This is a genomic window from Janthinobacterium paucivorans, assembly GCF_051380805.1.
In the GTDB taxonomy this organism is placed as follows: Bacteria; Pseudomonadota; Gammaproteobacteria; order Burkholderiales; family Burkholderiaceae_D; genus Janthinobacterium; species Janthinobacterium lividum_D.
Map to the genome: position 1 here is coordinate 1 of NZ_JBNYXR010000005.1, position 56,372 is coordinate 56,372.

The following is a 56,372-nucleotide window of genomic DNA, read 5'->3' on the forward strand; positions in this document are numbered from 1 at the left end:
GTGCTGAAACTGGTGGGACGATCTCGGTGGCAAACCGCCGATCAACTCGTCAAGCACAGCTTTGGCCCGAAACAGGGCCATGCTGCGACGAGGAATATGATCGCACGAAACTAAACACCTACATATCCTCGATACTCTGTTTTTCCTTGGCCGCTTATTTTTGCCGCATTTTTATCATCAGGGGAAAAATCGTTGCTATTGAAGTAGTCATTTTCTTTTGTTGTTTGTGTTCCATCTCTTCTTGAATAATTTCCGTGTGTGTGCCAATATCCTGTTTCTTCACAGTTCTTGGCAATTTTTTTGCCACTCCAAGGGTCTACTCCATCAAGGTCACCTCGCGTTGCTTTTGTGAAATCGTACTTCCCATTCTTTCCTTTGTAAATTAATCCGCCATATTCAAGATTATCTCGAATTGATTTTGAGTTGTAGCGTATTAATGCTGCGCGAGCTGCACTGTCAGCACTTGAAAAACGCCCGCCGAGGCAACATGTTCCACATTTTTTTTGTAGCCCAAGTGGATCAATCCACATTGTCGGATTTGGCGCATAGGAATATGAATTCATACCACCAGACAGCCTGGCAGGATCTCGATTTAGATATCTCGATGCGTCAGGATCATAGTAGCGATACCGGTTGTAAAACAGCCCCGTTTCTCCATCCTCATACTGCCCCTGAAACCGTAGCGGCTGGTCGATTTCTCCGTCTACCTGCAGCAAACGCCCCCACGCTTTGTAACGCCCGCTCCAGACTACGTTCCCTGGCCCATCCGTCAGCTCGCGCGGCGTGCCCAGGTGGTCGCAGTGGTAGTGGGTGATGCGGTCGTGTGCTGCCGCGCCGTCGGCTGTCGCCTGGATGCGCTGCCATGCCGATACCTGCAGCGCTTCGGTGTCCGCTTGTTCTTGCGCAATCGCTGCCTGCAGTTCGGCGTCGTGCCGCGTGGCGGGTAAATCCCATTGCGCGACGCGCGGCAGGTGGATCGTGCTTGCCTGGCGAGAGGCTTGCGAAGCGATCCTGGCCAGCGGCACAAAGCTGTCCGGCTCGTACAGATATGTGACCGTTTCTTCGTGCCCAAGTTCCTGTGCCAGCGTGTCGCCATCCCAGACGAAGAAGGTGATGCTGCTACCGCAGTTGCCGGGCTGGTCCTTGGTGATGTTTTGTTGCTTGTTCCAGCGTGCATCCTCGACGCGTTTGGCGATGCGGCGACTGAACGCGTCATAGAAATAGTGGGCGCGGTGGCGTGACTGGCGTTCCGTCCTGGTAGCGTGGCTGAGGCGGTTTTCGGCGTCGTATTCAAGTTCCAGATCGCTCCAGGTCGATTCCCTGCCCGGTGGATGGAAGCGCTTGCCGGTGGTATTGCCTTGCTCGTCGTAATCGTATTCGATATCGCCGTAGTTGTTCAGAACGTTGCCTGGCGCGGGAGTCTTGTCGAGCAGATTGCCTGACGGGTCGAAGGCGAAGTGTTCGGCCAGACCGGGTTGCACGGCGGCCAGCAGCTGGCCGACAGGGTCGTAGGTATAGCTGAGTTTGCCGAGCGGGCCGGCAGCGGTGGCGCCTGTTTGAAAAATGGTGCTCAGCTTGCCTTGCGCATCGTATTCGAAGCGGCGCTCGCGCACGGGGGCGGGCGCGTCGGCGCCACGCGCCAGGGTCAGCTGCGTGAGGCGCGATTGCGGGTCGTACTGGCGCGTGGCGAGCAAGCCGCTGCTACCGAGCTGCCGCTGCTTTTCGCGGTGCAGCTTGTCGCGCTCGACATCGACGACGGTCTGGCCTTGCCACAGCACGCTATGCCAGTGGCCGGAGCCGTAGCGCAAGGTGTCGATGCGGCGTCCGTTCGGCAAGACCGTCTGGATGCGGTTGCCCAGCTCATCATAGGCGTGCGTCATGACGAAGCTGGCATCCGGCACGCGCGGGGCGTTGGGCAGCCTGCCGGCGTCGGGCAGGGATTGCAGAAAATATGCGCTGCGTTCTTCGGTCAACTGGCCCAGCGCATCGTGGACAAAGCGCTGTTCCGCTTGCGGCGCGGATACGGCCGTCAGACGGCCCAGCGCATCGTAGGCGTAGCGCACCACGCCGTCCGCCGTGGTCTTGACTTGCAACAAACCGAGTGCGTCGCGCAGCAGCTGCGTGCGCTGGCTGCCGCACTCGCTGGCGGTGAGGTTGCCGGACTGGTCATAGCTGTATTGCGTGCGCTTGCCGTCGAAGCCCGTTTCCGACGTCAGCCAGCCTTCCGCGTGATACGCGAGTTGATAACTTTCGCCCTTGGCGTTGATCAATTCCGTCAGTTGCAGCGCTGCATCGTAGCGGTACTGCACCGTATGGCCGACGGCGTCCGTGCGCTCCACGGGCAAGCCCTGGCCGTTGTAGCGGTAGCGCGTCTGCTGGCCGGCGCCATCCACGTGCAAGACCAGATTGCCGTCTGCATCGTAGGCGTAATGTTCGCGTGTTTTGTCTGGTGCGATGAGCCCGGTCAGGCGGCCGAGGCCATCGTACTCATAGCTGCTGACGTGGCTCATGGCATCGCGTACCGCCGTCAATCTTCCCTGCTTGTCGTAGTTGTACTCGCTGCTGTTGCCGGAGCAATCCGTGTAGCTGGTCAGCAAGCCCCGGCGCTTGTATTGGAAATGCTTGCTGCCGCCCCTGGCGTCGATCAGTTCCACCAGCTGGCCGCGCTGGTCGTAGCGGTAGCGCGTGACGTGGCCCAAGGCGTCCGTGATGCTCACGGGGCGGCCTGCCGCATCGTATTCGCGCAAGTTGGTGTTGCCCAGCGCATCGGTGAAGGCGACGGGCTGGTTCCAGTCATCGTATGCGACGCTGCTGGCGTATCCCTTGGCATCGGTGCTGCGGATCAGGTTGCCTGCTGCATCGTAGACGTAGCGCGTGGCGGCGCCGTTGGCGTCGATGTCGGCCAGCAGCATGCCATCGCGGTCCCACTCGCGCCGGCCCAGCGAGGCGGCCTTGCCATCGATGATGCGGCTTACCTCGGTGACCAGCCAGTTGGCGTCGAAGGTGTATTCGAGGATGCCGCCGTTTTCCGTGACGCGGCTGGTGTCGTTGTCCACGTAATCGATGCGCGTGTGTTCGCTGCCATCGCAGGCCCGGGTGGCGATGGCGCGTGCCTGGTAGCTGTTGGCGATGGTGACGGGATGGCGCTGCGCCAGCTCCTGTTCGCTCAATGGGGAACCACTCCAGCGCTCGCGCAGCGCGTCCAGGCTGACCCATTCCAGCTCGTAGCTAAAACCCGTATAGCTGCTGCACGACGTGAGCAGGTGGTGGCGATAGCTGTATCGGCGCGTGTCACCGAGCGCATTCGACTGGCTGAGCAGGTTGTAGCGCGGCGTGAAGGGCGGCTGGGTATCGGTCGTCTCAAGGGCATAGGCGTAGCGGACGTGGCAGAGGCGGCTGCCGTCGGTAAATACCTCGTCGATGCTGGCGATGTGGATGGCCTTTTCCTCAGCACCACGCATGGCTTCGAGCACGCTGCCATCATCGCTGCGCAGGCGCAGCAGCACTGCGCCCGGTTTGGCATCCATGCATCGCTCGATGCTGATGCCGCGCCCATCGCGCCCTTCGCTACGCACGAGGGCAAAGCGCTGCGTGGCGACGGGCGCGGACGGGGCCAGCATGGCGTTGACGCCGTCGTAGCCGTGCGGCAGCGAGCCGCTTTCAGCGCGCGCGTAGCGGTCGACGCTGCCGTCGCGCCACAGCACGGTAAAGGTGTCGGCGCCGTCGCGCGTCAGCGTAAAACCTTCCTTGCGGCTGTCGTGTTGCTGGCCCGGTTTCAGGCCAGGCAGGCGCAGGGCGCGGCCGCTGTCGTCGTGCACCACGATGCCTGCATCGCACAGCGACAGGCTGGTGGTGTAGGGCGTTGACCAGCGCGCGCCCAGCAAACCCTCGTCTTCGCATTCGGCGCCGGAGCGGTAGCAACGCGTCCAGGCGATGGGTATGGCGCCTTCCAGGGCGAAATCGGTCTGGTACAGGATTTCCTGCCCCGTGCCGAAATGCACGGGCTTGCGGCCTTTGACGGGTTTTTTTGCGGGGCCGCTATCCTTGGGGCAGCAGTCGGAGGGGGCTTCCGATTTCGGTTCCTTCTTGCCCCGGCTCTTGCCGTCGTCACCGCCGTTTTTTGGGGGAGGTTGGTCGAGTTTTGGGGGCGGCTTGTCCGGTTTTTTGCCGACCAGCTTGTCCTTGACCTGCTTGACGCTCGGCGCCGCTTTTTTGCCGAGGAACTTGCTCAGCATTTTTCCGCCGGGAATCTTGCTGAAGACCGCCGCGTGCAATAATGATTCTGTCGCATTCATGACGATGTCTGAGGCGGTATTGATCAAATCTGGTGTTTTGCCTGTCAATAGGTAGTCGGCCGCCTGATCAAACACCGTGGCCGAGGCTTTCACTGCGGTTCCACTGGCAACGGTCGCCGTGCCGGTAACAGCGCCCGTTGCTGCCGCTGTTTCCATCGCGGCAGCTGCCGGCAGGCCAATGCCCGTTGCCGCCACGCCCAATCCGGCGACTCCCAGCACCGCGCTGCCTGTCAAGATGGTGCCGCCCGCGTCCACCAGGTCTTCGGCGGCGCCATGCATTTTTTTGGAGCCATGATCCTTGTAGTCTTGCGCCGCTTCCCGTATCGCCGCCTTCAGTTCCTTGAGCACGGGCTTGGCCGCCTCTGCGCCTCGCTCATAAATCTTGCCCACGGTATTGCGCGAATTCATCCATACTTCACGCCCCATCTGCACTAAATTAGCGCCGTTGGCGCGGTGGATGGCGCTGGCGACCTTGGTGTCGACCTGCTTGCCGACGGTACCGCTCTTGACGCCGCCCGCCTTGCCGGCCGCGTCGCCCTTGACGGCGGGAATGATGCTGCGCTGGTGCAGGATGACGGGTTCGCTGTGCGACTTGACGTTGGGCGAGGCGTTCTGTGCTTCAGCAAATTCACCGATGATGCTGTAGGGAATAGGCGGCGTGCTGGAGCCGACGGGCGTCTTGCAAATGTCTGGGCTGAGGCTGACGCAATAGAAGCGCGAAGCTTTGGTGACGGTTTCATTTGTCATTGTTTTTACCTTGCTCGGCCGCCTTGCCCAGCGCTTCCTGGGCCTGTTCCAGCAGTTCGATGCGGGAGATTTGTGCCGCCTCCGTCAGGTGCAGCAGGCGCGACGCGACTTGGCCCGCGTCGGCCGGTACGATGGCGCGCCACACCAGTTCCACGCTGGCCGCCTCGGGATCGAGCAGCACCGTATCGATGGCCAGTCGCCAGACGAGTAACTGATCGTTCTTATCCGCCAGCAGCAGGCACAGCACCTGTTGCGGCAGGGCGAAGCGCAGCACGGTGTTGCCGCGCGGGTCGATGCGGGCCGAGCGATGGTCGTGGCGGCACAGATTGGTCAAGGTGAATTGCTCCAGTCCCGCCAGGTGCGGACATTGCTGGTCCGGAGGCGTGCTGTTCCAGTAGGCGAAATCGAAGTCTTCCGGCAGGGCGGGGACTTCATCGGCATCCCATTTGTCCTTGACGACGATGCTGCCTGCCAGCGCGCGGCGCGGCAGCCAGCCTCGGCCGATAGCGGCCAAGCCCGCCGGCGCGGGCAGCGCCTTGCCGCCCGCGCCTTGCCAGAACTGGGCGGCCGTGCATGGCAGAGATGCATCCGTGATCGATGGTTGTGTGATACGGGGCGCTGGCACCTCATTGATCTGTTTCGCATCCAGGTACCAGTGCCGCACAAAACCCCTCCCCAGCGGATTGGCCTGGCAAGAATCGTGTTGCGCCGCGTTGCAGTCATCGGCCTCGATGCGGCATTGGCCGCCATACGCGTAAGCGTAGTGCAGCGGCAATTGCAGGAACGCTTCCGGCGCCGATAAGTGCCACGGATTGGGCCGCAGCAAACCCACGGTGGCGATGCGGGCGCAGCCTTGCGCCAGGCGCGTGAGCACGGCTTTCTTGCGGAAGGCGCGCTCGCCACACACTTGCAAAGTCTTGTCGATCAGGATTTTCTTTTCTGACTGCACCTTCAAGTTGACGAGAAATTGTGGCATCGCCTGCCCGCGCGGTGCGTGCGCCACGCCATTGACGATCACGTCGCAGCGTGGCTTGTACGGTGCGAAGTCGCTTTCCTGCATGGTGCCTGCCTGCGTGTCGCCGCCCAGGTGCTGGTCTTGCGTGGCCAACGGCGACTGACGCGCCATGGGCTGCAGGCTGGCTAGGCCGTCCGCGCCGCAGGGGCCCAAGGTGTAGCCCATGCGCGCTACCACCACATGAAAGGCCTCGCCAAACTGGTCGACCATGTCGAATTGGCAGGCCGCGTGCGGCGTGCGGTTATCGAAGAGCAGGTTGGGGATGTTGAAATGGGCTGTGCCGGCGTCATTCATCGTCAGCCCGGATTGTTGTCGATGTCGTCGCCATGGATTTGCACCTTGGACCTCCCGCGGATGATGATTTCATCGGCAACCAGTTCGATGCGTCCCGGCGTGATGGTGATACTGGACGTGCCCACCGTCATCGTGTGCGAATCGGTGGCCGTGAGCGTGCTGTCGGCGCCGACGATGACGCTTTTCGCCAGGCCGATCTGCTCAGCCTGCGCCAGCACCACGGTGGTGTTCATGGCGCCGATGACGGTGGTCTGGTAGGCCGCGCCTATGGTCAGCACCTTGGCCAAGCCTATCGTTTCGTCCTTGGCCAGGGTTACCCGTTCTGAACGGTGGCCGTCAATCTGCACCTGCTCGTTGCCGCCCACGTGTTCGTGGCGGTTGTCGCCGATGTCGATGTGTTCGTCATGGTCGACGCGCTCACGGCGGTTGTTGTGCACGGTGATGTCTTCATCGTGGCCCACCGTTTCCGTGCGGTCGCGCTTGATGTGCACGGTTTCATCGCGATCGACAGTCTTTTTCCGGTCATTGCCGACCCAGTGCGATTCGTCATGCTCGACTTCGATGCGCTGGTCTTTTTCCGCATGCAGCCATAGTTCTTCCGCATCCTTGCGGTCTTCAAAGCGCAAGGCGTTGGCGTGTGCGCTGGAGCCCTTCTTCGAGGAACGGCTCAGCATGCCGCTTTGCGTCTTGTTCGCTGGCAAGTCCCATGGCGGCATATTGCGCGCGTTGTAGACGCAGCCGATGATGATGGGCATGGCGACGTTGCCGTCGAGAAATTGCACGGCCACTTCCATGCCCACCCGGGGCAGGCTGATATGGCCGAAGTTCGAGCCGGCCCAGTTCGATATCACGCGTATCCACGGCGAACTTTTGTCGTCGAAGCTGCCCAGGCGGTCCCAGTGGAATTGCACCTTCACCCGACCATAACCGTCCGTATGGATTTCCTCGCCGGGCGGCCCGACGACGGTGGCCGTCTGCACGCCGTAGATCTTCGGCTCGCGGCTATGAAAATGGCGGCCGGGGCGCCAGGGCGTAGCGCGGGGGATGCAGCTAAATGTGTTGCTGTAGTGTGAGGTGGCGCCATGCCCTTGCTGATAGTTATTGCTGGCGTAGTGCTGTACGGACAGGATCAGGTATTCGCCAGCGGCCTTGCCCGAAGCTGCACTGTCGAAATGCCCGTCCAGGGTGAACCAGCGCCCCGGCTGCGCGGTGCGGTCGTTGCCCTGCGCCTCGAACAGCTGGCCCTGCGCATCAAGCTCTTCCATGCGTCGCTGCGCCAGGGCTTCGCCGTCGTCGATGTTTTTAAAACCATAGCTGCCCGTGTTTTCATACACTTCCAGGGATGGCACGGCGACTTGGCGGTTCAGCGAGTCGCCGCTGGCGCGGGCGCTGCGCGGATTCTTGAAGTTGAAGCTGGCTAGCGTCATCCGGGCCGAGGCCATGCGCCGCACAGTGCCCCATTGATGCACTCCATCATCTTCCATGGAACCGGCCTGGTGCTGGAAGGGCATGGCGCTCGATGCGCCATCGATGGGCTTGCCGGTGGTGCTGTCGTCGTCCAGCCACAAGGTGTGGCCGTCGTGGCGGTGTTCGTAGCGATAGTGCCAGCCCAGCTGTTCCCAATGGCGGTGCAGCAGGTTGTGGTCGCTCTCGTTGTGCTGGCAAATGTAGGTGATGGCGGGATCCGCGCCGCTGGCGGCCAGCTTATAGTCGCGCATCAGGTAGTCATCGAACACCTTGTCGGTCAGCGCCGCTACCGTCAAGCCGTGGAAGGCGACATTGTTTTGCCGCAAGCGCAAATGCGATAGCCACGGTTCCAGCACCATTTCATAAAAGGCGAAGCCGCCGTCCGTGCGCAGGAAGCGAAATTCAAACACATAGCCGTTGAAGTAGCGCAAGCTGCCGTCTTCGCGCACCAGTTCGACGGTCACCATTTTCCCCATCACCTTGTCGAGCGCGATGGCCGCATCGTCGGACAGCACTTCCACCACATAGGAAAAATCGCGCGACAGGCTTTCGCTGGCGGCCAGGCTGTTGGCCAGGAACTGGCTGTGGGCTGGCGCATCGCCATGCGGAAAATGCAGGCGCAGCAGGCGCTGGCCCTGCATCTCGCCCACTAATGCCGTCCATGCCGCCGTCATCTCGGGGAACTTGCTCATCGCGCATCGCTTCACGGTAGGAATCGTTGAGCGACTGTAGCAATAGCGAACACCAGCGTTTTGCGCAGCCGCAAGCTTCAATCGTTGATTGAAGGCATCAGTTGCATTTCGTAATGCATGTCGTCGCGGTGGCGCGGTGTCGTGCCAATGCCGAGGAAACTGTTGCAGCCGAGTCCAGCGTGTGGCGCGGTCGTCAATGCCAGTCCCCGCACCTCGCTGGCGTGCAGTACCAGCACGATGTCGTAGCGCATGAGCGGCTGGCCGAACAGCATCAGCATGCGCCGCAGCGCTACGCTACCGGGCGCGCGCGGCAGGAAGCTCGCGTGCTGCTGCGCCGTGAGCGGACCGAGGCGCAGGCGCACGGCCAGGTCGGGGCGGCGGCAGCGCTCGCCGATGGTGGCGCGCTGGCCCAGCACGGCATTGGCCATGCCCAGCGCCGTTTGTTCGCGCGGCGCCAGCACGTCCATGCCCCCCGTCGCTTCGTCGATGTGGCAGGGCACGCCGAAGTGCTCGCCGAGGATGCGCGCCATCACGATGGATGAGATGGTGCGCTGCTGGAGCAAGCCCGAGTACAGGCCGATCGCCACCTCGTCCTGGCCCTGGCCCGGCTGGCACGCGGCCAGGGCCAGCAGGCGCGCCAGGAAGGCGCCGCCGTGGCCGGCGTGCTCGATGCGGTATTTTTGCCAGGCCTGGTAAAACAGGGTGACGGTACGGCTGGAAAACAGGTCGAGAAAAGCGCGTGCGCTGGTGTCGCGTTCGCTATGCTGGTGCGCGGCGATGCGTTCCGAATAGTGGCTGGGCAAGCTACCCTGGCAGCCCAGCAAGCCCATGAAGGCGGGCGTGAGGTGGATGTGCTGGTTCTGGCCGGACAGCAGCGCTTGCAGCAAGGCATCGGCATCGGCTATGCCACCTGTCGCCAGCGCCTCAATCTGGCTGGCGGGAAAGCGCAGCGAGACGCTATTGTCGAAGCGTAGGATTTTTGCCAGCGCCGTGTGTTCATCTATGCCGTGTTCGGCCAGCCACGCCAGCAGCAGGCGCAGCGCCTGGAAGCACTCGAAGCGCTGCGGCGCGTCGAGCAATTGCTCGATCACGCTGGGGTGGCGTCGGCGCTGCGTTCCGGGCATCGGATGAGTTCCTCGCCGCTGCGCTGCGACAGCAGCGTCAGTTGGCTAAAGCAGTTGAGCTGGCTGTTCAGGGCGAAGTAGCGCTGCAGCACTTGGGCAAAAACATAGATGCTGCTGCCGACGAAGGCTTGCTCGTCGATGCCCACGCGGATGGCGATGCCGGGCATCAGGGTGGGAAACGGCACGGTCGGCATCCACGCGCGCGTGCTGCCGTGTTCCAGCGTGACGATGCCCTGGATCAGGCGCTGCGTGGTGGGCGAACGGGGCAGGTCGTACAGGCTGAGTATTTTCTGGAATTCGCCCAGGCCCACTTGCGTCAGCCCCGAGTAATTGAGCGACAGGTGCGCAATCAGGCGCCAGTGCGTGTCGGCCAGGAAGCGCATACTGGGCGTGGGCTTGCGCAGGAAGCGCGCGGGGATGCCGTCGGGCACGTCTTCGGCCAGCAGGTCGCCGCCGGGCAAGCCGTAATGCAATTGCGTGGGCAAGTCGCGGTTGCTGCACAGCAGCTGTGTCGAGACGGTGGCGCAGGCGGCGCTAGTCGGTGAAAATTGCGGGTCAATCAGGCAGAGGCGCATTTCATGACCGGGACTGATGGCTGCCACGGTTTCGTCGCGGCGCGCCAGCCAATATTGGCCATGATCTTGGCCACGGTCTTTGCCACGGTCTTTGCCATATTCCTGGTCCTGCTCGGCCTGGGCGCCTCGCAGCGAAGCATATAGCGGCAAGAAGGTGCTCAGGCGCTCGCTAGCCTCATCCTTGCGCAGCACGGTGACGGCCTCGATGCTGTGGATGTCGTAGGCAAACGCATGCGTGGCATCGGCCAGCAGGGCGTAGTCGGGCTCGGTATGCGTGAGACGGATCGGCACGCCGGACTTGGCAAACAGGTTGACGACGGGCGTGCAGCCAAACAAGAGGTTGTTGCCGCTGACGCCGGCCAACAGCCGCGCCTCGTGGCTGTCGCTGCGCACGCCCTGCAGTGGCAGGTGCAAGGTGAACTGGCGGCACTGTTTTGGCAGCAAGGGCGCCAGCAGTGACCAGGCGATATCGATGAAATGAAACTTTTCCGGAAAGGCGAAATACTCGGTCAGCAGGCGCAGTGCCGGATGCGAACGGGCGGAAATGGGGATCAGCGCATCGTCTTGCGCATAGCCGGCCGGCGTCAGCGGCGTGCCATCGACGGCCAGCCACGGGCTGTGATCGTCCTGCGCGACGTAGGCGCCCGCGCCGCGCAGGAACAGGGCGTCGAGCAGGGCCGCGCGCACGGACGGTTCGCCATCGGCAAACAGGCGCAGGCTGGAAAAGCCGGCCTGGTCCAAGTGGTAGTTGTCGCTGCTACTGCTGAATTGAATGCTGAGCAGGGCGCTGGTGCCAGCGGACAGGCGCAGGCCGGGCGACGCGTCGATAAGCGGCGAAAAATGCAGGCGAGAAATGACCAGCGGCGCCAGAGTCACGTCATATGCACTGGTGAACTTGCAAGCCACGCCTTGCACTGGCTGCGAGCGCAGCAGCGTGCCGCGCGGCACTTGCGCAAGCTGGGCCAACTGGCCGCCGCCCGCTGCTTCATCGGCAGCGATGCGCACGATGGAGCATGAGGGAAATGGTCGCAGGTAGTGCGGGTACAGGGTGTCGAGCAGGGCGTTGGTAAATTGCGGATAGGCGTCGTCGAGGCGCTTGGCGACTCTGGCCGTGAGCAGGGCGACGGATTGGATCAGGCGCTCGACATGCGGATCTTCGCAGCTGTCGCCGGCGATCAGCAGGCGCCCGGCCGCTTTCGGGTAGCGGCTGGAAAACTCGCGCGTGTACTGGCGAAACAGGCCCAGTTCACGCTCGTAATACGGCAATAGTTGTTCCACGGTCGCGCTCTCGGCCAGCAGGAAAGCTTCATGCTGGCATCAGGCGCGCGCGTGGATGTTGACGCGTGACAATGATTCTTAGAAATGGTACTCCGCGCGTATCATCGGCGTCTTCGCCGTCTGGCCCACATTGCCCGTGGTGGTGGCCGCGTTGCCGAACTTGTTCTTCCAGTACTGGTATTCCAGGCCCACGCGGAAGGTGTTCTTGGCGCTACCGAGGGCCGCACCCACGTCGTACATTACTTGCATGTCAATATTCGTTTCCACCGCCGTGTCGCGTCCCACTTCATCCTTGCCTTTTGCATCGATGAGGTTAAAGAAACCTTCGAACGAGAACAGCGGCGACAGGGGGATGGCCCAGGCACCTGCCAGCATGGCGTGCGTTTTAAACGTGTAGCGGCCGCTTACTTGCGAGATAGGCGGGAAGGCGCCACTAGGGGCGTTGCTTTCACGCAGCAACAGCAGGCTGGTGTTGAAGAAGCCGGGTACGTCCCACATCAGGGTAGGGCCGGCCACCAGCATGCGCTTGCGCGAGTTGTAGCCAACGTCATTTTTCGTGTTGACATCAAAACCCAGGGTGACGCCGACACCGCGCACGGGGCCGAACTTGATGTCGCTGCCGCGCACCTTGCCGATGTCGATGGTGTTGCGGTACACCAGGTAGGCCTCTTGCGCGCCTGAAGTCTTGCCCAGCGCACCCGGATCCTTGCTGTCGGACATGAGGAAATCGAGATTGACGAAGTTGCTGCCGTATTTGTAGCCGCTGGCATGCGTGATGGCAAAGATGTTTTTCTTGATGTCGTTCGGATTGAACGGCTCGCGGTAGTCATTGCCGGCGCGCCAGCTCAGCGCGGTATCGCTCCAATCGGCAGCCTGGGCGGTCGCGCCCATGCCGAGGGTGGTAGTGAGGCAGAGCAACAGACACGGTATGGTTTTTGGCACTTTCGGCTCCTGATGGCGGTGTTGAAAAATGGTAACTAATGATGGCAGGGCGCGTAGTGCGCAGGAAGCGATGCGATGGGCATATTGGCGCCTGTGAATCCATGATGCGAGCATCGCCGCACCGGACAATATGCATTTTCTGCATACTTACTATCATTTCTTGCATATAATCATCGCATTTCTCGCTCTTACCGGGCAAGGCGGTAGTGCTAAAGCTGATAATTTTTTTCAAAATTGTATACAGGTGTTGTTTTTTTGCGGAAATAGAAAGTACGCGCCGCCCGGCCCGTCCCCAAGCGTTGCGGATGCCGATACGATAGAGACAGCAATTGAGAGACCGCAGTTTGATTTCCCCCACCGGCATCGATGCCGGCGACCATGCAGTGAGGCACGAAAAAACAATGACGACACGCCTGGAATTACACGACATCAGCAAACGCTATCCGTCCGTGGTGGCCAATGACGGCATCCACCTGAGCGTGGCACCCGGACAGATTCACGCCGTGCTCGGCGAAAACGGCGCCGGTAAATCGACCTTGATGAAAATCATCTATGGCGCCGTGCAGCCCGATGGTGGCCGCATCCTGTGGAATGGCCGCGAGGTCGAGATCGCCAACCCGTCGGCCGCGCGCGCGCTGGGTATCGCCATGGTGTTCCAGCACTTTTCCCTGTTCGACACCTTGACGGTGACGGAAAACATCGCCCTCGGTTTGCCTGCCGGCACCAATATGGCGGAACTGGCGCAGCGCATCGAGGCGACGGCGCGGCAGTACGGCCTGGACCTGGAGCCGCAGCGCCACGTCCACACCTTGTCGGTGGGTGAATGCCAGCGCGTGGAAATCGTGCGCGCCTTGCTGGCCAAGCCGCAACTGTTGATTCTCGATGAACCGACCTCGGTGCTGACGCCGGGCGCCGTGGAAAAACTGTTTGGCACCTTGCGCCAACTGGCGGCCGAAGGCTGCAGCATCCTTTACATCAGCCACAAGCTCGACGAGATCCGCGCCCTGTGCCATACGTGCACGGTGGTGCGCGCGGGCAAGAATGCGGGCGTATGCGACCCATCGCAAGAGTCTGCGGCCAGCCTGTCGCGCCTGATGATAGGGGCCGAGCCGCCCGCCGTCACGCGCGTGGCGCGCACGCCGGGCGCGGCCATGCTGAGCGTGCGGCAGTTGGACTTGCCGAAGAGTCATCCATTCGCCACTGAGTTGCGCGATATTAACTTCGACGTGCGCGCGGGCGAGATCGTCGGCATCGCTGGCGTGTCCGGCAATGGCCAGCAGGAATTGCTGGCCGCCCTGTCGGGCGAGGACATGCGCGCGGCCCCCGCCAGCATCGTGCTGAACGGCACCCAGGCGGGCCGCTTGCCGCCGGGCCGGCGTCGCGCCCTGGGCTTCGGTTTCGTGCCGGAGGAAAGGCTGGGGCGTGGCGCCGTGCCCGACATGGGGCTGGCCGACAACGTTTTGCTGAGCTTGCAGACACCGGCCACCATCCGCCACGGCTTCGTGCGTCACCACGTGATCGCGCAGCGGGCGGCCGCCATCATCGCGCGCTTCCAGGTGAAGGCGGGCGGGCCGCAAGCGCTGGCGCGCAGCCTGTCGGGTGGCAACTTGCAGAAATATATAGTCGGGCGCGAAGTCATGCGCGAACCCACCGTGCTGGTGGTGGCGCAGCCGACCTGGGGCGTGGACGTGGGCGCGGCCGCGCAAATCCGCGCTGAATTGCTGGCGCTGCGCGACGCTGGCTGCGCCTTGCTGGTGGTATCGGAGGAACTCGATGAATTGTTTGACATTAGCGACCGCTTGCTGGTGATGGCGAAAGGAAAAATTTCACCGTCGCTGGACGTGGGCGAGGCCAGCGTGACTCTCGTCGGACAGTGGATGAGCGGGCTGTGGCCGCAGGAGGCGACCCATGCTTAAGTTTGCCTTGCAGCTGGAAAAGCGTCCCGCATACCCGAAGGGGGCGGCCCATGACTAAGTTCGCCTTGCGCCTGGAAGCCCGGCCTAGCCCGTCGCGCCTGATGTCGTGGCTGTCGCCCGTACTGGCCGTGCTGCTCACCGTGCTGTGCGGCGCGCTGTTATTTAGTGCGCTGGGACACGATCCGCTGGCGGGACTGGCCGTCTTCTTCGTGGAACCCTTGCGCGACGCGCACGGCTGGTCCGAGCTGGGCCTCAAGGTGGCGCCGCTGCTCTTGATCGCCGTGGGCCTGGCCATCTGCTTTCGCGCCAACATTTATAACATCGGCGCGGAAGGCCAGCTGACCCTGGGTGCCATTTGCGGCGGCGCGGCCGCGCTCTACCTCGACGATGGCGTGGGTGGTGCTGCCATCATCGGTATATCGCTGCTGGCCGGCATGGCGGGCGGCATGCTGTGGGCGGGCTTGGTGGCCTGGCTGCGCGACCGCTACAACGCCAGTGAAATCCTGGTCTCGCTGATGCTGGTCTACATCGCCCAATTGCTGCTCAGCTATCTCGTCTACGGTGTGCTGCGCGATCCGGAAGGGTTTAATTTTCCGCAATCGAAACTGCTGTCCGACGGCTTGCTGTTGCCGATGTTGATCAGCGATACGCGCTTGCACGTGGGCATCGTCTTCGCCTTGCTGGCCTCGCTGGGTGGCTGGCTGTATTTGTCACGCAGCATTGCCGGCTTCCGCCTGCGCGTGGGCGGCATGGCGCCGGCCGCCGCCCGTTATGCGGGCTTTTCCTCGCGCAAGACCTTGTGGTCTTCCTTGCTGATCTGCGGCGCCCTGTCCGGTCTGGCGGGTGCCTGCGAAGTGCTGGGGCCGATGGGGCAGCTTACGCCCACGGTCTCGCCCGGCTACGGCTTTGCCGCCATCATTGTCGCTTTCGTGGGGCGCTTGCATCCCGTGGGCGTGATTTTTTCCAGTTTCGTCATGGCCCTGTTTTATATCGGTGGCGAGCTGGCGCAATCGCGCCTGGGGCTGCCGAGTGCGATTACCGGCGTGTTTCAGGGCATCTTGCTGTTCGCCTTGCTCGCTTGCGACGTGCTGATTCAATACAAATTGCGCTGGAGAAAAAATGGATAACCTGGCCCTGACGATAGCGCCCTTGATTGCCGCCAGCATCAATGCGGGGACGCCGCTGATGCTCGCCGCGCTGGGGCTGCTGGTCAATGAAAAGGCGGGCGTGGTGAACCTGGGCGCGGAAGGCATGATGCTGGTGTCGGCCATCACCGGCTTTGCCGTGGCCGTCAACACGGGCAGCCCGGCCCTGGGCTTTCTGGCGGGGGCGGGCTCCAGCATGTTGCTGTCCGGTTTCTTCGCCTGGCTGACCGTGTGGCTGGGTACCAACCAGTATGCGACGGGCCTGGCCTTGTCCCTGTTTGGCGCGGGCGCGTCGACGTATATCGGCTTGAAGTATGTGGGCAACAGCTTGCACAACGGCCGCTTCGGCATCCCTTTCTTGGAAGATATTCCCGTGCTGGGGCCGGCCCTGTTCCGCCAGCATCCGATGGTGTATCTGTCCTTATTGCTGTGCCTAGCCATCGCCTGGTTTTTGTACCGCACGCGGGCAGGCCTGGTGTTGCGCGCCGTGGGCGAGTCGCCAGCGTCCGCGCATGCGCTCGGTTACCCTGTGCGGCACATCCGCCTGGCCGCCGTGCTGTTCGGCGGCGCCTGCTGCGGCCTGGCCGGTGCCTTTTTGTCGCTCGTCTACACGCCGTTGTGGGTCGAGGGCATGGTAGCGGGACGCGGCTGGATCGCACTGGCGCTGACCACGTTTGCCACCTGGCGCCCGGCGCGCGTGGTGGGCGGCGCCTATTTGTTTGGCGGCATCACGATATTGACGTTCCATGTGCAGGCGCTGGGCGTGCCCATCGCCTCGCAACTGCTGTCGATGCTGCCGTACCTGGCGGCCATCGTCGTGCTGGTCTTGATCTCCAGCAATGCCAATTACATCAAACTGAACATGCCAGCTTCGCTGGGCAAGCATTTCAATCCGGGCAGCTAGCCCGTACCGTGCCAAGGCGCGCCGTCATTCCCCCGCGGCGCGCTGTCTTCTTTATTTTCGATGGGGGGCCATCACAAGGAAAACCATGTCCAAGAAACTATTCTGCGCCGCCGTCTGCAGTGCTGCGCTGCTGCCCGCCATGTCCGTCATGGCCGCCGCACCCGCGTCCGCGACGGCGCCGCTGAACGTCGGCTTCGTGTATATCAGCCCCATCGGCGATGCTGGCTGGACCACCCAGCACGACCAGGCGCGCAAGGAAATGGAAAAGGCGTTGGGCAACAAGATCACGACCAAGTATGTGGAAAACGTGCCGGAAAGCGCCGATGCGGAGCGCGTAATCCGCGATTTGGCGCAAACTGGCAGCAAGCTGGTCATCACGACTTCGTTCGGTTACATGAATCCCACCTTGAAAGTGGCGAAGCAATTTCCTAATGTGAAGTTTATCCACCTGACTGGCTACAAGACGGCGCCGAACGTGGCCAACACCAACGCCCGTTTCTACGAAGGCCGCTACCTGGCCGGCGTGTTGGCCGGCAAGATGAGCAAGACCCATGTGGCCGGTTATGTGGCGGCCTTCCCGATCCCGGAGGTGTTGCAGGGCGTTAACGCCTTCACGCGTGGCATGCGCAGCGTCGATCCCAAGGCGGAAGTGAAAGTGGTGTGGGTCAATAGCTGGTTCGACCCGGGCAAGGAACGCGATGCGGCCATCACCCTGATCGGCCAGGGCGCCGACGTGGTCACCCACCACACGGACTCGACTGCCGTGGTGCAGGCTGCGGAAGAGAAGGGCAAGTATGCGATCGCCTACCACTCGGACATGAAAAAATACGGGCCAAAGGCGCAGCTGGCCGCCGTCACCCATCATTGGGGCGAGTACTACACGCAGCAGGCAAAAGCCGTGCTGGACGGTACGTGGAAGTCCAGCAGCACCTGGGGCGGCATCAAGGATGGCATGGTCAAGCTGGAAGGCATCAACGCCGCCGTGCCTGCCGATGTGAAACAGTTTGTTTTGGCACGCGAAAAAGAGATGGTTGCTGGCAAGCTCAATCCTTTCAGTGCGCCGATCAAGGATAACGACGGCAAAGTGCGCCTGGACAAAGGCGTGCTGGACGATGCAGCGCTGACGAAGATGGATTATTTTGTCGAAGGCGTCGCAGGTAAAGTTTCCGGAAAGTAATATCTTTGCATATAAACTTGCTGTAATATTGCCGGAAACGGGGGCTGGTCCGGGAGTGCATGCGCATTCCCGGATCACCCACATAGCAGTGCTTGAACAAGCCCGCACCGGAGGTTGACCCATGGACAGATTGGAAGTATTCAAGATTATCGCGCTGCAAGCGAGCAAGGGCGAGCTGACGTTCCCCGCCAACGTCAAGGCTACCTTGAAGCTGCAGGAAGCGCTGGACGACCCCGAGTGCCATATCGAAGCAGCCGCCCGCATGATCATGGCCGAGCCGCTACTGTCGGCGCGGGTCGTGGCGCTGGCCAACTCGGCCGCCTACAACCGTTCCGGCAATGAAATCGCGAATGTGCGCGCAGCCGTCTCGCGCCTGGGTTTTGCCACATTAAAGTCGATGGTGGCGTCCGTCATCGTGCGCCAGCTGGGCAGCCAGATCACGGACCCGCAATTGCGCGCCAAGTCGGCCAAGCTGTGGGAGCACACGGCGCACGTGGCCGCGCTGAGCCAGGTGATCGCCCGGAAAGTCACGCACGTGGATGTGGAAACGGCCATGTTCGCCGCCATCGTGCACGAAGTAGGCGGCTTTTATCTGCTGTCGCGCGCCGAGGAATATCCGGGCTTGCTCGACGATAATACGCAAGACTGGATCGAATACGGCGAAAAACTGATCGGCCGTGGCGTGCTGCGCCAGCTGCAAGTGCCCGACATGGTCTTGCAGGCAGTCGAAGGCATGTGGCATGGCGGCAGCCCGTTCCCGCCTCGCACCTTGGGCGCGACGCTGGTGCTGGCCAACGATTTGTCGCCCGTGGGCTCGCCCCTGCATGCGCCGGAAAGCGCCGCGCGGCGCCTGGAGGCGGCGAAGATCGACTTCGGCATCGGCGGCAGTACCTTGCACACCATTCTCGACGAATCGGCGGAAGAGATCGAATCACTGGCGGCGGCCTTGCTGGTCTGAGGCTCTTCCCACTGTTATCCCCGCCCTTGTTGCGGGGATTTTTTTGGTCTGCATTTTGATGTGCCTGCTGCATGGCATACAATCGCCGGCCCGGCTATCCGTCGGCCCGATTGTCTCCTCTTACCCAAAGGATCTTATGCAGCAGCTGTATTTTTCCCTGGCCGCCACTGTCCTCGCTTCCAGCCTGGCGCTGACATTTTCTGCGCATGCCGCTCCCGCTTTGCCCTTGGTACAGGAAGCGCCCCTGCGCGCCCACCTGGCCTTCCTGTCCAACGATTTGCTGGAAGGGCGCGGCACGGGCCAGCGTGGCGCCGACTTGACGGTGGCGTATTTGGAAACGCAGGCACAGATGGCCGGTTTGCGCCCGGTGCGCGGCAATAGCTATCGCCAAAGCGTGCAAATTGCCGGCGTGAAATCCTTGCCACAAGATAGTAGCCTGCAAGCCGTCGCCGCTGGAAAGGTCGTGCCGCTGGCGTTCGGTCCGGACTGGGTCTGGGCCACGGGCGACTCCGTTGCCGCCCACGCGTTTGACGCGCCGCTGGTGTTCGTCGGCTACGGCATCACGGCGCCGGAAGAAGGCTGGAACGATTTCAAGGGCGTCGATGTCAAAGGCAAGATCGTCGTCATGATGGTCAATGACCCGCAGCCCACGGTCACCGAACCGCAGCGCTTCGCGGGCAAGGCGCTGACCTATTACGGCCGCTGGACCTACAAATTCGAGGAAGCCCAGCGTCAGGGCGCGGCCGGCGTATTGCTGATCCACACCAAACCGTCCGCCTCGTATGACTGGAGCGTGGTGCAAAATAGCTGGAGCGGTAGCGAGCGCTTCCAATTGGCGCACCGCGCGGCCGGCACGCCGCTGCAAGGCTGGATTGCGCAAGACGCGGCGCGCCGCTTGTTTGCGGCCGGCGGGCAGGACCTCGATGCCTTGCGCGCGCAAGCCGAAAGCAAGGACTTCAAGGCCGTTGCGCTGGACGCCAAGCTGAGCGGTGAAATGAAGTCGGCCGTGCGCAAGGTCGAGCAGTTCAATATTGCCGGCATGGTGCCGGGCACCGATCCGCTATTGAAAGAGGAAGCCGTCATCTACAGCGGCCACTGGGATCACCTGGGCAAGCAAGGCCAGGATGACGAAAAAGCGGGCGACATCATCTACAACGGCGCCGTCGATAACGCTTCCGGCACGGCCGGCTTGCTGGCCATGGCGCAGGCAGCCGTCAAGAAACCTGCCAAGCGCACGCAGATCTTTCTGTGGGTGGCGGCCGAAGAGCAGGGTTTATTGGGCAGTGCCGCGTATGCGGCCGACCCGCTGTGGCCCTTGAACAAGACGGCGGCCGCGCTGAACCTCGATAGCTTGAATTTCGTGGGCGCCACGCATGACATCGGCGCGCAAGGCAGCGAGCGCACGCAATTGCAAGAGATGGCCGCCGCCGTGGCGAAAAGCATGGGCATGCACATTGCGCAAGCACGTCCCGACCTGGCCGGAGCTTATTTCCGCAGCGACCATTTCAGCTTTGCCAAGGCGGGCGTGCCGGCGTTTTCCATCAATGGCGGCCGCGAGTACGTCAAGGACGTGGCAGCGTCGCAAGCCAAGGCGGCCGCCTACGGTCCCCGCTACCATCAAGTGAGCGATGAATACGATGCCAGCTGGGATTTGTCCGGCATGACGCAGCAGGCGCAATTTACCTTGAACCTGGGGCAAGCTGTGGCGAATGCAGCGAGGATGCCGCTCTGGAAGGCAGGCGATGCGTTTGGCAAGGTGCGCCAGCCAGCCAAGTAAATTGTCTCGGCATAAAAACCGCGCAATGTGAGCGGTTTTTTGCGTCTCAGCTCGCCCGTTCCAGCCAGTGCAGACAGCGTTTTTATGCCTGCTGCGCCAGCGCCGCATGCACTTGCGCCGTGAGTTCATACGAGCGCAGTCGGTGCTGGTGTTCGAAGATCTGCGAGGTGATCATCAGCTCGTCGGCACCCGTTGCGGCAATAAAGGCGGCCATCTTCGCCTTCACCGTGTCTGGCGCGCCGATGGCCGTGCATGACAGGACGGCATCGAGCATGGCCCGCTCCTGCGGGCCCAGCTGTTCCAGATAGCCGGGCACGGGTGGCTGCAAGCGCGATGGGCGGCCCGTGCGCAGGTTGACGAAGGCTTGCTGCATCGAGGTGGCGCGCAGATGCGCTTGTGCATCCGTGTCGGCGGCAAACACATTAAATCCCAGCATGACATACGGTTTTGCCAATTGCGTCGATGGCTTGAAATGTTCGCGGTAATACGCCACGGCTTGCAACATCATTTGCGGCGCGAAGTGCGAGGCGAACGCATATGGCAAGCCCAGGTGGGCGGCCAGCTGGGCGCCGAACAGGCTTGAACCGAGTATCCACACCGGTACTTTCGCACCCTTGCCGGGCACGGCCAGTACGCGCTGGCGCGGCGCGTCGGACATGTAGTCAATCAATTCCAGCACATCTTGCGGAAACTCTTCCGCGTCGGACTGCAAGTCGCGGCGCAGTGCGCGCGCTGTTGTCTGGTCGGAGCCGGGCGCGCGGCCCAGGCCCAGGTCGATGCGGCCCGGATGCAGCGCTTCCAGGGTGCCGAACTGTTCCGCGATGAGCAGCGGCGAGTGGTTCGGCAGCATGATGCCGCCCGCACCCACGCGGATGGTTTTCGTGCCAGCCGCCACATGGGCGATGACGACGGCCGTGGCGGCGCTGGCGATGCCGGGCATGCCGTGGTGTTCGGCCAGCCAGTAGCGTTTGTAGCCCCAGCGTTCGCCATGCTGCGCCAGGTCCAGCGTGTTCTTGAATGACTCGCTGGCGTTGCTGCCTTCGGCGATGGGCGCGAGGTCGAGTATGGAAAATGGGATCATGGTGGCGATATCGGGACGTGGTGAAAAATCACAATGGACGATTTGTCTATCCCCTGACGCTGGCACAGTCGGCCATCAAGAAAGCATGGCGGGGAAGACAGGCTGCGCACATGATAATGCGAATCGGGAATTTGCGTACTGATCGGTAAAAAACTCATATTGATTTGAAATCACTGCCGGCGGTGCTGAAGTGGGCCGCCCCGACTTTATGCGTCGCGCCGTAACCGCGACGAGCAGGGGGCCTGCACGGGCCGCAGGCATGGGAACTGGAGCACAAACTGGAGTACAAACTGGCGCAGATGCGGGGCTGGCTGGAACGCGAGCGTGCCGATGCCTTGCACCAGCTGTTCGGTAGCCGTCATGCGCGATTGAGCCAGATCAAGCGTCTAATTGTTGTGCTTGGTATAAACGATGATGGTAATCACTAGGGCGTGCGCCCGCACGTTTCCTCATTGCTCAATTGGGAGAAAAAATGTCATCTGGTCCTACCGCAAAACTGATCGATGAGTTGGTGCTGGCCGTCGTCGGCACAGCGCGCGACACCCGTGCTCGCCATGTACTGGCGCAGGCCTTGCATGGCCTGGTGCGGCAGGCGCGTGCGGAACAGTTGCTCGACATGCAGCGCGATGCGGCACGCGCCGTGGGCGCCGGCAGCCGGCGCGAGACGCGCGCCCTGATGCGGCGCCTGGGCGCATGCAGTCAGCGGCAGTTGCGCCTGGCATTGCAGGACGGCGAAGCGGACCGCGCCTGAGCGCCAGTGCCTGCGCCAGTTCAGTCTTCGGGCAGCTGCGCGCGCTTGCCGAGGGCGGCGACGACCATTCTTGGCCAGAGGAAAAACAGCAACAGGCAGACCGCCGCTGCGGCCGTGATATCGACCACCCAGTCGCTCACGGCGCCACGACGGTAAGGCAGTAAACTCTGGATGAATTCGTCCAGCGCGCCCATGGCCGCCACCATCAGCACCGACAGCAGCGCCCGGCGCGCCATGCCGCCGCGCGTGCCGCTGAACAGGATCAGAGCCAGCACGCCATAGCCGAAGCAATGCAGTACCCCGCCCGAGGCATAGTGGCCCACATCCGCGCGCACGCCCGGTATGTCGCCGACCAGGATCACCAGCAGATACAACAGCAGTGCCGTACGGTAGCGCAGGCGTGCGTGGCGGTCGGCAAAACATAGTTCGAGCAATGGGGTAGGCATGATGCGTCAGGAAAAAAATGAAAGGCAGTCACAATATCATGCGCATGGAGGCAGCCGGTTTTTTGCGCAAAAGCTTGCCTGTCAGGCAAAAAAAAGGCCCGCGGTAGCGCGGGCCGAAAACCCAAATGAAATGGGTCAAGAGTTGAGAGTTGCTCGGTACTACCATGTCGCCTGCCTTGCGGGCCCGCGCCACAGTCTTGAAAGGGGATGGTGTGCCATTGCGGCACACCTGTCTGTGGTCAGGCATATCGGTTGCCTGTACAGCAGATGAAGCAAGTATAGGTGGCGAACATGACGAGCCGATGACACGGCGCAACATATTTTTCGGTGGACGGCATTACTGGAAAGATTGTGCATCATGGCAAGAATAGCCATGTTTCAAGAGTGGCAGCAAAAAAAAAGCCCGCTGATGAAAGCGGGCTTAAAACTATTTTCTTGGAGGAGAATAGTGGAGACAGGTGTATTATGCGGCGTCGCACGATATGTGTCTAATGATCTTTTTAGATATGCATTATTCTTTTTTAATATAACTGTCCTGTTTCAGTCTCACTCCTTTACCGCTACCGTGTAGTTGAGCGCCAGGCGTCCGCCATCGACATAGATGGTCTGGCCCGTCATGTAGGTGGCGTCGTCGCTGGCCAGGAAGGCGGCGATACCGGCCACTTCTTCCGGTTCGCCGCAGCGGCCCAATGGCGTGCGCGAAAGGATCGTGTGGCGTGCCTGCGGGCTCGACAAGACCGCCTGCTTGGCCAATTCCGTCAGGATGGTGCCCGGCCCGATGCCGTTCACGCGCACGCCGTGTGGCGCCAGATTCAGGGCCATGACCTTGGTCAGCTGGTTGATGGCGCCTTTCGACACCACGTAGGGTACTTGGTTCGGGATCGCCAGCTCCGCATTCACGCTGGACATATTGATGATGCAGCCGCTGTTGCGCTTGACCATCTCTCGCGCCACAGCCTGGCCGCACAGGAACATGGATTTCAGGTTGATGCGCATGACCCTGTCGAAATCGTCTTCGCACACGTCGAGAAAATCGGCCGCGTGCGTGACGCCGGCATTGTTGACGAGGATATCAATGTGGCCGAACTGGGCCAGCGTTTCTTTCAGCATGGCGTCCACGTCGGCCTTCTGGCTGACGTCGGCGCAAAAGAAGCGCGCTTGCGGGCCGAGGGCGGCCGCCGCCTGCGCGCCCTCTTCCTTGATATCGACCAGCATCACCTGCGCCCCTTCGGCGATCAGCCGCGTGGCGCAGGCCAGGCCGATGCCTTGCGTGGCACCGGTGACGATGGCGGTTTTATTGATCAGTTTCATCAGAGGACGATGGCTTCGTTCGGCAATTGGTTGCCGCGCGTGCCATGCGCGGGGAAGTGGCTTTGCAGCAAGGTATTTAGCTGCGCCAGTGCGGCCAGCGTGCTGTCGTGGTAATTGCCGTCCTTGAAGCCCCGGGTCATGCTGCGGCACACGTCTTGCCACTGTTCCGGCGTGATGCGCCGGCCCACGTTGCGGTCGGCAACGATATCGACCTGGTGTTCGGCCAGGTTGATATAGATCAGCACCCCAACGTTGTCTTCCGTATCCCACACGCCATACTCGGCGAACAGTGCGCGCGCCCGCTCGCGGTTGCTCACGCCCTGGTAAGCCATGCCCGGTGTCAGGGCCGCTTCGACGATCAGGCGCACTTCCGCCTGGTGCATCGCTTCACCGTCGGCAATGACCGTCTCGATGGCTTTCAGGGTGCGTTCGGGAAACGCCTGGCGCGCCGTCGCGGGCGTACCCCGTAAATGTTTCAGGGCACGTCCGCAGCGTTGTCCAAATGTCAGTTGTTGCGTCATTACCAATCTCCCGAGGCGCCGCCGCCGTCAAAACCGCCGCCGCCGCCGCCAAAACCGCCACCGCCGCCGCCGAAACCTCCGCCGCCGCCACCGCCGCCAAAGCCGCCGCCACCACCGCGGTTGTTCAGCGCCTGGCTCAACATGCTGCCCAGCACAACGCCCGTGGCGCCGCCAGACCAGTTGCCGCCGCGTTGCAGCCGCTTGGGGCCGCCGCGCGAGCGCAATACGCTCAGCACGATGAGAAAGCCGAAGAATAGCAGCGGCAGCCAAAAGGTCAGAGCGCCCGCTTCCACGCTGGCCGGGGCTTTCTGCTGTGCTGCTGCGGGAAATTGCTCTTGGTTGAGCAAGGTGGCAATCGCCCCCACGCCAGCGACCAGGCCGCCATAAAAATCGTTCTGCTTGAAGTGGGGCGCGATCACGTCTTGTAGTACGCGTTTCGATTGCGCATCCGTCAGCACGCCCTGCACGCCACGGCCCGCTTCGATGCGCAGGCGGCGCAGGGACGATGGATTATCTTTCGCCACCATCAGCAGCACGCCGTCATCGACGCCCTTGCGGCCCAGCTTCCAGGCGTCGGTCACGCGGATGCTGTATTGCTCGATCGCTTCCGGTTCGGTGCTCTTGACCAGCAGCACGGCGATCTGGCTGCCCGTCTTGGCTTCGTAGTCGGCCAGTACGCCTTCCAGTGCCGCTTTCTGCTTGGCATCGAGCATGCCGGCGTTGTCTGTCACGCGCGCGGCCAGCGGCGGCACGGGCTGCAAGCCCTGCGCGCTGGCCGGCAGGCTGGTGCACAGCAGCAGTGCCGTCGCCAGTGCCGCCAGATAAGACCAGGCTTTCATCTTATTTGCCGAAGTTGACGGTCGGTGCGGTCGAGATGGCTTTTTCATTTTCCACCGTGAACGATGGCTTGACCTTGTAGCCGAAGACCATGGCCGTCAAGTTGTTGGGGAAACTGCGCGCATGCACGTTGTAATCCTGCACCGCGACGATGTAACGCTGGCGCGCCACGGTGATGCGGTTTTCCGTGCCTTCCAATTGCGACTGCAAGTCGCGAAAACTGGTGTCGGCTTTCAAGTCCGGGTATTTCTCGGACACCACCATCAGGCGCGACAGGGCCGATGACAGCTGTCCCTGCACTTGCTGGAATTTCTCGAACGCGGCCGGATCGTTCAGCACTTCGGGAGTGATCTGGAAACTGGTGGCGGCGGCGCGCGCCTTGGTCACCGCTTCCAGTGTTTCGCGTTCGTGCGTGGCATAGCCCTTGACGGTGTTGACCAGGTTGGGGATCAGGTCGGCACGGCGTTGGTACTGGTTGACGACTTCGCCCCAGGCGGCCTTGGTGGCTTCGTCCTTGCTCTGGAAGTCGTTGTAGCCGCAGCCTGTCAGGATGCCGGCCAGGACGGTGACGCTCAGCGCCAGGCGCAGCCATTTGGTGAATTGATTGGTGATGTGCATGATGGGTTCCGTGCAGAGTAGAAGGGATGCGGCAAATATACCTGAAACGGCCCGCAATGTCGGTTTAAATAGGCGCAGGCCGCTGGCACCGCCTGACTTGACAGGACCGCGCCGCGTTACAATACGGGGTTTGCAACTGACTATAGAGAAGGTGTGCCGTGAATTTCATCAATAAATTATCCGCCGCATGGACGGCCAATAATTCCCTGCTGTGCGTGGGACTCGATCCCGATCTGGCAAAACTGCCGGCGGAACTGCGCGACTTGCCCGATGGAATCACCACCTTTTGTACGCGCATCATCGACGCCACGGCCGACCTGGCCTGCGCCTTCAAGCCGCAGATTGCCTATTTTGGCGCGCTGGGTGCGGAAAAGCAGTTGGAAGACATCTGCCGTTACGTGCACGAGAATTATCCGCATATCCCGCTGATCCTCGACGCGAAACGCGGCGACATCGGCGCCACGGCCACGCAATATGCGCGCGAAGCGTTCGAGCGCTACGGCGCCGACGCCGTCACCGTAAACCCCTACATGGGCGAGGATTCGCTTGACCCTTACCTGGCGTGGCAAGACCGCGGCGTGATCATCCTGTGCCGCACCTCTAACCCGGGCGGCTCGGACCTGCAATTTCTCGACACCGATGGCGTACCCCTGTACCAGCGCGTAGCGCGCCTGGTGGCCGAGAAATGGAACAAGAATGGCCAGTGCGCGCTCGTCGTCGGCGCCACTTTCCCTGAAGAACTGGCGCAAGTACGCGCCATCGTCGGCGACATGCCGCTGCTGGTGCCTGGCATCGGCGCCCAGGGCGGAGATATTGCCGCCACCGTCGGCGCTGGCCAGACGGCGAACGGCATGGGCATGATGATCAGTTCCTCGCGCGCCATCATTTACGCCACGGCGCAAGCGGGCGAGGATTTCGCCGACGCGGCGCGCCGCGTGGCGATTGAAACGCGTGATGCCATCAATCAACACCGCGCGTCTGATGGTGTCTGACATAAGCTACTGCGCGTCGCGATTTGCGGCCGGCGATGCTCACTGTGCTATAGCACAGTTGCGCTTCTCGGCCGCAACTCTCATCCGCTCGCTACGCTTCTGTCACGCACCGTGATGACTGTTGTTTGTCATCCATGCAAAATGCCGGGCTAGCCCGGCATTTTTCATTTAGTCCCTTTGCGGCGCGACGATCTCCGCGTAATCGTAGAGCTCGCCCAATATTTCTTCCCCCCGCTCATCGACGGACTCCGACAGCACGTCGATTTCCGTAAACAGCATGTCGATGGTGCGGGCGCCGCCGTCGCCGTCGAACAGCCGGGCGGCGCGGTGCTGTTCCCAGCGCAGGCTTTCCGCTACGCTCAGGGTTTGCGGAAAATTGCGCGCGCGATAGCGAAACAGCAATTCCTGCAGGCGTTCGTCGGCAAACGATGGGCGTGCGGCCGCCAGCTTGGCCGGCGTGTCGCGGCGTAGTGATTCGAGCAGGCGGCGGTCGTCGTTGCTGACGAAACCATTGTATAAGTCTTCATCCACGTCTAGCGCAACATTCACGCCCGGGCGCTGGAATACGTCGGCCCAGATCGCCTCCATGTTCGGCGCCGTGGCGGCCAGCTGGGCGTTGGCGCGCGCCGCTTCCAGGTCGATACCCCAGTGCGCAGCCATGGCTGGCGACAGGGTCTTTAAATTGCCGACCAGCATGGGCGACTTGTTCAGGTGCACGCTTTTCACGGGGAGGCGCGTCATGCCTTCCGGCATGGCTTCCTTGCGCGTGAACATGCGCGCGCGGATAGTGTCGGCGTCCAGGCTGAACAGCTCGCGTGGGTCGTAGGCACAATCCCAGACCAGAATTTCATTCTTGTTGCTCGGGTGCGTGGCGAGCGGCCAGACGACGCCCAGGCAACCCCGTTCGGCGGGGAACATGCCCGACACGTGCAGGAAGGGTTGGCGTTCGCTGGCGGCCAGGTGCATGCCCATTTCGCTGGCGACCCTGTCCTTCTTGTGCAGCGCCAGGCAGAACTCGAACAGCTTCGGCTGCTTTTCGCGGATCAGGCGGGCCAGGGCGATGGTGGCGCGTACGTCGGACAGCGCATCGTGCGCCGCTGCGTGGACCAGGCCATTGGCCTTGCTCAAGTGTTCGAGTTTAAAACTGGTCTGGCCATCGTCGCGTTTCGGCCACTCAATGCCTTCCGGGCGCAGCGCGTGCGTCATGCGCACCACGTCGAGAATGTCCCAGCGGCCGCAATGGTTTTTCCATTCGCGCGCATACGGGTCGATCAGGTTGCGCCAGAACAGGAAACGCGTGACTTCATCGTCGAAACGGATGGTGTTGTAGCCCACGCCGATAGTGCCCGGTTCCGAAAAAGCCGCTTCGATGGTGGCGGCGAACTGGTGCTCTGGCACGCCCAGCTGCAAGCATTGCTGCGGCGTGATGCCCGTGATCAGGCACGCTTGCGGGTCTGGCAGGAAATCATTGGCAGGCTGGCAATACAGCATGATAGGCTCGCCGATCTCCTTGAGTTCGGCGTCCGTGCGGATGGCCGCGAACTGGGCCGGACGGTCGCGGCGCGGCTGCGCGCCAAAGGTTTCGTAGTCGTGCCAAAGGAAAGTCTGGGTAGTCATTGATGGTCGTTGCTTAATTGGTTATCTGGGCCGCTCAAAGAGTCGCTGCTACAGTTTTCTGAAAACCTGCCGATACTACACGAGAGCATGATCAGCATTGCGTTTCCCGCATGGTGGCATACATTGCCCGTTCAAGGAGGTCTATCGTGTCAATTCCCATCGCCGCAAGCAGCAATTCCACTCCTTCCGTGACTTCCGTCAGTACGGGCGTTGCCGGCAAGGACGATAAAGTTCAGCAAAAGGATGGCGTCAAGACGGAAATGAGCGTCAATGAGCGCAGCAAGCTGCAGTTGAACGCCTCCATCATGCAGGCGTCGATGAATGTCTCCATCGCTTCGGAAAACGCGCCGCTGGCGCTGCTGTACAAGACCGCCATCACGAATATCAATGAAGCGCTGAAGGGCCAGTACGGCGAGGGTGCGATCGAGAACGCGGCGTCGCAAGATAATAGCGCCGAAGCGACGGCCAGCCGCATTGTATCGCTGTCGACGGGTTTTTTTGACGCCTACAAGAAGCAAAATCCTGGTCTGGACGACGCTACGGCCCTGAGCAAGTTCATGGATACCATCAGTGGCGGCATGGAAAAAGGCTTCAAGGAAGCGCGCGATATCCTCAGTGGCTTGAACGTGCTGAACGGCGATCTCGCCAGCAATATCGACAAGACGTATGAATTAGTGCAAAAAGGCTACGCCGATTTCATCGCCGCGCGCAGTAGCAACAAGGATGACGGCGCCAAGCCGGCCGACAGCAAGGCCGCCTGATCCCGATGACACCTGAGGCGCCTGGGAAAATGTCCAGGGCCAGGCGCATTGCCGAAAGCAGTACGAATGTACGACCAGGCAATGCAACGACGCCATGGGCGTTTTATCAGGTGCTTACGCGGTTGCGGCCCGATGCTTTGGCGCGGTACAGCGCCGCATCGGCTGTCGCGATCAGCGCTTCGTCATCCTGTCCGGCAGCCAGGCTGGCTACGCCGAAGGAACCGGTGATGTGCGGCAGGGCGCTGCGCATGTCGGTGAAGATAAGGGCTTGCTGCATGCGTTCGCACAGGCGCTCGGCGACCCGCAGGGCCACGTTTTCACTGGTGTCGGGCAAGATCACCATCATTTCCTCACCACCATAGCGCACGGCAAAATCCGTGGGTCGCAGGGCAGCGCCCAGCACTTGCGCGGCGATGCGCAGCGCCTGGTCGCCCGCCTGGTGGCCGTGGGTGTCGTTAAAGCGCTTGAAATGGTCGAGGTCTATCATTACCAGCGACAGCGGCGAGCTGCTGGCCTGGGCGGTAATGACCATGTTCGGCAGTAAATCGGTGAGCCAGGCACGGTTGTACAAGCCCGTCAGGCTGTCGACCATCGATAGCTGGCGGTAGAATTCGCCCAGTTTCTGGCGCCGGCGCAGCAGGGCATTGGCGGCGCGGATGCGGAAGGAGAGCAAGCGCAGCAGGTTACGCGCCAGGCCGTTCGATTGCTCGATCAATTCCCATACGACGGCCGCATCGATCACCAGCAAATCGGTTTCTTCCAGAGCGGAAATGGCAGCCAGGTTGCTCGCTTCATCAAGCACCGATTGTTCGCCCACGCTTTCGCCGGGCAAGACCTTGCTGACGGTGCCGTCATCCATGCCCGTGTGGGTGTCGGCCGCTACGGCCAGCGAGCCGCGCAGGACAATGTACAGCTTGGTGCCTTGGCTGTCGACAATGGCTTCGCCCGCTTCGAGGCGCATCACGGGGCAGGGTGCCAGCATGGCGGCCGTCCGGCTGTCCGCTGCATCGCAAAATAGCTGTAAATCACCGATGTTGCAGCCTGAAGCGCCGAATTTGCCGATCTGTTCCACAATCACACTTTCAAAAAGCCGGCGCGCGGGAGGAGGGAGCCGGTGGTTTCATGATAGCGTAAAGCGGCCTCGGCTGTAACGGCAAAGGCTTGCTTGAGGTCACTTACTGTGTGAAATACGACAATTATTTCACTGTCGCGTCAAGAAGCTGGAACGGTGATACTTTTGGCATTGTTGTTGCCGTGCGCAACAGGCGGGCCGGATGCGACAAGGCAGCCTTGAACGGCTGCCCTGGTCTCTGAGGAATGCTGCAGTGGGGCGAGTTACTCGGCGGTTTCTTCCGCTTCGGCCGTATCGATCACGGCATTCTTGCCGCTGGCGTGGCGCTTGCTGTCTTGCAGGCGGCCCAGGGCGCTATCGATCGCGCGTTTCAGTTTCTCGGTGGCGCCGGCAACGGCTTGATGCACGGTGGCGTTTTGTTCGGTCACGGCAATTGCTTGATAGCCAGCAATGCGTGCTTCCATGACGCAGCGGATGTCGTCGGCACCGCCTTTCGGGCCGTTGGTGTCGCTGATGTGGACTTCGATGCGGGTCAGGTTGTCGCGGAAGCGGTTCAGTGCGTTTTCCAGTACGGATTGCACATGTTCGTTCAGTCCAGCAGTGTTGGCGATGGTGCTGTCGGTATGAATATTGATTTGCATATGCTTACTCCTGTCAATTCAAAAAAAACCCATCTCGGGCGCCATGCCCTGCAGCCGTCAAATCGGCTGCGCGCGCATCAGCGCCCGGTTACTACCTCATGCACTTGATTGCTGTGCATGACCTCACTTACGTAGCTTATCTTACTCCAGTTTTGACAATTTCAAGGGCGCTGCATGATTAAGATGCGCTTAACCCTGCAGTCAGGTCAAGTTTCCTGATGGAATTTTTTCCCGCTTGCTTATCCATTGATCAAGCCGGCGGCAATATTGATGGACAGTCCCAGCACGACCAGATTGAAGAAAAAGCTCAGTACGGATTGCCCCAGTACGATCTGCCGCATCGGCCGCGTCTGCACGCAAACGTCCGACGTTTGTACGGCGACGGCGATGGTGAAGGCGAAATACAAAAAATCCCAGTAGTCGGGGTTTGCTTCGTCGCCGGGAAATTTCAGCGGGCGCAATGCGGGGTCGGCCAGGTAAAACAGGTGCGCATAGTGAACGCAGAACAGCGTGCCGACGAGAAACCAGGAACCGACCAGGGTGAGGATCGTCAGGCCGTAATGCAGCGCGCGCTCATCCGGCGCCATGTCTTTCATCGAGGACAGCTGCGAGACGATGGCCAGCAGGCTCATCACGGATGCGACGCTCAGGGCCGACAGGACCGTGGTAGCCCGCTCATCCTGGCGCGCCGCCATCACCTTCACCTTGTGATGGTTGGCGCGCATCATCATCCAGGCCATCGTCGCCAGGTAGAACCAGACGGCGACATTCCATGCTGTCAACACGCGCGTCATCTGCTGCCAGGACGAGGGCAGCAGCAGGAAGGCCGCTACACCGATGGCTGTGGCCAGGCTCAGGTGGGGGCGGCTGCGGATGAATCGGTACAAGGGAAACGTGATTTTCATGCGACGACTTGATCAGTGGGAATGGCCCATCTTAGCCCTTAGTTTGCGCTTGCGGTGCGCTTCCTGGCAGCGGCTTCTTTTTCGTCGTGGGGAAAGCGATCCATGCGCGATAGCACGGGAAACAGCACGGCCCATATGCCCGTCACGGCCAGGGTGGCGGCGCCACCGAAGAGCACGGCGCGCACCAGGCCGAACCAGCCTGCCGTCAGGCCCGATTCAAATTCGCCCAGTTCGTTCGAGGCGCCGATGAAGACGGCATTCACGGCGCTGACCCGGCCGCGGATCTCGTCGGGCGTCTCGAACTGCACCAGCAGGTGGCGGATGTAGACGCTGACCATGTCGCCGGCACCCATCAGGAACAGCGCCGCCAGCGCCAGCGGGAAATGGCTGGTGCTGCCCAGCACCAGGGTGCCCAGGCCGAAGACGGCGACGCCGCCGAACATCCAGATGCCCACCCGGCGCGTGATGGGGAAGATGGCCAGTGCGATCGAGCACAGGGCGGCGCCGGCGCCCGGTGCCGTGCGCAGCAGGCCCAGGCCGCCGGGGCCGACATGCAGCACGTCATGCGCGAGCGCCGGCAACAGGGCCGTGGCGCCGCCGAATAGCACGGCGAACAGGTCGAGCGAAATGGCCCCCAGCATGATGGGTTTCGACCAGACGAAGCGCAAGCCTTCAAGCAGGGTATGCCAACTGACGGGTTCGCGCTTGACCACCTGCGGCGCAGGCGTGGTGGCACGCATCAGCAGCACCGATAGCACCAGCAGCGCCGATGAGATCAGGTACACCACCTTGGGGCCGAAGTAATATAACAAGCCGCCCAGGGTCGGCCCCAGGATGATGGCCACGTGCGAACTCGACGAGCTCAGTGCGACGGCGCGGCCGAAGTGCTGCGTGGGCACCATGTTGACCAGCACGGCTTGCGTGGCCGGCATCATGAAGGCGCGCGCGCTGCCGAACAGCAGCAGCACGGCAAACACGGGCCAGACGATGGACATTGCGCTCAGGGTGAACGCCAGCAGGGCCAGCGCGCAGGCCAGTTGCGCCGCCAGGCACCAGGCGATGATGTTGCGGCGGTTGCAGCGGTCGGCGACGTGGCCGGCCGGCAAGATCAGCACGAGGAAGGGGGCAAACTGCGCCAGGCCGATCAAGCCCAGGTCGAACAGGCTGCCCGTGATCTGGTACACCTGCCAGCCGATGGCCACGCTTTGCATCTGCACGGCCAGCGTGCCCAGCACGCGGGCGGACAGGTAAAAGGCGAAATTGCGCTGGCGCAGGATGCTGAAGCCGTTGCCGGCAGGGGCGAGAGACATGAAATTTCCAGGGCGCAGCGGGGACGGTGGCAGCCGATGGCGCGCCAGCAGTACCCCGCTGTCTACAGGCTTACTTGGCCAGGTCGGCTTCGGTGGTGAAGGCGTCCGCGTAAAACTCGTCAGCTGGAAGTTGACACAATTGTACGAAATCACGGTTGGCCGATTCGACGACAATCGGTGCGCCGCAGGCATACACTTGATAAGCGGACATATCCGGCAAGTCGGCCATGACGGCCTGGTGCACGAAGCCCGTGCGACCGTCCCAGGCATCTTCCTCCAGCGCTGCCGACACCACGGGTACATAGGTGAACTGCGGCAAGTCGGCGGCCCATTGGCGGCACAGCGCATCCATGTACAGGTCGTGCGGACGGCGTGCGCCCCAGTACAGGGTGATCGGGCGCTGTGATTTTTCGTTGATCATGTGCTCGACGATGGCTTTCAGGGGAGCAAAGCCGGTGCCCGAGGCCAGCAGTACAACCGGCTTGTCGGAGTCTTCGCGCAGGAAGAAGGTACCCATCGGGCCTTCGAAGCGCAGGATGTCGCGCTCTTTCATGCTGCCAAATACCTGGTCGGTAAACAGGCCGCCGGGCATGTGGCGGATGTGCAGGCTCACGGGGCCGCCGTCGACGGGGGCGCTGGCCATGCTGTAGCTGCGGCGCTTGTTGTCGCGCAGCATGATTTCGATATACTGGCCGGCGCGGTAGTGCAGGCGTTCGCTGGCCGGCAACTGCAGGGTCAGCACGACGACATCGGGCGCGACTTTGTCGATGGTGGTCACGCGCGACGGCATTTTCTTGATCGGATAGTCGCTGTTGCCCGTCACTTCGCGCGCCTGCACCACGAGGTCGCCCTGCGGCACGGCGCAGCACAGCAGCGAGTAGCCTGCGCCCGCTTCATCTTGCGTCAGGGAGCGGGCCTGATATGGCTTATGCTGTACGCTGCCGGAAACGATCTTGCCCTTGCAGGAGCTGCAGGCGCCGCTCTTGCAGCTATACGGCAAGCCTACGCCGGCGCGTATCGCTGCCGACAGGACGGTTTCGTCCGCTTCACAGCTGAATTGGTGGCCGCTGGGCTGAACAGTAATTTGAAAAGTCATACAATCCTTGAGATGAAAAATATGTTAGAGCACTCTTTGCGCAAGCCGCTGGGCTTGCCGCGCCTGCTGATCCTGGGCTGCGGCGACGTCGGCATGCGTCTGCTGCCCCTGTTGCGCGCGCGCTTTCGCGTCTTTGCCGTCACCAGTCAGCCGGCGCGTTGCGCGCAGCTGCGGGCGGCCGGCGCCGTGCCCATCGTGGCCAATCTCGACGATCGCGCCAGCTTGAAACGGCTGGCGGGACTGGCGACGATGATCGTGCATCTGGCGCCGCCTCCGTTGTCGGGCTTGCTGGACCGGCGCACGCGCAATCTGCTCGCCATTTTACCCGAGCATGCCCGCATGGTGTATGTGAGTACCAGCGGCGTGTATGGCGATTGCGCCGGCGCCTGGGTCGATGAGACGCGACCGACAGCGCCGGCAAATGCGCGGGCGAAGCGGCGCGTCGATGCGGAGCAGGTTTTGCGTCGCTGGGGCGCCCGCCGCGCTGCCAGCGTGGCCATCTTGCGCGTGCCTGGCATTTATGCACACGACCGCCTGCCGCTCAAGCGCCTGCGTGAAGGCACGCCTGCCCTGGCCGCCGGCGACGATGTGTACACCAACCATATCCATGCCGATGACCTGGCGCGCATCGTCGAACGGGCCTTGTGGCGGGGCAAGCCAGGGCGCGTGTATCACGCCAGCGATGATAGCGAACTCAGGATGGCAGAATATTTCGATGCCGTAGCCGACACCTTCGGCCTGCCGCACCCGCCGCGCCTGTCGCGTGCCGAACTGCAGCAAGTGGTCACGCCGATGTTGCTGTCGTTCATGTCCGAATCGCGCCGCCTGGACAATACGCGCCTCAAGCGCGAGCTGGGCGTGCGCCTGCGCTACGCGCGCGTGGCCGATGCCTTGCAGTCGCTGTCCGCCGCTACGGCCGGCATCGGGTAAAATGGTCGGTTATCTGCGCACTTTGCTGGGCCGGCGCGCAGCGCGCCGTTGCGGCGGTGCGCCATTCACTTAAGGACTACAGCATGAGCACCCTCACTTACGAACAATACCTGGACGAGGTCACCACCGTCCTGACGGAACTGTATGACCTCGACGACGATGCCGCCATCAAGCTGGTGGTAGCGGCGCAGGATGCCGAATTTTTTGTCCCGCACGATGCGCACGAGGAAATGCGTACCGCCGAGCAAGCCAAGAAAGATGCGGTCACCCTGTTCGAGCGCAAGCAGAATCGCCAGCAAACGCAGGAAAAACAGCAGCAGCGCGTGCGCCAGCAAAAAAAATAAGCGTCAAGCAAGGCAGGTCATAGTCCGCCATGCCGCCGGCGCATGCGGCAGTGTGGGTTCGTCGCAACAGCGTGGCCTGGCCATTTGATGCAACGCAAGGGCGCCATGGTGAACTGGCGATATGCTGAGCAATGTCGTCACGCGTCCAGGCTATTTGTGGCCAGCACTATCATGAGCGTGACGTTGTTTGCCGTCAGCAGGAGCGAGCCATGCGAACTGCGAGTCATCCCAGCAAGGAAGAAGTGCGCGCCTATATGCGTGGCCGCGAATATGCGCAGCAGCCGCCGCCGCCGCCCGATGAAATTCGCCGGCAACTGGCCTGGTGCCGCATACACGCCTCCCCCTATACCTGCCTGACGATCACCCCGGCCGGCGTGGCAGCGCAAGGCTGGTATTTGGCTGCCGACATGGCTCGCCTGAGCACGCTCATGGCGCTGGTCTGGCTGGTACGCAGCGGTATTGCGTATTTAAAAAATGCATGACTTGCAGCAAATTTTCCTGATTTGAGTTATCCTCTAGCACATCGAACGTGCGTCAATTCTCTTCAATTGTCACAATTTTGCTTTAAGTTACGCAAAAATCAACAATAGCGTGTATTATATCGTTTGTGGCGTAAAGGCCGCATAAGTGATGGCGCTTTTTAGTGTGTTTACCCTGAATTATTGCAAAAGAGACATTCTGTCTCTTTGTGCACCAATACAACAAGTACGGATTTTGATCATGTCTCTCAAACAAATTACCTCTTTGCCTACCTACAACCCGAATCGCGTGCTCGATGCGATCATCGACAAGCTGCAACTGAAAAACGATGCCGCCCTGTCGCGAGCGCTGGAAGTGGCGCCACCTGTGATCAGCAAGATTCGTCATAATACCTTGCCGATCGGCGCCACGATCCTCATCCGCATGCATGAAATCAGCGATTTCAGCATTCGTGAATTGCGCGAGTTGATGGCTGCCTAAGAGCACCTGACAGACGGCAAACTGAGAGGTGCCGTCTGGGTAAGACAGGCTTGCCGCGTGCGGTAGCCGCAGCTGTTTTGCGCAGTTCTATTGCGGGTCGCGGTTCAAGACCGGACGATCGATATAGAAACGCCGCATTTCCGCGCCAGTCGTGGATGATTTGACTATTGCGCCGGCCAAGGTGGCAGGCGCGCTGGAAAATGCGGTATTGGCAGTTCCTGTTGCGCGGCCCGAATACGCCGTCGCTTGCACCGCTGCACTGGAAAATGCTGTTTGTACGGCCCTTCCCGAATACGCCATCGTCTGCACCGCTGCGCTGGAAAACGCCGTTTGCACGGCACGCCCCGAATACGCGGCCTGCACCGCCCTTCCTGAATACGCCGCCTGCACGGCACGCCCCGAATACGCCGTTTCTGCGCGGATATAATCTTCCCCGAACGTTTGCTCATACAACTGCTTCATGCGTTCGCCCACGCGCTGGTGCGCCGCTTCGTCGTCTTCGCCACGCAGGCCGATGTACGGGAAATGATGGAGGAAATAGCCGAAGACCTGGTCGCAGTCGGCCGCATACTTCAGGGTGTCGAGGATGTGGTAATGCCAGAAGGTATCGACGTCCATCAGTGGCGCCGTTTCTTCTTGCGGAAACTGTTTCATCAGGATCAGGAAGCGTCGGTATTCGAATTCCACCGCATTTGCCTTCTCCAGGCTCCATCCTTCGCCTGACTCCCGGTGCATCAACTTGACCTTGATCGCCTCCAAATTCAAATCGGCAATTGCCTTGAAACTGTCGTTCGTATTCATGAGTATCCTTTGGTAAACAGTGTTGTGGGCAATACAGTGCAACAAGCAAGAGCGCTGGTGTGTACTCCTTGTCAATGGTCGAGGCATGCCTGGCCCATGGCGGGCAGGCGCTGAGTTGTTCTGCATTAATATTGCATCTAATTGCAGAATACGCAAATTGTGCTTGCTGCTTGCTGCAGGCAGGAACTGCCTGTCAGGCCTAGGCCCGGCGTTCGTCTTGGTAGGGAAACGCGCTAGCGTCTGCGTTCAGCGGCACGCTGACACGCACGCTCATGCCGGCACCGGGACTGCTTTCTATGTAGAAAGTGCCACCCAGTAACTTGATACGCTCCTCGATCCCCACCAGGCCAAACGAGCCCGGCTTGTTGCGTCCGTTGATCGCCGCGCCCACGCCGTTGTCGCTGACGCTCAGCGAGACGCTGTCGTGGCACTTTTCCAGCTTGACTTGCACGCGGCTGGCATTGGCATGCTGGAAAACATTGCTGAGCGACTCTTGCAAGATACGGAACAGGGCCGTGGCGCACTCGTCGCTCAAAAAAATGTCGTCATGGCTTTCGCTTACTTCGCAGGCGATGCCCGTGCGCCGACAAAATTGCGTCACCTGCCATTCGACGCTTGCATTCACGCCCAGGTCCAGCACGGTAGGGCGCAAGTCATTGATGATATGGCGCACGCTCTTGATGGTAGCGTCGATCTGCGCCAGGGTCGAGCGGGCGCGGGCGTTCAAGCGTGGGTGATGGCGCTGCGTGCGCGAGGCCAGCATGTCGGCATCGATGCGCAAGACCAGCAGGTTCTGTCCCAGGTCGTCGTGGATTTCGCGCGCGATGCGCTTGCGCTCTTCTTCCTTGGCCCGGTCGGCGTGGGCGGCCAGGCGGCGCAGTTTCTGGTGCGACAGCTGCAGACGGATCTGGCTGGCGCGCAATTCCTGCGTCATGCCCATCGCCATCTGGACGGCCCTCTGGCGCGACGAGGCCATGGTATGGAACAGCATGTACAGCAGCATGGTGCCGCTAAAGCCGGTCAGCAGGGCCAGCCAAGGCAGGAAGGTTTCAAAGCGCGTATATAGCTCGCTCTTGCGCACGCTGAACATTGCTTGCCACACGCGGCCATTGTGCTCGATTAGCTTCGTGCTGCTCAGATATTGCCCCGAGTTGCTGGGTAGCCACCAGGGTATCTGCACGTCCGCCGTCGTACTGTCGAAGATGGGGCGCATCGTGTGTGGCAAGTCCAGCGGCTTGTCCAGCTGTCCAGGCGTCCGGGAGCCGATATCGAACAGAGTCAGGCGGACATTGCGTACCGGCATGTCGGCCAGTGCGGTGCGTATCATCGTCACCAGGTCGTAGCCGATGCCGACGGAACCCTGGTAGGCCGCGCGCCTTTGCGCCACGGTGTCGGTCGGCATGCCGAAGCGGTACACGGGCAGGCGCATGGCCATGCCCGTCAGTTGCGGCTGGCTTTGCATCGGCACGGGCACGCCGGAGTTGCTGATCTGCCCCGAATCGCGCGACTGCGCCAGCACTTCAGCGATCAGGGCGCGCTCGGCGATGTCGTAGCCGTATTTGTCCGGGGTGCTGGCAATCGGCGCGAGGTACACCAGCACGGAATAACGGGGGCGTGGGGCCGGTGGATGGATGGCAAACGCCGGATAGCCGTCGCGCCCGGGCGGATAGTCGCGCTGCATGGCCGCTTCGAAGGCGGCACGCTGTGCATGCTCGAGCGCCCGGCTGTAATTGAGATTCATCACGCCCGGGTAGTTCTGTGGCAAGGCCATGTTCGCCACGTAGCGGTGGAATTGCTCGCGGCTCACGTGCTCGTTGGCGCGGAACAGGCTGGCCGTGCCGCGCAGCAGGTTGGCATATGACTTGAGGCGCGATGTGATGTTTTTCTGGCTAGTGCGCGTCAGATTATTGAACAGGTCGCTGGCGTCGTTTTCGATCGACAGCGAGGCGGCCATGTAGAACAGTATGCCCACCATCACCGAGAGCATCAAGCCGAGCTGCCAGAGCGGTCCTTTTTCAACAGGTAGGGGGCGTTCGCCGGCAATAGAAGACATCGCAATGCGCATCAGGAAGAGGAATCGGGTACGGCCTGTGCGGGCGAGGCGGTATTCGCGGGCACAAGGACTATCGAAATTGCAAATTGCAAATTGCAAATTTCCTAATAGCTGCCTAATATACAAAATTATCCTGATGATAGTCAACAGGCAATGTTTCTCTCTGAAGCGAAAAAAAAACCGCCGCAGCGGTTTTTTTGTGAGCGACGAGAAGGCTTATTTTGCCGGCTGCCAGCTATCCTTCAGGGTGACGATGCGGTTGAAGACAGGCTTGCCAGGCTGGCTGTCAACGCGGTCGGCTGCGAAGTAGCCGTGGCGCTCGAATTGGAAGCGCTGTTCTGGCTGGGCCAGTTCTGCGCCCGGTTCCAGCCATGCTTGCACGACTTCCTTGGCCAGCGGATTCAAAGCCAGCTTGAAGTCCTTGCCGCCCGCGTCCGGCTGTGCGTCGGTAAACAGGCGGTCGTACAGGCGTACTTCGGCGGGAATCGCCGTCGGCGCGCTGATCCAGTGCATATTGCCCTTGACCTTGTAGTTGGCGCTGCCTTCGGTACCCGACTTGCTGTCCGGGAAATAGGTGCAATGCACGGCGATGACCTTGCCATCGGCATCCTGGTCGTAACCGGTGCACTCGACCACGTAGCCGTAGCGCAGGCGAACCTTGCTGCCGGGCTTGTCGGCGACGGGCGGATACAAACGGAAATAGCCTTTGTTTGGCACCTCCATGAAGTCGTCTTCCTCGATCCACAGCTCGCGCGAGATGGGGAAGGTGCGCAAGCCCCGTTCCGGGAAGTGCGGATGCACGGGCGCCGTGCAGGCCACACTCTCGTTTTCCGGGAAATTGTCGATGATTAACTTCAAAGGACGCAGCACGGCCACCGTGCGCGGCGCCTTCGGGTCCAGGTCTTCGCGCAAGCAGCCTTCGAGTACGCTGTAATCGATCCAGCCGTCGGATTTGGTCACGCCCGTGCGCTCGCACATCAGTTGTATCGCTTCCGGCGTGTAGCCGCGGCGGCGCATGCCCACCAGGGTCGGCATGCGCGGGTCGTCCCAGCCGTCGACGATTTTTTCTTCCACCAGTTGGCGCAGCTTGCGCTTGCTGGTGACGATGTACGTCAGGTTCAGGCGCGAGAATTCGAACTGGCGCGGCACGGGCTGCTGGAAGAAGCCGCCGGCCGACAGGGTTTCCAGCAGCCAGTCATAGAACGGGCGGTGGTCCTGGAATTCCAGCGTACAGATCGAATGCGTGATATTTTCCAGCGCATCCGAGATCGGGTGCGTGTAGTCATACATCGGATAGATGCACCAGGCGTCGCCCGTGCGGTGGTGGTGTGCATGGCGGATGCGGTAGATGGCCGGGTCGCGCAAGTTCATGTTCGGCGAACTCATGGCATCTTCGCTCATCTTCGCGCGCAAGATGTGCTCGCCATCCTTAAACTGGCCCGCCTTCATGGCGCGCAAGAGAGCCAGCGATTCCTCGCGCGGCCGCTCGCGGAACGGCGAATTCTTGCCGGCCTGGCCAAAATTGCCGCGGTTGGCGGCCATCTCTTCGGCGCTCTGGCTGTCCACATAGGCAAAGCCAGCCGTGATCAGGTACTCGGCCATCGCGTACAGCTGGTCGAAATAGTCGCTCGCGTAGTGCAGGTGGCTCTTGCCATCGCCATGCTTCGCTTCCCAGTCAAAGCCCAGCCATTTCACGCTGTCCATGATGGTATCGACGTATTCCTGTTCTTCCTTCGCCGGGTTGGTGTCGTCGAAGCGCAGGTTGCACTGGCCGGCGTAGTCGCGCGCCAGGCCGAAGTTGACACAGATCGACTTGGCATGGCCGACGTGCAGGTAGCCGTTCGGCTCCGGCGGGAAACGCGTGATCACCTGGGGCAGGCCGGGACGCACGTGGGTGCCGGCAGCCAGGTCGGCTTCGATGATGTTACGCAAGAAATTGGGCGCCAGCGCTGGCGCGGCGGTATTCGGTTTATCGTTGCTCATTGATCAATGCGGAAGAGTGACAGTAAAAAGCATTTTACCGTACCGCAAGCGCTTTATAAGCACGTATTTGCCTGCATATCGAGGACGTAAGCGACGCCGGCGCCGTTCTATAGGATAATTCGTCTTTAATTAGTGAACAAAACGTGACCCCGGAGCCATTTATGGAAAATTTATATAACGTCCTCGGTGTCGCGCCCAATGCCAGCGACGATGAAATCAAGAAGGTTTACCGTTCGCTGGCCATGCGTTTCCACCCCGACCGCAACCAGGCCCCCGGTGCCGAGGCGCGCTTCAAGAGCGTTACCAAGGCATATGAAATCCTGGCCGACCCGGCCAAGCGCGCCGAATACGACCAGAGCGTGAACCACCGCATCATCATCGATCCGGAAGCGGAAGCCTATGCCCTGTGGTGCGGCGTGTTCCGCCTGCATGGCACCGTCCTTCCAGCGGACTGAGTCTGCCGGCAGCCGCCATCAGGCGGCTTGAATAACATTTAAAACAACAACAATGGCGCTTTTGCAATATGTAACAGCGCCGCGTATTACATTGGAAAGCACAGCATGAGAAGAGTACACCCCGAATTCGCGTATCAGTCGCGTGAGCTGGAAGGCCAGATTGATGGCATCCTCGGCGACCCGCCGAACCGCAAGAACTATAAAAGCATGGTTGACGCTCTGGTGAGCGAGTACGCCAGTGGTGGCGGCATCGAAGACGTGAACATGCTCGCTTTCGCGCTGGTTGACCACATCACCTTCAGCGACCCGAAAGGCTTGCTGGCCGAAAGTGAAGACTACGAGTTCGGCGACCCGGCGCGCGTGTTTTCGATGGCTGCCTGTGCCGCGCCGGAAGCGGCCAAGATGTACGCCGCCATCGAAGAGAGTTTCCCGGACCTGGCGCGCCAGGCCATCATCACGGCCTTTTTGCACAAGAATCCGCGCCTGTGGGACGACGATGACCAGTCGCTCGACCAGTTGGCGGCGAATGACGACGGCGACGACGATCACGCTGAAGATGAAGCCACCGATGATTTCTCGCAGATGTTTGACCAGGATGGAGATGAGCATGGTCGATAAGAAAGAGGATCAAAAAAGCAACCTTCCCGCGCTGACGAAACAGGTCACGGAATTGGTGTTGTCCGGTTCGCTGGGACACGCCGAGCAGGCGTTTGCCGATGCCGCCGACCTGTACGGTGATCTTGCCGTGGTGGAAGTGCTGAGCGCCATCCCGCCGCAAGTGACGGCCTTGCACCTGGCCGGCTTTGACGGCGGCAAGATGTCGCTGGCCACCCTGCTGGTGCCGCCGAAAGCCTGGGCCGACAGCCTGGCCTTCATCGCCGCCACCTGGAGCGACGACCAGATCGAAGATGATCCGGAACGCATCGCCGAGTCGCTGTTCGCGCACATCCACGGCGTGGTGTTTTCCACCGACGACGCCGAGCGCCGCCGCGAGCTGTTGCTCGAAGCGTCCGCCACCGACTGGGGCGCCACGGCGTTCGCTATTTTGTTCTCGATGGCACCGAAGGAAATCCTCGAAGTGGCGGGCGAAATCGTCATCAAGGGACCGTATGTGACGGGCGTGACCTCGTCCGACAATGATGTCGTGCCGCTGGCCATTGAATTGGCGCAAGCCAATGAAGACGGCTGGGACCGCTCGCTGTTCGAATTGTTCCCCGACTTCCGCCACAGCGCCGACCTGGCCGATGCCGAATACTCGGACGACCCGGACGAAGAGCCGACCATGTTGCAGCGCAGTACCAAGGAATTGCTGTACCGCTTGCGCAAGCAAGTGCCGAGCACGCGCAGCGCGCCGCGCTCGAGCACGCGCCGCAGCCTGGGCACCGGCATTTTCTCGTGATGAAAGCAGGGAACGTCTAATGCTGCCAGCCATTGTTGTAGAAAATCTTCCGCGCCTGGTGCGCGCCATCAAGCTGTTGCCGAACGATACGCGCGAGGATGCGGCACTGGACCTGGCCGACGAATTGACGGGCATCACGGCCATGGTGGCCGAGAAGTTCACGAATGAACGCACGGCCGACGGCATCCAGAAAGCGCTGTTCTTGACGGTGGGCGCCGTGTCGCTGGGCCTGGAGCAGGCCGTCACGCATGAAGGCGACCAGGCCGCCCTCGATTTTCTCGTCGAGCACGGTGCCGAACACGCGTTTCAGGTGGGCTTTCGCCTGATCAAGGAGCTGTCGCAGTTGCCGGAAGACGCCCTGGTCGGTGAATATGACCAGGACCCCGTCTACCTTGCGCGCCGCCTGCGCGAGCTGTTCATCGATATTTGCCAGGCCGACCCGAACCAGAACTGGGCCGGTTATGAAAAGTATGCGCTGCAGTTGCAACAGCGCAAGGAGGTTCAAGCCGTGGTACGGCTGGCCAGCTGGCTGCGCCGCCATCACGACAACGGTCCCGTCAGCGACAGCGATTTGAATGCCGAGGGTGTCATTGCCGTGGCCATCATCTTCGCCATCGAAGGCGGCGGGCGCATCATGGCGCGCACGGGGCAGAAGGAGTTTGAGCGTTTCGTGCGTTGCGTGCGCAAGAACAAGCCCGACTTTGAGGAAGGTTGGGCCGCCTTGCTGGCCAAGGTGCCCGTACAGCATCACCCGGTGCTGCTCGAGCGCATCGCATCCTATCGCCGCAGCTGCACCGTGGTGCATAAAATCCTCACGCGGGCCAGCATGAAAAGCCTGTTCGAAGACCTGGAAAATTATGCCGGTTCCGAGCTGGACGCGGATTATTCCTGATGCGAGCAATTGTCGGCTTACGCCCTTCGGGCTAAGCCGACATTGCAGCTTATGCTCCCCCTTCCAGCGCCGCTTGCTCGGCCAGTTTGACAAAAGCCGCCACCAGCGGCGATGTCTCTTCTTTCCGTTGTGCAAGTAATAAGCTGGTCGTGGCCTGCGGGTCGGCGATAGGGCGGTAGCACACGCCATCCATGCGGATGCGGTCGAACGAGGCGGGCAGCACGGAAATGCCGCAGCCGGCCGCCACCAGACCGATGATGGTCGACGCCTCGCCCGCTTCCTGCGCCAACTGGGGCACGAAGCCAGCCGCCTTGCACAGGCGGAAAATCTGCCGATAAATGCCCGTACCCGCATCCTTGGAATACATGACAAAGCCTTCGCCCGCCATGTCGGCAATGCTAATGGCGTCCTTGTCTGCCAGCGCATGGGCGACCGGTAGCACCAGGCATAGCGGGTCTTGCCGCAGTGGCGTCAGCTTGATATCAGATGGGTACGTCGTTTCCGGCGGGCGCACGAAGCCCAGGTCCATCGTCCTGTCCGAGATCGCTACCAGTTGGTGCAATGTCGCCATTTCATGCAAGGTCAGGCTGACGTGCGGAAATTGCTGGCGGTAGCGGTTGATGACGGTGGCGAAATACGGCGTAAATGGCGTGGAAAAGGTAAAGCCGATGCGCAATTCGCCCGCTTCGCCGCGCTGGGCCCGGCGCGCCGTGACGGCCGCCTGTTCCGACAGGGCCAGGATGCGCCGCGCATCGTCGAGAAACAGCGCGCCGGCTTGCGTCAGCCGCACGGAGCGCTTGTTGCGCTCAAACAACTGCGCACCGAGCTCCGCTTCCAGCGCCTGGATTTGCTGGCTCAGCGGCGGCTGGCCGATGTGCAGCCGTTCAGCTGCGCGCGTGAAGTGCAGCTCTTCTGCGACGGCGACGAAGTAACGCAGGTGACGCAATTCCATGGCGGATCCAGTAATCGTTTTAAAGTATGAGTTGGGCCTAAAATATATATTGGACGATATGAGTTGGCAATCCTAACATGGAAACTCGCTTCCTCTTTTGAAACACGGCCATGTCTGATTCATCGCTCGCTTATGCCTCCGCCGCCACCTCGGCGCTTTCTGTTTCCTCTGTTTCTAGTGTTATCACGGTTTCTCCTGTCGCTCCTGCTTCCCCTACTTACCCTGTTGCTCCCAGCGCTCCCGCCGCCCGCTCTGCCATCGCCAAGGGAACGCTGGAATTCAAGCGCAGCAACCGCGCGCTGTTCTTCGGCGGCTTTGCCACCTTCAGCTTGCTGTATTGCATACAGCCGCTGTTTCCCCTGCTGTCACAGCAGTTCCATTTGACGCCGGCGCAGAGCAGCTGGTCCTTGTCCGTATCGAGCGGCTTGCTGGCCATCTCGCTGGTGCTGCTCAGTGCCGTGTCGGACCGCATCGGGCGCAAACCGCTGATGGTGGCGTCGCTGTTTGCCGCCGCGGTGTTGACCATCTTGTCCGCCTTCGCACGCGATTATGCGCAATTGCTGATGATACGCGCCGCGCTGGGCGTGGCCCTGGGCGGCATGCCAGCCGTGGCCATGGCTTATCTGGGCGAGGAAATCGAGGGGCCATCTTTGGGCCTGTCGATGGGTTTGTATATTGCTGGCAGCGCCTTCGGCGGCATGTCGGGACGGCTGGTGGCGTCTATGCTCAGCGACTTCCTCTCGTGGCGCTGGGCCCTGGGTGTACTCGGCGTGGCCGGCCTGCTGGCGGCAGCCGAATTCTGGCGCAGCTTGCCTGCATCGAAAAACTTCGTGCCCAGTACGCGTGGCTGGAATGCGCTGCCGCACGCCATCAAACAGCATTTTTCCGACCAGGGTTTGCCGTGGCTGTTTTGCCTGGCGTTCGTGCTGATGGGCTGTTTCGTCAGCCTGTACAACTACATCGGCTATCGCCTGTTGGCCGCGCCCTTTGGCTTGCGCCACAGTACGCTTGGCTTGCTGGCGTTGTTGTACTTGATCGGCATCTTCAGTTCCGTCTGGGCGGGCCGCCTGGTGGACCGGCTGGGTCGCCGGGGCGTGCTGTGGATCATGCTGTCGGTGATGCTGTCGGGTATTTTGCTGACCCTGTTCGATTCCCTGCCGCTGATCGTCATAGGCATGGCGCTGGCCACGTTTGGCTTCTTTGCCTCGCACTCGATCGCCAGCAGCTGGGTCAGCCGCCGCGCGCGCGCGCCGCAGGCGCTGGCGTCGGCCTTTTACTTGCTGTTCTATTACCTGGGTTCGAGTCTGATCGGTTCCGCCTCGGGCATGATGTGGGGCTACGATGGCTGGACTGGCATCGTCACCATGCTGGGCTTGTGCCTGGCCGGCGGCCTGCTGGTCGCCCTGCGCCTGCGCCATCTGCAACCGCTGGGGGCGCGTGAAGCGGCCTGAGCGAGCTTTACTTCGGACACATGCCTATCATCGTTTCCCCCTGCTTGCCCGCGCGCGTGGTCACGCACAAGGTGCCGAGCGCGCTGGTGATCTTGTAGGTGCGGCTGCCCCCGCTTGCATTCGCGCCCACTTCCTCGATTTTTGACGCCTCATACCATTTCGGCGGCACGGCTGCGTAGGCCTCGGCAAAGCCTTGCTGCATGCGCTTATAGGCAGTGTCGTCGAATTTCTCACCGCCCCGCGTCGGGAATTGCTTGCGCAAATCCCTGTCGATCTGGCCCACGTCGCGCTTGGCTTGCGCCAGGATGTCGGCTGCGCTTACTGGCGCGGCCAGCGCGATCGCCACTGGTGTGGCCGGCGCTGGCGCTGGCTCGACATCGACGCTGGGGGCAGGCAGGCGATGGCTGATGGGCGCTGCAATCGGCTTTGGCAGGCGCGCCGCCGCTGGTTTTGCAATGGGCAATGCGGCTGGCTTGGCGCGCGCAGGCAGGGGCTGGCGCAACCAGGTAATGGCTGGACCCTGTGGCAGGTTCTCGTCAATGGCAAGGCGCGGCCGTGACTGCATGACAATGTATGCCATGCCCACGTGCAGCAGCACGATCAGCAACAAGCCGGGAGCGCGGCGGGGCAGGGTGGGTAAGGAGGTCATGGGGGCATCGTGGTTCAGGTATGCCAATATATCTGAGGTATTTGATAATTATCTAAAATGTCACACGTACTTACAAAAAAGTGTCGCATGGAAATTGTGTTGCTGAGGCCGCTGGCGCGGAACCCTGCGCGGCCGGCAGTGTGATGCCGGAAATGCACAGTGCCGTGCCCAGGGGCCATGCTGCATGAGCGGACCTGAAACCATCGCACCCGAAGCGGGACCTGAAGCGCCGGCTGCACCAGGCCTTGTCGCTTGAGCGCCTTACATCTGGCGGAACAGGTGGGCATACAAAGGACTGACGCGCAGCTGTGCCGGATGCTGGCGCAGGGTCAGTGACAGCTTGCCTGCCTCGTCGCGCACGGCCGTGGCGATGGCGCTGGCATTGACGATGGTGCCGCGGTGGATTTGCCAGAATTGTTGCGCGTCCAGCTGCGGCAAGAGTTCCTTCAGGCTGGTGCGTATCAGCGCTTCGCTGTCGCGGCACACGACGTTGATGTATTTGTCCAGCGCCTCGAAATACACGACGTCGGCCAAGGCGATCATGCGCACGCTGTTGCCAACGGCCGCGCGTATCATTTGCAGCCGCGGCGCGGCTGGCAGCATGGCTTGCAGCTGGCGCAGCAAGCGTGCCATATTGTCATCGTCGGCGGATGTTATTTGCGTCGCCGCCGTGGCGGCTGGAGCTGCCGCCGCTGCTGGCGCTGCTGTAGCACTGGCGACGGCGCCGGCACTGTTGCGCAAGCGCTGCTGCAGGCGTTCCACCGTCTTGCCCAGGCGCGCATCGTTGACGGGCTTTAAAACGTAATCGGCGGCTGCCTGTTCGAAGGCGGCCAGCGCGTATTCATCGTAGGCGGTGACGAACACGATGTGGGGAAACGCCACGCCGTCGGGCCATTGTTCCGCCAGTTCTTCGGCCGCTTCCAGGCCCGTCTTGCCTGGCATCTTGATGTCGAGAAAGAGTATCTCGGGTTGCAATGCCAGCCCTAGTCGCAAGGCTTCCACGCCGTTCGGACAACTAGCGACTATGTCGAGTTCTGGCCACAGCCGCTGCAAGGCGTGCGCAAGGGCGGCGGCGAGGATGGGTTCGTCTTCGGCGATCAGGGCGCGCGGTGGGCGAGGGGTGTGCTGGCTCATGCGAGGGGACTCGTAATGGAGGGTGGAAGGGGGAATGTCAGGCGGGCAGTCGCGCCTGAACTATGGTTGGCGGCCAGCGACAGGCTGGCGGCATCGCCATGCATGCCGCGCAGGCGTTCGCGGATATTTGCCACGCCCAGGTGCGTGCCCTTGGTCTGGCCCGGATGATCGAGGCCCAGGCCATCGTCGCAGACGGTGAGTATCAGCACGCCAGCGTCGGTGGATGCCTGCACGTGGATATGGCCGCCTTCGATTTTCGGTTCCAGGCCGTGCTGGATGGCATTTTCCACCAGTGGTTGCAGCAGCATGGGGGGCACCTTGATCTGCCGCAAGGCCTCGGGCAAGTCCAGCGTAAAGCGCAGGCGCTCGCCCATGCGGATGGACATCAGCCCCAGGTAGGCTTGCATGAGGGCAAACTCCTGCCCCAGGGTGGTGGACTCGGCGCGCGATGATGAAAGGGTGGCGCGCAAATACTGGATCAGCTGATCGAGCAGCTGCTGGGCGCGGTGCGCATCAAAGCTGATCAGGCCCTGCAAGTTGGCCAGGGTATTGAACAGCATGTGTGGTTCAATCTGTGCCTGCAGCAGTTGCAGCTGGGCTTGCATCGCCTGGCGCGCCACGGATTCGGCGCGGGCCTTTTCCTGGGCCGCCTCCATTTGCAGTCTCGCAATTTTCTCGCGGCTGCTAAAGAACAGGATGGCCGCCCCCGCCACCGCCAAGGTAAACATGGTCATGCCGACATTACGCGGCGACAGGGCGATGGGCGCGGCAACGTCGATATTGGCTAGCCAGCCGAACAACATGGTGCCGCCGACTTGCGCCACGCCGGCGCTGACGATGATGAGGGCAGCGAAGGGGAGCTTTTGTGGGCGGCGTTCTTCGCCCCAGCATGCCAGGCGGATGCCGTCGATGAGCAGGAAGGCGATGCCACCTATGCACATGGACGCAAGCAGGTTGAGCCAGAGGCTGCGTCCGTCGTTGAGCACGAAGGTGATGAAAAGCCCGCACAAGACATTGAGCAACAGCATATAGCGGGCATCGCTCAGCAGGCGCCGGTAGGGAAAGCCCGTCTTGCGGGGGGCAGCGTCGGTAGTGTACATGCGGGACTGCTTTCAGGTGGGCGCTCGGCTTGGCAATACGGCAATTATGAGCGGCTCTGCACGCGCTGGCAACGCCGCTGCGACGAAACGGGCCAGGCGTGGCGCCAATCGCCTGCTCGCAGGCTCGCGTCCTTTACAGACCTTTACATGGCGCTGCTTGCACGCGATGATGGCAAGACGTTCTGATCGATCACCTTATCACGCTAAAGGAACACCATGTGGCCCTATCCACGCACCCTGGCGCACCGCGGCGGCGGCACTCTGGCGCCTGAAAACACCTTGGCCGCCCTGCGCTGTGGCCTGGCCCACGGCTATCGCGCCGTGGAATTTGACGTCATGCTGGCGTCCGACGGCGTGCCTGTCGTGGTGCACGACCCGCAGCTGGGGCGCACCGTGGCTGGCAGCGGACATGTCAACGATTACACGGCTGCGCAACTGGGGAGCATGGAGGCGGGCGCCTGGTTTGGCCCGCAGTTTGCAGGCGAGGGCGTGCCCGCGTTCGACGCCGTGGTGGCGTATTGCAAGGCGCAGCGCATCTGGATGAATATCGAAATCAAGCCAGCGCCCGGCTTCGAGGTGGCCACGGGCGCGACGGTGGCGCAGGCCACGCGCGATTATTTCGCAAAGGAAATTGCTACGGGAGAATTATTGCCCCTGCTATCCTCGTTCAGCATCGCAGCCTTGCAAGCGGCGCGCCAGGCGGCGCCGGAACTGGCGTGCGGCTGGCTGCTCGAACAACTACCGCAAGACTGGGCACGGATGGCGCGCGAACTGGGCGTGGTGGCCATCCATTGCGACCATCGGCAACTGACGCCAGCACTGGCGCGAGAGGTGAAAAGCGGGGGATTTGGACTGTTTTGCTACACCGTCAACACGCCCGAACGGGCCAGCGAGCTGCTGGCCTGGGGCGTGGACGGCTTTTGTACGGACCGGATCGATTTGATCAAGCCGTACTAAGGATTAAAACGTGACGCGCATTCCCACAGTCAAGTTGCGTCCCATCAACGGCGCCGCATTCTTGATGAAGGAAGTATGGCTGTACGCCAGTTGATTCCTCAGGTTGCTCGCCTTGATGTAGAACTGGGCGGGCGTGGTGCCGATGCGCGTGTCATAGTTGGCAGACAGATTAAGCATGTTGTAGCCCGGCGTTGCCGTTTCGAACGCTGCCACTTTATCTTGCTTGCCCACGCGGTAGAATTCGGCCACGCCGCTCCACGCCTGCCAGTTGGCGTCAACTTTCACGCCCACGCGCTGGGCGGGGATGCGCGGCAAATTGCCACCGCCGTCGGCCAGTTTGGCCCGCACATAGTCGCCGAACACGCTGGCGCCGAATATGGGGTTCAGTTGCTGGCGGATTTGCCCTTCCACGCCGGTGAACGTGGCGTCGCGCTGGGCGTACTGGATCAGCTGGAAGCCTTCGTGGCTATCCAGGGTGCTGCCAAAGATGTAGTTGTCGACCTTGTTGCGATAGGCGCTGGCCGAGAACGTCGTGGCACCCGCATATTTACGCAAGGTCAAATCGATATTGTTCGACGTTTCCTTGCCCAGGTTTTGATTGCCCAGTTCATACGTGGCCGTGGCCATGTGTACGCCGTGTGCATACAGTTCCTCGGCGCTGGGCAAACGGTGGGTGCGGGAAATGCTTGAGCCGAGCGAATACTGGGGCGCAAATTTCCACAAGGCGCCGAATGACACGGACGTGCCCTTGGCGCTGCGCTTTTGCAAGGTGGCGCTGTCGACGGCAATGTCTTGCCATTCGTGGCGCAAGCCCGCTTCGAAGCGCCATTGCTGCAAATTGTATTCTTCCACCAGGAAGGCTGCATGTTTCTTCGTTAGCGTTGGCGCCACATAGGCTTCCTCGCCCAGGGCGGAGAAATCGCGCTTCGATGTTTGCAGGCCGAGCACGCCGCGCCAGCCGAAGACGGGGTAGTGTTCCATTTCCAGGCGCGCATCGTGGCCCTTGTTCTTGAAGGTGGTGGCGATTTCCGTGCCTTCGATTTCGTCGTGCTTGTAATCGGTGAACGCGGCGCGCAGGCGCAGCTTGGCGAAGCCGGGCACGGGATCGCGCAATTCACCGCGCACATCCCAGCGTTCGCTCTTCAGTTTGACATATGGCACGCTTTCATGGTCGTGCCCATGTTCTTCTTCAGCACCGTGGTCGTGGCCGTCGTGGCCGCCGCAATGCAGGTGCGTGCCGTGCGGATGGCAGCTCGCGAATTCGTGGTTGTGGCCAGGCAAGCCGTACTCGGCATGCTGGCTGGTGAAGGCCAGACCCAGGAAACCCTGTGATCCCACCCACGACACGCCCACGCTGCCCGTGTCCGTCTTGTTGTCGCTGCCGGCCACTTTGGCGCCGCCTTCCCAGCCGCTGCCGACCTTGTACTCTTTTGCGTCGCGCTTCACGCCTTCTGCGTGGAAGGCGATGTTGCCGCTGCCGCCAGTGACTTCAAAGGCGCCCGCCTTTTCGCGCGCGCCCGAGTTGGCGCGCACTTCCGCGCTGCCTTCAAAGCCTTTGGCCGGCACGCGCGTAGGAATTTTCTTGTCGATCACGTTGACGACGCCGCCGACGGCACCGCCGCCATACGCCAGCGCGGACGGGCCGCGCAGGACTTCAATCTGTTCCGACAGCATCGGTTCGGCCGCCACCGCATGGTCGGGACTGATGGTCGAGGCATCCTGCACTTCGGCGCCGTCGGAGAGGATTTTCACGCGCGGGCCATCCATGCCACGGATGATGGGACGGCTGGCGCCGGCGCCGAAATGGCTGGCCGTGATGCCGGGCTGGCCAGCCAGGGTTTCGCCCAAGGTCGCTTCCCGTGCCAGTACCAGTGCCTCGCCTTCGAGTACGCTCACGGGCGTGCTCATGTCGTCGCTGCCCAGGGCCAGGGCGCTGGCCGAGACGGTCACGGCCGGCAAGGTCGCTGCCTGCTGCGCCAGTGCGCTGGCCGGTGCGGCGAAGGCCAGCATGATGGCCAGTGCGAGGGGAGTTGGTTGTTGAAGACGAACGGACATGGTTAAGATTTCCTTTATCTGCTATCGGTGTTTGCGACGTTTGGGCAGGCTATTGCCGTATGGGCTGACTGCCATAAGATGATAATGATAACCCATTATCATTATTGTGTGACAGTTTTCCGGACGGTAGATGGACACGGATGGTGTATTCTGTCGGCTATGGAACGCACAACACGTCAAAAAACCGCTATTCAAGCCGCCATAGAATCGGCCCAGCGCCCGCTGTCGGCGCAGGAAATCCTCGAACAGGCCAGCTTGCAGGTGACGCAACTGGGCATCGCTACCGTCTACCGCAACTTAAAATCGCTGGTGCTGGAAGAAAAAGTGCACGTGGTCACCTTGCCGGGCGAAAACCCACGCTATGAGTCGAACACGGCCGCCAATCACCATCACCACCATTTTCAGTGCAGCACGTGCCAGCGCGTGTTCGATGTGCATGATTGTCCGGGCGACTTGAAGCGCATGGCGCCGCAAGGCTTTGTCGTCGAGCGCCACGAGTTGACGCTGTACGGCCGCTGCGCCGACTGCAATGGTGCCGCCGCTGCCACGGTGGTGTCAACGGGCGCCGCCCCGCACGCCTGCGCCAAGGGTCACGACCCGGCCTGAGCGGGCTGGCGGTCCGGCTGGGCACGGGTGCACAATGGCCTTGCCTGGCGTAATTGCTACACCCCATATCACGTATAATCTTCCCTTTAAAGCTGCCGCCACTCTTTGCCAAAAAAACATGAAATCATCTGAAATCCGCGACAAGTTCCTCAAATTTTTCGAATCCAAGGGCCATTCCATCGTCCGTTCCAGCTCCCTGGTGCCAGGCAACGATCCGACCTTGCTGTTGACGAACAGCGGCATGGTGCAATTCAAGGATGTGTTTACGGGCACGGACAGCCGTCCGTACACGCGTGCCACCTCGGTGCAGCGCTGCGTGCGCGCCGGCGGCAAGCACAACGACCTGGAAAACGTCGGCTACACGGCGCGCCACCACACCTTCTTTGAAATGCTGGGCAACTTCAGCTTCGGCGACTATTTCAAGCGCGATGCGATTCACTACGCGTGGGAACTGCTGACCAAGGTGTATGGCTTGCCGGCCGACAAGCTGACGGTCACCGTGTACATCGAAGATGACGAAGCGTATGACATCTGGGCCAAGGAGATCGGTGTGCCTACCGAGCGCATCATCCGCATCGGTGACAACAAGGGTGCGCGTTACGCTTCGGACAATTTCTGGCAGATGGCAGACACGGGCCCATGCGGCCCGTGCACGGAAATCTTCTACGACCACGGCGCCGACATTGCTGGCGGCCCGCCGGGTTCGCCGGATGAAGATGGCGACCGCTTCATTGAAATCTGGAACCTGGTGTTCATGCAATTTAACCGCGACGAAGCGGGCGTGATGCACAAGCTGCCCAAGCCTTGCGTCGATACGGGCATGGGCATGGAGCGTCTGGCAGCGGTGCTGCAGCACGTGCATTCAAACTATGAAATCGACCTGTTCCAGCATTTGATCGGCGCTGCCGCGCGCGAAACGGGCGCCACTGACTTGGAAAACAAGTCGTTGCGCGTGATCGCCGACCACATCCGCTCCGCCGCCTTCATGATCGTCGACGGCGTCATTCCTGGCAGCGAAGGGCGCGCCTATGTGTTGCGCCGCATCATCCGTCGCGCCTTGCGCCATGGCCACAAGCTGGGCCAGACGAAACCGTTCTTCTACAAGCTGGTGGCCGACCTGGCCAGCGAGATGGGCGGCGCCTATCCCGAGCTCGAAGACGCCAAGGACAACGTTGCCAGCATGCTGAAAGCCGAGGAAGAGCGTTTCGGCGAAACCCTGGAAACGGGCATGAAAGTACTGGAAGCGCAACTGTCCAAGGATGCCACTGGCATCGACGGCGCCACCGCCTTCACCCTCTACGAAACCTATGGCTTCCCGCCAGACCTGACAGCCGACATTTGCCGCGAACGCAATATCACGTTCGACCAGGCAGGCTACGACGTGGCGCTGAAGGAAAGCCAGGAACTGTCGCGCAAGGGCGGCAAGACGCACAAGGATAGCAAGGTCGAGTACGCGGGCGAGAAGAATAAATTCGTCGGCTACGATCAATTGACGTTCAGCAGCAAGGTCGTGGCGCTGTATGCAGCCGGCACGCCGGTGCAGCAACTGAACGCCGGCGTGGCGGGCATCGTCGTGCTCGACACCACGCCGTTCTACGCGGAATCGGGCGGCCAGGTGGGCGACCAGGGCGTGATCGCCACGGGTGCGGGCAGCTTTGCCGTCAGCGATACCCTGAAAATCCAGGCTGACGTGTTTGGCCACCATGGCGTGCTCGAATCCGGTGTGTTGAAGGTGGGCGACGCCGTCTCGGCCGAAGTCGATACGGCCAAGCGCGCACGCACGATACGCAACCACTCGGCCACGCACTTGATGCACAAGGCCTTGCGCGAAGTGCTGGGCAGCCACGTGGCGCAAAAGGGGTCGCTGGTCGATCCGGATAAAACCCGTTTCGACTTTAGCCACAATGCCCCGATGACGGCCGAGCAGATCGCGGCCGTGGAAACCATCGTCAATAAAGAGATCCTGGAAAACCGTGCCACGCAGGCGCACTTGATGTCGTTTGACGATGCCGTCAAGCATGGCGCGATGGCATTGTTCGGCGAGAAATACGGCGACGAAGTGCGCGTGCTCGACATCGGCAGCTCGAAAGAGCTGTGCGGCGGCGTCCATGTGCAGCGCACGGGCGATATTGGCCTGTTCAAGATCATCGGCGAAAGCGGCGTGGCCGCCGGTATCCGCCGCGTCGAAGCGGTAACGGGCGAGGGCGCGCTGGCGCTGGTGCAAAGCATCAACCGCCGCCTGGTCGAAGCGGCCAACACCCTGAAGGCGCAGCCGGAAGAGCTGACGGCGCGCATCGTCCAGGTGCAAGAGCATGTGAAGGCGCTGGAGAAGGAATTGGCCGCGCTGAAATCGAAACTGGCTTCCGGCCAGGGCGATGAACTGCTCACGCAAGCGGTCGATGTGAATGGCATCAAGGTACTCGCTGCCGTGCTGGAAGGCGCCGACGTGGCCCGTTTGCGCGAAACCATGGATAAGCTGAAGGACAAGCTGAAGACGGCTGCCATCGTGCTCGCCAGCGTCGCTGACGGCAAGGTCAGCCTGATCGCCGGCGTGACGGCGGACGCCACTTCCAAGGTCAAAGCGGGTGAGCTGGTGAACTTCGTTGCACAGCAAGTGGGCGGAAAAGGCGGCGGACGCCCCGATATGGCGCAAGCGGGCGGCACCGATGCCAGCGGTCTGGCGCATGCCTTGGCAGGCGTGCCGGCCTGGGTCGGCGAACGCGCAAGATAAGGCGTAAGCTAGCAGGCATGCGGGGTTTTTATCCCTCAGCGCCTTGAAAACGGCCCGCAGACGATGTTTGCGGGCCGTTTTGCCGTGTGCAATCTCGTTGTGACACCACAACAGCCGATGAACTATTTTGGTGCAGCGCGTCAATGCCCCTGATTTAGAGTAGTATGTCGAAAATCAGTACAACAAAACAATGCTGGGATATTGATGATGAGCGACACACTACTAGATACCGAGATTATGGAATTTCACAAAGAGCTCGACGCGCGGGGCTTGAATTGCCCGTTGCCGATTCTAAAGGCGAAAAAAGCTTTGTCAGAGCTGCAGAGTGGTGAAGTACTGCGCATCATGGCAACCGACCCCGGTTCCGTGCGCGACTTTCAGGCTTTCGCCAAGCAAACGGGCAATGCCCTGCTGTCGCATGTACAGACGGGTACCGAATTCGTCTTCCTGATGCAACGCAAATAATTGTGCCAGCCGGGGCCGCCGTGGCGCGGCCTGGTGAATACCCTGCCGCGTCTTTTTCACGTCTTTTTGCTGCCCTGCAGCGTAGCGGCAGACTACCTTGAAATCGTCGAAGCTGCACAGTTTAGATGGATTGTTCTAACAAAAAATCGCACGATCGTGCTTAAATTCGGTTCAGGATTCAAATTTCTCT

Annotated in this window: 48 protein-coding genes; 22 read left to right on the forward strand and 26 right to left on the reverse strand. The window is 61.5% G+C overall.

The features are described from left to right. Positions 1-110 precede the first annotated feature (110 nt). The 6 genes from ACQ4V8_RS07530 to ACQ4V8_RS07555 all read right to left on the reverse strand — a co-directional run bounded on the left by ACQ4V8_RS07530 (position 111) and on the right by ACQ4V8_RS07555 (position 12,378). Positions 111-5,042: an RHS repeat-associated core domain-containing protein gene (locus ACQ4V8_RS07530; RefSeq protein WP_436571170.1), complete on the reverse strand. Its 4,932-nt coding sequence runs from the start codon at positions 5,040-5,042 to the stop codon at positions 111-113. Next, positions 5,032-6,351 (reverse strand): DUF2169 family type VI secretion system accessory protein, encoded by a 1,320-nt coding sequence (locus ACQ4V8_RS07535; RefSeq protein ID WP_436571171.1) that lies wholly within the window; start codon positions 6,349-6,351, stop codon positions 5,032-5,034. The genes ACQ4V8_RS07530 and ACQ4V8_RS07535 overlap by 11 nt, the downstream gene beginning before the upstream one ends. Positions 6,352-6,353: 2 nt before the next feature. Further along, a complete protein-coding gene (locus ACQ4V8_RS07540; protein WP_436571172.1) occupies positions 6,354-8,510 on the reverse strand; it encodes a type VI secretion system Vgr family protein in 2,157 nt (718 codons plus the stop codon). Between the two features lie 77 nt (positions 8,511-8,587). Continuing rightward, positions 8,588-9,634, reverse strand: coding sequence for a type VI secretion system baseplate subunit TssG (gene tssG, locus ACQ4V8_RS07545; RefSeq protein ID WP_436571173.1), 1,047 nt, complete (start codon positions 9,632-9,634; stop codon positions 8,588-8,590). Next, positions 9,598-11,487: a type VI secretion system baseplate subunit TssF gene (gene tssF / locus ACQ4V8_RS07550; protein ID WP_436571174.1), complete on the reverse strand. Its 1,890-nt coding sequence runs from the start codon at positions 11,485-11,487 to the stop codon at positions 9,598-9,600. Before tssF ends, tssG begins: the two co-directional genes overlap by 37 nt. A gap of 78 nt (positions 11,488-11,565) precedes the next feature. Further along, a complete protein-coding gene (locus ACQ4V8_RS07555; RefSeq protein WP_010395374.1) occupies positions 11,566-12,378 on the reverse strand; it encodes a hypothetical protein in 813 nt (270 codons plus the stop codon). Positions 12,379-12,830: 452 nt separating this feature from the next. Here ACQ4V8_RS07555 and ACQ4V8_RS07560 point away from each other — a divergent pair, with 452 nt between their 5' ends. The 6 genes from ACQ4V8_RS07560 (at position 12,831) to ACQ4V8_RS07585 (ending at position 20,306) form a co-directional block, all read left to right on the forward strand. Continuing rightward, positions 12,831-14,345 (forward strand): ABC transporter ATP-binding protein, encoded by a 1,515-nt coding sequence (locus ACQ4V8_RS07560; RefSeq protein ID WP_070346541.1) that lies wholly within the window; start codon positions 12,831-12,833, stop codon positions 14,343-14,345. Between the two features lie 50 nt (positions 14,346-14,395). Then, positions 14,396-15,472 (forward strand): ABC transporter permease, encoded by a 1,077-nt coding sequence (locus ACQ4V8_RS07565; protein ID WP_010395380.1) that lies wholly within the window; start codon positions 14,396-14,398, stop codon positions 15,470-15,472. Continuing rightward, positions 15,465-16,394: an ABC transporter permease gene (locus ACQ4V8_RS07570; RefSeq protein WP_436571175.1), complete on the forward strand. Its 930-nt coding sequence runs from the start codon at positions 15,465-15,467 to the stop codon at positions 16,392-16,394. The genes ACQ4V8_RS07565 and ACQ4V8_RS07570 overlap by 8 nt, the downstream gene beginning before the upstream one ends. 85 nt (positions 16,395-16,479) lie before the next feature. Beyond that, the gene (locus tag ACQ4V8_RS07575) at positions 16,480-17,571 is read left to right on the forward strand and encodes a BMP family ABC transporter substrate-binding protein (RefSeq protein ID WP_010395384.1); all 1,092 of its coding nucleotides are present in this window, start codon (positions 16,480-16,482) and stop codon (positions 17,569-17,571) included. Between the two features lie 121 nt (positions 17,572-17,692). Then, positions 17,693-18,529 (forward strand): HDOD domain-containing protein, encoded by an 837-nt coding sequence (locus ACQ4V8_RS07580; RefSeq protein WP_010395386.1) that lies wholly within the window; start codon positions 17,693-17,695, stop codon positions 18,527-18,529. A 136-nt stretch (positions 18,530-18,665) separates the two neighbouring features. After that, positions 18,666-20,306 carry a M28 family peptidase gene (locus ACQ4V8_RS07585; RefSeq protein WP_436571176.1) on the forward strand — a complete coding sequence of 547 codons (1,641 nt, stop codon included), beginning with the start codon at positions 18,666-18,668 and terminating at the stop codon, positions 20,304-20,306. Between the two features lie 82 nt (positions 20,307-20,388). On the opposite strand, the gene ACQ4V8_RS07590 is transcribed toward ACQ4V8_RS07585, so the two are convergent. After that, complete coding sequence (locus ACQ4V8_RS07590) at positions 20,389-21,387, reverse strand: LLM class flavin-dependent oxidoreductase (RefSeq protein ID WP_010395390.1); 999 nt, start codon at positions 21,385-21,387, stop codon at positions 20,389-20,391. A gap of 472 nt (positions 21,388-21,859) precedes the next feature. On the opposite strand from ACQ4V8_RS07590, the gene ACQ4V8_RS07595 reads away from it, so the two are divergent. Next, positions 21,860-22,138 carry a hypothetical protein gene (locus tag ACQ4V8_RS07595; RefSeq protein WP_010395392.1) on the forward strand — a complete coding sequence of 93 codons (279 nt, stop codon included), beginning with the start codon at positions 21,860-21,862 and terminating at the stop codon, positions 22,136-22,138. A 20-nt stretch (positions 22,139-22,158) separates the two neighbouring features. Here the strand turns inward: ACQ4V8_RS07595 and ACQ4V8_RS07600 are convergent, their stop codons facing one another. The 5 genes from ACQ4V8_RS07600 to ACQ4V8_RS07620 form a co-directional block, all read right to left on the reverse strand. After that, positions 22,159-22,584: a VanZ family protein gene (locus ACQ4V8_RS07600; RefSeq protein ID WP_436571177.1), complete on the reverse strand. Its 426-nt coding sequence runs from the start codon at positions 22,582-22,584 to the stop codon at positions 22,159-22,161. A gap of 546 nt (positions 22,585-23,130) precedes the next feature. Next, positions 23,131-23,895 carry an SDR family NAD(P)-dependent oxidoreductase gene (locus ACQ4V8_RS07605; RefSeq protein ID WP_010395396.1) on the reverse strand — a complete coding sequence of 255 codons (765 nt, stop codon included), beginning with the start codon at positions 23,893-23,895 and terminating at the stop codon, positions 23,131-23,133. Further along, positions 23,895-24,416, reverse strand: a complete 522-nt coding sequence (locus ACQ4V8_RS07610; RefSeq protein WP_070345687.1) for a TPM domain-containing protein — start codon at positions 24,414-24,416, stop codon at positions 23,895-23,897. The genes ACQ4V8_RS07605 and ACQ4V8_RS07610 overlap by 1 nt, the downstream gene beginning before the upstream one ends. Beyond that, positions 24,416-25,255, reverse strand: a complete 840-nt coding sequence (locus tag ACQ4V8_RS07615; protein WP_436571178.1) for a TPM domain-containing protein — start codon at positions 25,253-25,255, stop codon at positions 24,416-24,418. The genes ACQ4V8_RS07610 and ACQ4V8_RS07615 overlap by 1 nt, the downstream gene beginning before the upstream one ends. A gap of 1 nt (position 25,256) precedes the next feature. Further along, positions 25,257-25,871 carry a LemA family protein gene (locus ACQ4V8_RS07620; RefSeq protein ID WP_010395405.1) on the reverse strand — a complete coding sequence of 205 codons (615 nt, stop codon included), beginning with the start codon at positions 25,869-25,871 and terminating at the stop codon, positions 25,257-25,259. Between the two features lie 158 nt (positions 25,872-26,029). Between ACQ4V8_RS07620 and pyrF the strand changes: the two genes are divergently transcribed. Beyond that, a complete protein-coding gene (pyrF, locus tag ACQ4V8_RS07625; RefSeq protein WP_436571179.1) occupies positions 26,030-26,863 on the forward strand; it encodes an orotidine-5'-phosphate decarboxylase in 834 nt (277 codons plus the stop codon). 168 nt (positions 26,864-27,031) lie between these two features. Here pyrF and sbcB read toward each other — a convergent pair whose 3' ends face one another. Continuing rightward, positions 27,032-28,480, reverse strand: coding sequence for an exodeoxyribonuclease I (gene sbcB, locus ACQ4V8_RS07630; RefSeq protein ID WP_070345684.1), 1,449 nt, complete (start codon positions 28,478-28,480; stop codon positions 27,032-27,034). Positions 28,481-28,626: 146 nt separating this feature from the next. On the opposite strand from sbcB, the gene ACQ4V8_RS07635 reads away from it, so the two are divergent. After that, positions 28,627-29,241: a DUF5610 domain-containing protein gene (locus ACQ4V8_RS07635; RefSeq protein ID WP_142303298.1), complete on the forward strand. Its 615-nt coding sequence runs from the start codon at positions 28,627-28,629 to the stop codon at positions 29,239-29,241. 106 nt (positions 29,242-29,347) lie between these two features. Here ACQ4V8_RS07635 and ACQ4V8_RS07640 read toward each other — a convergent pair whose 3' ends face one another. The 5 genes from ACQ4V8_RS07640 to ACQ4V8_RS07660 form a co-directional block, all read right to left on the reverse strand. Continuing rightward, complete coding sequence (locus ACQ4V8_RS07640; protein ID WP_436571180.1) at positions 29,348-30,313, reverse strand: GGDEF domain-containing protein; 966 nt, start codon at positions 30,311-30,313, stop codon at positions 29,348-29,350. A 263-nt stretch (positions 30,314-30,576) separates the two neighbouring features. Next, positions 30,577-30,954 (reverse strand): HPF/RaiA family ribosome-associated protein, encoded by a 378-nt coding sequence (locus ACQ4V8_RS07645; RefSeq protein ID WP_010395415.1) that lies wholly within the window; start codon positions 30,952-30,954, stop codon positions 30,577-30,579. 239 nt (positions 30,955-31,193) lie between these two features. Further along, positions 31,194-31,859, reverse strand: a complete 666-nt coding sequence (locus ACQ4V8_RS07650) for a DUF1345 domain-containing protein (protein WP_010395417.1) — start codon at positions 31,857-31,859, stop codon at positions 31,194-31,196. Between the two features lie 38 nt (positions 31,860-31,897). Continuing rightward, complete coding sequence (locus tag ACQ4V8_RS07655) at positions 31,898-33,169, reverse strand: MFS transporter (protein WP_436571181.1); 1,272 nt, start codon at positions 33,167-33,169, stop codon at positions 31,898-31,900. Between the two features lie 70 nt (positions 33,170-33,239). Next, a complete protein-coding gene (locus ACQ4V8_RS07660) occupies positions 33,240-34,265 on the reverse strand; it encodes a CDP-6-deoxy-delta-3,4-glucoseen reductase (protein WP_010395424.1) in 1,026 nt (341 codons plus the stop codon). Positions 34,266-34,277: 12 nt separating this feature from the next. Here ACQ4V8_RS07660 and ACQ4V8_RS07665 point away from each other — a divergent pair, with 12 nt between their 5' ends. From ACQ4V8_RS07665 to ACQ4V8_RS07680, 4 genes are all read left to right on the forward strand, one after another. Further along, complete coding sequence (locus tag ACQ4V8_RS07665) at positions 34,278-35,195, forward strand: SDR family oxidoreductase (protein ID WP_436571182.1); 918 nt, start codon at positions 34,278-34,280, stop codon at positions 35,193-35,195. 83 nt (positions 35,196-35,278) lie between these two features. Next, on the forward strand, positions 35,279-35,539 hold the full coding sequence (locus tag ACQ4V8_RS07670) for a hypothetical protein (protein WP_436571183.1): 261 nt from the start codon (positions 35,279-35,281) through the stop codon (positions 35,537-35,539). Positions 35,540-35,748: 209 nt separating this feature from the next. Continuing rightward, on the forward strand, positions 35,749-36,021 hold the full coding sequence (locus ACQ4V8_RS07675) for a hypothetical protein (protein ID WP_436571184.1): 273 nt from the start codon (positions 35,749-35,751) through the stop codon (positions 36,019-36,021). A gap of 238 nt (positions 36,022-36,259) precedes the next feature. Beyond that, entirely contained in the window at positions 36,260-36,499 is a 240-nt protein-coding gene (locus ACQ4V8_RS07680; RefSeq protein ID WP_029496207.1) for a hypothetical protein, read from the forward strand. Between the two features lie 87 nt (positions 36,500-36,586). Here ACQ4V8_RS07680 and ACQ4V8_RS07685 read toward each other — a convergent pair whose 3' ends face one another. The 3 genes from ACQ4V8_RS07685 to ACQ4V8_RS07695 form a co-directional block, all read right to left on the reverse strand. Then, a complete protein-coding gene (locus ACQ4V8_RS07685) occupies positions 36,587-37,300 on the reverse strand; it encodes a glycine-rich domain-containing protein (RefSeq protein WP_010395436.1) in 714 nt (237 codons plus the stop codon). A 199-nt stretch (positions 37,301-37,499) separates the two neighbouring features. Continuing rightward, a complete protein-coding gene (locus tag ACQ4V8_RS07690; protein ID WP_436571185.1) occupies positions 37,500-39,353 on the reverse strand; it encodes a sensor histidine kinase in 1,854 nt (617 codons plus the stop codon). A gap of 216 nt (positions 39,354-39,569) precedes the next feature. Then, positions 39,570-41,336, reverse strand: coding sequence for a glutamine--tRNA ligase/YqeY domain fusion protein (locus tag ACQ4V8_RS07695; RefSeq protein WP_010395440.1), 1,767 nt, complete (start codon positions 41,334-41,336; stop codon positions 39,570-39,572). A 161-nt stretch (positions 41,337-41,497) separates the two neighbouring features. On the opposite strand from ACQ4V8_RS07695, the gene ACQ4V8_RS07700 reads away from it, so the two are divergent. From ACQ4V8_RS07700 to ACQ4V8_RS07715, 4 genes are all read left to right on the forward strand, one after another. Further along, entirely contained in the window at positions 41,498-41,791 is a 294-nt protein-coding gene (locus ACQ4V8_RS07700) for a DnaJ domain-containing protein (RefSeq protein WP_010395442.1), read from the forward strand. Positions 41,792-41,896: 105 nt separating this feature from the next. Beyond that, positions 41,897-42,409 carry a hypothetical protein gene (locus tag ACQ4V8_RS07705; RefSeq protein WP_010395444.1) on the forward strand — a complete coding sequence of 171 codons (513 nt, stop codon included), beginning with the start codon at positions 41,897-41,899 and terminating at the stop codon, positions 42,407-42,409. After that, a complete protein-coding gene (locus tag ACQ4V8_RS07710; protein ID WP_010395447.1) occupies positions 42,399-43,190 on the forward strand; it encodes a hypothetical protein in 792 nt (263 codons plus the stop codon). Before ACQ4V8_RS07705 ends, ACQ4V8_RS07710 begins: the two co-directional genes overlap by 11 nt. Before the next feature lie 19 nt (positions 43,191-43,209). Further along, a complete protein-coding gene (locus ACQ4V8_RS07715) occupies positions 43,210-44,082 on the forward strand; it encodes a hypothetical protein (protein WP_010395451.1) in 873 nt (290 codons plus the stop codon). Between the two features lie 49 nt (positions 44,083-44,131). Here ACQ4V8_RS07715 and ACQ4V8_RS07720 read toward each other — a convergent pair whose 3' ends face one another. Further along, on the reverse strand, positions 44,132-45,034 hold the full coding sequence (locus ACQ4V8_RS07720) for a LysR family transcriptional regulator (protein ID WP_010395453.1): 903 nt from the start codon (positions 45,032-45,034) through the stop codon (positions 44,132-44,134). Positions 45,035-45,144: 110 nt separating this feature from the next. On the opposite strand from ACQ4V8_RS07720, the gene ACQ4V8_RS07725 reads away from it, so the two are divergent. After that, positions 45,145-46,485, forward strand: coding sequence for an MFS transporter (locus ACQ4V8_RS07725; RefSeq protein WP_436571186.1), 1,341 nt, complete (start codon positions 45,145-45,147; stop codon positions 46,483-46,485). Between the two features lie 7 nt (positions 46,486-46,492). Here the strand turns inward: ACQ4V8_RS07725 and ACQ4V8_RS07730 are convergent, their stop codons facing one another. From ACQ4V8_RS07730 to ACQ4V8_RS07740, 3 genes are all read right to left on the reverse strand, one after another. After that, positions 46,493-47,134 carry a hypothetical protein gene (locus ACQ4V8_RS07730; protein WP_436571187.1) on the reverse strand — a complete coding sequence of 214 codons (642 nt, stop codon included), beginning with the start codon at positions 47,132-47,134 and terminating at the stop codon, positions 46,493-46,495. 261 nt (positions 47,135-47,395) lie between these two features. Next, on the reverse strand, positions 47,396-48,268 hold the full coding sequence (locus ACQ4V8_RS07735) for a LytR/AlgR family response regulator transcription factor (RefSeq protein WP_436571188.1): 873 nt from the start codon (positions 48,266-48,268) through the stop codon (positions 47,396-47,398). Beyond that, a complete protein-coding gene (locus tag ACQ4V8_RS07740; RefSeq protein ID WP_436571189.1) occupies positions 48,265-49,368 on the reverse strand; it encodes a sensor histidine kinase in 1,104 nt (367 codons plus the stop codon). Before ACQ4V8_RS07740 ends, ACQ4V8_RS07735 begins: the two co-directional genes overlap by 4 nt. 216 nt (positions 49,369-49,584) lie before the next feature. On the opposite strand from ACQ4V8_RS07740, the gene ugpQ reads away from it, so the two are divergent. Beyond that, positions 49,585-50,325 (forward strand): glycerophosphodiester phosphodiesterase, encoded by a 741-nt coding sequence (ugpQ, locus tag ACQ4V8_RS07745; protein WP_436571190.1) that lies wholly within the window; start codon positions 49,585-49,587, stop codon positions 50,323-50,325. A gap of 3 nt (positions 50,326-50,328) precedes the next feature. Here ugpQ and ACQ4V8_RS07750 read toward each other — a convergent pair whose 3' ends face one another. Then, positions 50,329-52,380, reverse strand: a complete 2,052-nt coding sequence (locus tag ACQ4V8_RS07750; RefSeq protein WP_436571191.1) for a TonB-dependent receptor domain-containing protein — start codon at positions 52,378-52,380, stop codon at positions 50,329-50,331. Positions 52,381-52,539: 159 nt separating this feature from the next. On the opposite strand from ACQ4V8_RS07750, the gene ACQ4V8_RS07755 reads away from it, so the two are divergent. From ACQ4V8_RS07755 to ACQ4V8_RS07765, 3 genes are all read left to right on the forward strand, one after another. Beyond that, the gene (locus tag ACQ4V8_RS07755) at positions 52,540-52,986 is read left to right on the forward strand and encodes a Fur family transcriptional regulator (RefSeq protein WP_010395505.1); all 447 of its coding nucleotides are present in this window, start codon (positions 52,540-52,542) and stop codon (positions 52,984-52,986) included. Between the two features lie 118 nt (positions 52,987-53,104). Then, the gene (gene alaS, locus ACQ4V8_RS07760) at positions 53,105-55,717 is read left to right on the forward strand and encodes an alanine--tRNA ligase (protein WP_010395507.1); all 2,613 of its coding nucleotides are present in this window, start codon (positions 53,105-53,107) and stop codon (positions 55,715-55,717) included. 207 nt (positions 55,718-55,924) lie between these two features. Further along, positions 55,925-56,182 carry a sulfurtransferase TusA family protein gene (locus ACQ4V8_RS07765; RefSeq protein ID WP_225317265.1) on the forward strand — a complete coding sequence of 86 codons (258 nt, stop codon included), beginning with the start codon at positions 55,925-55,927 and terminating at the stop codon, positions 56,180-56,182. The last annotated feature ends 190 nt before the right edge of the window (positions 56,183-56,372 follow it).

What these genes read in the sequence shown, in the direction of transcription:
- ACQ4V8_RS07725 (WP_436571186.1), top strand. Translation starts at nt 45,145, where the DNA reads ATGTCTGATTCATCGCTCGCTTATGCCTCCGCCGCCACCTCGGCGCTT.
- ACQ4V8_RS07750 (WP_436571191.1), bottom strand. Translation starts at nt 52,380, where the DNA reads ATGTCCGTTCGTCTTCAACAACCAACTCCCCTCGCACTGGCCATCATG.
- ACQ4V8_RS07690 (WP_436571185.1), bottom strand. Translation starts at nt 39,353, where the DNA reads ATGTCTTCTATTGCCGGCGAACGCCCCCTACCTGTTGAAAAAGGACCG.
- ACQ4V8_RS07600 (WP_436571177.1), bottom strand. Translation starts at nt 22,584, where the DNA reads ATGCCTACCCCATTGCTCGAACTATGTTTTGCCGACCGCCACGCACGC.
- ACQ4V8_RS07620 (WP_010395405.1), bottom strand. Translation starts at nt 25,871, where the DNA reads ATGCACATCACCAATCAATTCACCAAATGGCTGCGCCTGGCGCTGAGC.
- ACQ4V8_RS07580 (WP_010395386.1), top strand. Translation starts at nt 17,693, where the DNA reads ATGGACAGATTGGAAGTATTCAAGATTATCGCGCTGCAAGCGAGCAAG.
- ACQ4V8_RS07715 (WP_010395451.1), top strand. Translation starts at nt 43,210, where the DNA reads ATGCTGCCAGCCATTGTTGTAGAAAATCTTCCGCGCCTGGTGCGCGCC.
- ACQ4V8_RS07660 (WP_010395424.1), bottom strand. Translation starts at nt 34,265, where the DNA reads ATGACTTTTCAAATTACTGTTCAGCCCAGCGGCCACCAATTCAGCTGT.
- ACQ4V8_RS07565 (WP_010395380.1), top strand. Translation starts at nt 14,396, where the DNA reads ATGACTAAGTTCGCCTTGCGCCTGGAAGCCCGGCCTAGCCCGTCGCGC.
- ACQ4V8_RS07665 (WP_436571182.1), top strand. Translation starts at nt 34,278, where the DNA reads ATGAAAAATATGTTAGAGCACTCTTTGCGCAAGCCGCTGGGCTTGCCG.
- ACQ4V8_RS07700 (WP_010395442.1), top strand. Translation starts at nt 41,498, where the DNA reads ATGGAAAATTTATATAACGTCCTCGGTGTCGCGCCCAATGCCAGCGAC.
- ACQ4V8_RS07535 (WP_436571171.1), bottom strand. Translation starts at nt 6,351, where the DNA reads ATGAATGACGCCGGCACAGCCCATTTCAACATCCCCAACCTGCTCTTC.
- ACQ4V8_RS07655 (WP_436571181.1), bottom strand. Translation starts at nt 33,169, where the DNA reads ATGTCTCTCGCCCCTGCCGGCAACGGCTTCAGCATCCTGCGCCAGCGC.
- ACQ4V8_RS07765 (WP_225317265.1), top strand. Translation starts at nt 55,925, where the DNA reads ATGAGCGACACACTACTAGATACCGAGATTATGGAATTTCACAAAGAG.
- sbcB (WP_070345684.1), bottom strand. Translation starts at nt 28,480, where the DNA reads ATGACTACCCAGACTTTCCTTTGGCACGACTACGAAACCTTTGGCGCG.
- ACQ4V8_RS07730 (WP_436571187.1), bottom strand. Translation starts at nt 47,134, where the DNA reads ATGACCTCCTTACCCACCCTGCCCCGCCGCGCTCCCGGCTTGTTGCTG.
- ACQ4V8_RS07530 (WP_436571170.1), bottom strand. Translation starts at nt 5,042, where the DNA reads ATGACAAATGAAACCGTCACCAAAGCTTCGCGCTTCTATTGCGTCAGC.
- alaS (WP_010395507.1), top strand. Translation starts at nt 53,105, where the DNA reads ATGAAATCATCTGAAATCCGCGACAAGTTCCTCAAATTTTTCGAATCC.
- ugpQ (WP_436571190.1), top strand. Translation starts at nt 49,585, where the DNA reads ATGTGGCCCTATCCACGCACCCTGGCGCACCGCGGCGGCGGCACTCTG.
- ACQ4V8_RS07595 (WP_010395392.1), top strand. Translation starts at nt 21,860, where the DNA reads ATGTCATCTGGTCCTACCGCAAAACTGATCGATGAGTTGGTGCTGGCC.
- ACQ4V8_RS07555 (WP_010395374.1), bottom strand. Translation starts at nt 12,378, where the DNA reads ATGGGCGCGACCGCCCAGGCTGCCGATTGGAGCGATACCGCGCTGAGC.
- ACQ4V8_RS07705 (WP_010395444.1), top strand. Translation starts at nt 41,897, where the DNA reads ATGAGAAGAGTACACCCCGAATTCGCGTATCAGTCGCGTGAGCTGGAA.
- ACQ4V8_RS07540 (WP_436571172.1), bottom strand. Translation starts at nt 8,510, where the DNA reads ATGAGCAAGTTCCCCGAGATGACGGCGGCATGGACGGCATTAGTGGGC.
- ACQ4V8_RS07605 (WP_010395396.1), bottom strand. Translation starts at nt 23,895, where the DNA reads ATGAAACTGATCAATAAAACCGCCATCGTCACCGGTGCCACGCAAGGC.
- tssG (WP_436571173.1), bottom strand. Translation starts at nt 9,634, where the DNA reads ATGCCCGGAACGCAGCGCCGACGCCACCCCAGCGTGATCGAGCAATTG.
- ACQ4V8_RS07560 (WP_070346541.1), top strand. Translation starts at nt 12,831, where the DNA reads ATGACGACACGCCTGGAATTACACGACATCAGCAAACGCTATCCGTCC.
- ACQ4V8_RS07755 (WP_010395505.1), top strand. Translation starts at nt 52,540, where the DNA reads ATGGAACGCACAACACGTCAAAAAACCGCTATTCAAGCCGCCATAGAA.
- ACQ4V8_RS07575 (WP_010395384.1), top strand. Translation starts at nt 16,480, where the DNA reads ATGTCCAAGAAACTATTCTGCGCCGCCGTCTGCAGTGCTGCGCTGCTG.
- ACQ4V8_RS07670 (WP_436571183.1), top strand. Translation starts at nt 35,279, where the DNA reads ATGAGCACCCTCACTTACGAACAATACCTGGACGAGGTCACCACCGTC.
- ACQ4V8_RS07685 (WP_010395436.1), bottom strand. Translation starts at nt 37,300, where the DNA reads ATGAATACGAACGACAGTTTCAAGGCAATTGCCGATTTGAATTTGGAG.
- ACQ4V8_RS07720 (WP_010395453.1), bottom strand. Translation starts at nt 45,034, where the DNA reads ATGGAATTGCGTCACCTGCGTTACTTCGTCGCCGTCGCAGAAGAGCTG.
- ACQ4V8_RS07610 (WP_070345687.1), bottom strand. Translation starts at nt 24,416, where the DNA reads ATGACGCAACAACTGACATTTGGACAACGCTGCGGACGTGCCCTGAAA.
- ACQ4V8_RS07735 (WP_436571188.1), bottom strand. Translation starts at nt 48,268, where the DNA reads ATGAGCCAGCACACCCCTCGCCCACCGCGCGCCCTGATCGCCGAAGAC.
- ACQ4V8_RS07680 (WP_029496207.1), top strand. Translation starts at nt 36,260, where the DNA reads ATGTCTCTCAAACAAATTACCTCTTTGCCTACCTACAACCCGAATCGC.
- ACQ4V8_RS07645 (WP_010395415.1), bottom strand. Translation starts at nt 30,954, where the DNA reads ATGCAAATCAATATTCATACCGACAGCACCATCGCCAACACTGCTGGA.
- ACQ4V8_RS07570 (WP_436571175.1), top strand. Translation starts at nt 15,465, where the DNA reads ATGGATAACCTGGCCCTGACGATAGCGCCCTTGATTGCCGCCAGCATC.
- ACQ4V8_RS07710 (WP_010395447.1), top strand. Translation starts at nt 42,399, where the DNA reads ATGGTCGATAAGAAAGAGGATCAAAAAAGCAACCTTCCCGCGCTGACG.
- ACQ4V8_RS07695 (WP_010395440.1), bottom strand. Translation starts at nt 41,336, where the DNA reads ATGAGCAACGATAAACCGAATACCGCCGCGCCAGCGCTGGCGCCCAAT.
- ACQ4V8_RS07650 (WP_010395417.1), bottom strand. Translation starts at nt 31,859, where the DNA reads ATGAAAATCACGTTTCCCTTGTACCGATTCATCCGCAGCCGCCCCCAC.
- ACQ4V8_RS07675 (WP_436571184.1), top strand. Translation starts at nt 35,749, where the DNA reads ATGCGAACTGCGAGTCATCCCAGCAAGGAAGAAGTGCGCGCCTATATG.
- ACQ4V8_RS07615 (WP_436571178.1), bottom strand. Translation starts at nt 25,255, where the DNA reads ATGAAAGCCTGGTCTTATCTGGCGGCACTGGCGACGGCACTGCTGCTG.
- ACQ4V8_RS07585 (WP_436571176.1), top strand. Translation starts at nt 18,666, where the DNA reads ATGCAGCAGCTGTATTTTTCCCTGGCCGCCACTGTCCTCGCTTCCAGC.
- ACQ4V8_RS07590 (WP_010395390.1), bottom strand. Translation starts at nt 21,387, where the DNA reads ATGATCCCATTTTCCATACTCGACCTCGCGCCCATCGCCGAAGGCAGC.
- ACQ4V8_RS07740 (WP_436571189.1), bottom strand. Translation starts at nt 49,368, where the DNA reads ATGTACACTACCGACGCTGCCCCCCGCAAGACGGGCTTTCCCTACCGG.